Genomic DNA, 57671 nt, shown 5'->3' with positions numbered 1-57671 from the left:
TTCGCCCAATCCGAGCAGATCCCCAGCCTGGTGCGGATCGGGATCGGCCGGTCGGCGGACGGGCAGGTGGTTGGCGGCGGCTTGATGCTCCAGCATCTGCCCGAGGGCGAAGAGGGGCGCGATCGCATCCACACCCGGCTCGACCATCCGGAATGGGGCCATGTCGCAGCCTTGGGCGGCAGCGTGCGCGACGAAGAACTGGCCGACAGCGATCTGCCGCTGGAAAGCCTGCTGTGGCGCCTGTTCAACGAGGACGAAGTGCGTGTGACAGCAGGTCTTGCACCGCGGCGCGGCTGTCGCTGTGACCCGGATCATGTCGCGCGCGTCATCGCCCGCTTCCCGGAAGACGAACGGGCGGAAATGGCGGGGCCGGACGGGCTGATCGAAGTCAATTGCGAGTTTTGCGCCCGCGCCTTCAAGATCGAGCCGGTTCCAGCCTAACGGAGCGGATCCCCTCCATCAGCGGGCCATCGGCGAAGGTGAGCATGGTTGGCAACCGTAAGGCTGTTTAGCGGCTCATCCTCCAGCGCAACACAGCGTCTTCGCGGATCGTTAAGGCGGGGTTTAGTTTAGCCGTGATAGCGCTTTTCTTGTGCCATCCGGGCACTGTCCTCCCTAGACAGCCCTAACCGGCATACTGGGCCGCCCGTGAGGCGGCCCTTTCTTTTACACGACGACATTCCATCCTATATCCCGCCCATGCAAAAGAATGACGCAGAAAACGGCGCGGTCGTGCTCGTGTCCGGCGGCCTCGATTCGATGGTCGTGGCGGCGCTGGCAGTGGAGGCTGGACACCGGCTGATCGCCCTGACGATCGATTATAACCAACGCCACCGGATCGAGCTGGAGGCGGCAGCCCGGATCGCGCGGCATCTGGGTGCGGAGCGGCACATCGTGCTGCCGCTGGACCTGACCCGCTTTGGCGGATCATCCTTGACGGACGCTGCCCTGGCGGTACCCAAGGACGGCGTCCAGCCCGGCATCCCGAGCACCTATGTGCCGGCGCGCAACACAATCTTCCTGAGCCTCGCCTTGGGGCTGGCGGAAGCGACCGGTGCGCGCGCCATCCATATCGGCGTCAATGCGCTGGATTATTCGGGCTATCCGGATTGCCGGCCGGAATTCGTCGAGGCGTTCGAAACGCTGGCGAACCTGGCGACGAAGGCGGGCGTGGAGGGCGACCGCTTCGTCGTGCGTACACCGCTGCTGCACATGACGAAGGCCGATATCGCGGCGGAAGCGGCGCGGCTGGGCATCGATGCCGGCATGAGCTGGTCCTGCTACGATCCGCAGCCGGGCGATCTCCATTGCGGCCAGTGCGACAGCTGCCGTTTGCGCAGCAAGGGCTTTGCCGAAGCCGGCCTGCCCGATCCGACCCGCTACGTCGCAGCCCCCTGATGGGCAGCTATGCCATCAAGGAGATGTTCCTGACACTGCAGGGCGAGGGGCTGCAGGCGGGCATGCGCGCGGTGTTCCTGCGCTTTGCCGGCTGTAATCTCTGGTCGGGGCGCGAACAGGATCGGGCGCGGGCCGACTGTAGTTTTTGCGATACCGACTTTGTCGGTACCGATGGGGATGGCGGGGGACGGTTTGCCGATGCCGCCAGCGTGGCGGAGCGTGCCTGGGCTTTGTGGTCTGCCGGCCTGGACGGGGAAGGCGGCCAGCCGCTGATCGTGATCACCGGTGGCGAGCCGATGTTGCAGCTGGATGCGGCGCTCGTGGCGGCGTTGAAGGCGCAGGGCTTCCGCGTTGCCATCGAGACGAACGGAACGCTGCCGGTCGTCGATGGACTGGACTGGATCTGCGTGAGCCCGAAGGCGGGAACGAAGATCGTCCAGCGTTCGGGCGACGAGCTGAAACTGGTATGGCCACAGCCGGGCGTGGATGTGGGCTTGCTGGAAAGCTGGGATTTCCGCCATCTGCTCGTTCAGCCGATGGATGGCGTGCATGCGTTGGAGACGCGGGCGGCGGCGATCGACTTCGTCCTGCGCAACCCGCGCTGGCGGCTGTCGATCCAGACGCATAAGGTAGCGGGACTGCGCTAGCGCCGCGAGCGGCCTCGTACGAGCGGCCGCCCCCAGACGATCATATCGCCTGAAGGCGCGGCCATTATCAATTCTTGCAGCGGATTTCCTTGCCCCGCTTGTTGTAGCAGCGCGGATCGGCGATCGGCGCGAGCGCGAGGCTTGCATTCTGCGTCGCGAGACCGCGGTCTCCGGCGGGAATCAAACTGTTGCGCAATTCGCGCATGCGGCTGACGGCGACGTCGGCCAGGTGTCCGCGTGTCTCATCGAGCGTCTGCTCGCCGATCGAGGCGGCGGTTTCACAGAAGATCAACTGCGCCTGCAGCGTGGAGAAGCTGTTGTAGGTGCGGGTGGTATATTGATCGAGCGCGGTCTGCCACGATTTGCCGCCGGTGCGCTTGAAATAAGCGGTGAGCGTCGCGTAGGTCGCCTGCAGCTCCGCAGAATGCTGGCGCAGCATATTGTTGTAATTTTCCACCGTGCGCAGCGTGGGCGCAAACTGGCATTGTAGAGCGGCGACGTTCAGCCCGGCGCGTAGCGTCCAGACCAGATTCGCTTCCAGCTCTTTGGGCTGCGCCCCCGGCATCGGCAAGGTGATGCCGGTTTCGCCTCCAACGGCGGGCGTGCCGCCCAAAGCGGGACGCGACCAGAACAGATAGGCCTGCGCTGGTGCGGTGAAGCCGACCGCAGCGGCGCCGAGCGCGACCAAGCCCAAACAACGATAGAAACGAGCCGTCATGCACATCCTCTCCAATTCCACCGGACCTTTAGCGGCTTTGGCGGCGGGGAAAAGCATTTACGGCCTGCACCCTAAACTGTCGGGCGCATCGCGTGCAATCGGAGAGGCTTTGCCCTTAGTGGCGATGCTCCCGACGCAGCGCATAGCGGCCCTGCGTGAACGGCTCGAACAGATTGGGGATGGCGGGATGGTCGATCGGCTCTTCCGTCTCGTCATGCTCCAGGTTCTGCTGGCTGACATAGGCGATGTAGCTGCTCTCCGCATTTTCGGCGAGAAGATGGTAGAAAGGCTGGTCGCGCTTCGGACGCACGTCTTCTGGAATGGCGGCATACCATTCCTCACTGTTGGCGAAGACAGGGTCGACATCGAAAATGACGCCGCGGAAAGCGAACAGGCGGTGACGCACGACGTCGCCAATCGTGAAGCGTGCTTCCGATACAGGCGGCATCGTGTCGAGACCGATCGGCGGAGTGATCGTACTGCGGGGAGGAATCATGACTTTAATTTAATGTCGCATCGTTCCTGTGCAAGCCACGCTTGGCAAGCGCCTCTTGGTGCGTTAGGGGCACCGCTCTTTCGGCCGGACCCCGCTACGGAGAGGTGCCAGAGTGGTCGATTGGGACGGTCTCGAAAACCGTTGTGCCGCAAGGTACCGTGGGTTCGAATCCCACCCTCTCCGCCAGCGGTTTGACGCTGATACAAGCCTTGTTAGATCAAGAGCATAGTGGATCCGCAATCGCGAGGCCGTACCTTATTGCGTACCCGAAGCGATCACCCGAAATAGCGAACATGCTGACGACGCCACGACGCTGGATCGCGGCCATCTTGTCAGCTTCGCACGCGTGGCGCGTGAGCCCACCACTTAGGCAAGGTTGAACGAGGGCGTATATGCTCTCTGTCGGAGGGCTGCCCTTCGTTCGCTCCACCGACAAGATAAGCGGCACGTCCTGTCCTCCCCCTCTCGGGCCGGAGCAGGCGAATGTCGGTGCTCGTCGAAAAGCTCCCGGACCGACGTGCCGACGCCGCGCCCCCAATGACATGACAATTGACACGCAAATGTAATATGGTCATTCTCACGCAATAATGAACTTAATTAGCCGGGGGTTTATGGCTGATCGTTACGCGTTGCAGGGGCGTTTCCGCTCGGTCATTGCCGCGGCGTTATTCTTTGCCGGGACGAGCCTGCCGGCGTCGGCACAGCTGCCCCTCTCTGCGATCGCGATGAGCGACAGCGAACAGATGCATCCCGAGCTGCCGCAGATCCTGCCGATGCGCGAGCGCGCCAAGCTGGAGAATCGGATCCTGGCCGACCGCCTCGACACAGTCGTGCCGAAGCTGATGCGGAAGCAGAAGATCAGCATGTGGCTGCTGATGGCGCGCGAATATTTCGAAGAGCCGGTCGTCAACACAATGCTCAATGCCGAGAGCCTCCATGCCCGGCGTCGCACGATCCTGATCTTCTTCGATCCCGGCAACGGCCAGCCGGTCGAGCGGATCACCGTCAGCCGCTACGGCCTTGGCGGGCTGTTCAAGCCGGCATGGGATCCGGACAAGCAGCCGGATCAGTGGAAGGCGGTCGCAGACATCATCGCCGCGCGCGACCCGGCGACGATCGCGATCAACACGTCTTCCCTGTCCGCCTTCGCCGACGGCATGACGCTCAGCCAGTATAAGGACATGACCGCCGCGCTCCCTGCGCGCTACCAATCGCGGATCGTGTCGGGCGAGGGACTCGCGATCGGCTGGCTCGAAACGCGCACACCGATGGAGATGGCGATCTATCCGGGCATCGTCCGCATGGCGCATGCGGTCATCGCCGACGCTTTTTCGCGCAAGGTGATCACGCCGGGCAAGACCACCACCGACGACGTCGTATGGTGGTATCGCCAGCGTCTGACCGATCTTGGGCTGGTGCCATGGTTCCAGCCTTCGGTTGCGGTGCTGCGCCAAGGGCAAAAGGAGATGCTGGAGGGCGATACCGTCATCCAGCCCGGCGACATGCTCTGGACCGACTTTGGCATCACCTATTTACGGCTCAACACCGATACCCAGCATCTGGCCTATGTGCTGAAGCCAGGCGAGACGCAGGCTCCGGCCGGGCTGCGTGCGGGCTTGAAGGCCGCCAACGCCGTCCAGGACGCGCTGCTGTCGTCGTTCAAGGTCGGCGCGACGGGCAATGAGGTGCTGGCCGCGGCGCGCGCCAAGGCGGTCGCAGCGGGACTTAAGCCGTCCATCTATTCCCACCCGCTCGGCTATCACGGCCACGCCGCGGGTACGGCGATCGGCTTCTGGGACAATCAGAAGGGCGACGAACGCGGCCTCTATCCGGTGCATCCCAACACGACCTGGTCGATCGAGCTGGCCGCCTCTGCGCCGGTTCCCGAATGGGGCGGGCAGGAGGTGCAGTTCCGGGCGGAGGAGAATGCCTATTACGACGGGAGCAGGGTGCGCTTCCTGGATGGGCGGCAGACGGCGATCACGCTGATCCCAAGCGGGAACTGACAGAACGGCGGCAGCGATAAGGGGGCTGGCAATGGCGATACGCAAGACTTGGGGGTTCGCGGCGGTGGCCGCACTGGCACTAGCGGGGCCTTCTTTCGCCGAGACATTCAAGGTCACGGTTCCGGCAACCGCCAAGGCCGGTCCATTTGACGGGCGCGTGATGGTGATACTCACGCCCGACGGAAAGACCGAACCGCGCTTCCAGACGCGGCCCGATTATTTCGGGGCGCAGATGTTCGGAGTGACGATCGACGGCCTGAAGCCCGGCGCCAGCACCACGATCGGCAGCGATGTGCTCGGTTTCCCTGCCGAGACCATGAGCAAGGTGCCGGCCGGACGTTATTACGCGCAGGCGGTGCTCCACCGTTACGACACCTATCATCTCGCCAACGGCAAAACGGTCAAGCTGCCCGCCCCGCGCGGCGCGGGCCAGAATTGGCGCAAGGAGCCCGGCAACCTTGTCAGCACGCCGCGGATGATCGATTTCGATCCTGCTCGGCCGGGCGAGGTGGAACTCACGCTCGACCAAGTGAATCCGCCGATTGCGGAGCCCAAGGATAGCGAGTTCATCCGCCACTTCACTTTCCGCAGTCCGCAGCTGTCAAAGTTCTGGGGCCGCGACGTTTTCCTGCGCGGGCACGTGCTGGTGCCCAAGGATTTCGACAAGCATCCCGAGGCGCATTATCCGCTGATGGTCTTCCATGGGCATTTTCCGGAGGATTTTGGCGGTTTCCGGACGACGCCGCCTGATCCGAACTTGAAATGCGAGCCGAGCGAGCGGTTCAATCTCCCTTGCTACAACCGCACCGAGCAGGAAGAGGCCTACAACTTCTATCGCCAATGGGTGTCCGACAAGTTTCCGCGCTACCTGGTGGTCGAGATCGACCATTCGAATCCCTATTACGACGATTCCTATGCGGTGAATTCGGCCAATATCGGCCCCTATGGCGATGCCATCACTTACGAATTCATTGCTGCGCTGGAAAAGAAGTTCCGCGGGATCGGGCAGGGGTGGGCGCGCTTCCTGTACGGCGGGTCGACCGGCGGCTGGGAGGCGCTGGGTGTCCAGGTCAAATATCCGACCGAATATAATGGCGCGTTCGCGGCGTGCCCTGATCCGATCGACTTCCGGCAGATGATGTTGACCAACATCTACACCGACAAGAATGCCTATTATCTGGAAGGGCCGTTCGCCCGCGTCGCGCGCGCCGGCAAGCGCGATTATCTCGACAATTCGCCCTACACGATGGAGATGGAAAATCGCTGGGAGCTGGTGATGGGCGACAAGACCCGTTCCGGCGGGCAGTGGGACATCTGGGAAGCGGTATTCTCGCCTAACGGGGCGGACGGTTATCCTCAGCGGATTTGGGACAAGCGCACCGGCGTAATCAATTCCAAGGTCGCCGAATATTGGCGCGACAATTACGATCTCCGGTACATCATGGAGCGGGACTGGAAAACACTGGGGCCAAAGCTCCAGGGGAAGATCCATCTCTATGTCGGCGACATGGACAATTTCTACCTTAACAACGCAGTATATTTGACCGAAGCGTTTTTGAAGAAAGCAGACCCGACCTATCAGGGCGAGGTGGACTATGGCGACCGGGCCGAACATTGCTGGAATGGCGACCATGCCAATCCCAATGCCATCGCACGACTTCGCTACAACACCTTTTACCTGCCGAAGATCCTCAAGCGGATCGAGGCATCGGCACCTGCCGGGGCTGATCTGACAAGCTGGCGCTACTGACGGCCGCAAAGGCCGCACGAACGAAACATGGAGAGGACGGGAGAATGCGGGCGTCGGCTGGGCGTCCGTGAACGGAACGTCGCGTCCCGCAATGGCGCGCAACAACGGGGAAGGGGTTTCTCATGATACGCAGGGTTCACCGGACAACGCTGCTCGCGGGCACGGCCTTTATGGGGCTTGTCACCGCGCAGATCGCGCACGCACAGGATTCAACTCCGGCATCTCCGCCGGCAAATGCCGTACAGTCGGAAGTGGCCGCGGCCGAGACGGAGGGCGGCGAAGTCGTCGTCACCGGATCGCGCATCCGTTCTGCCAATATGGAGAGCGTCAGTCCGGTCGTGCAGATCGGCGGGGCGGAGTTTACGAACCGCGGCGTGACGCGCGCGGAGGATCTGGTCAACCAGCTGCCGCAGGTCTTCGCCGCGCAGGGCTCGGCCAATTCCAACGAAGCCACCGGCACCGCGCAGGTCGATCTTCGCGGCCTCAGCCCGGCGCGCACCTTGGTGCTCGTGAACGGCAAGCGCTTGCCCTACGGCTCGCCCAAGTCGACGCCGTCCGACATCAACCAAGTCCCCACTGCGCTGATCCGCAACGTCGAAGTGCTCACCGGCGGTGCGTCGGCCGTGTACGGTTCGGATGCGATCGCGGGCGTGGTCAACTTCAACCTGATCGACAACTTCCAGGGGCTCAAGATCAGCGCGAACATCGGCGGCTATCAGCATACCAATGATTCCGGCGGGCTACGGGACCTGCTCGACCAAAACGACGCGCTCGTTCCTGGAGCCTATCCGAAGCCCGACAAGAATGTTTGGAACGGCTTCACGCAGGAATATTCGGCGGTAGTCGGCAGCAACATGGCCGACGGTCGCGGCAACGTCACCGCATATGGATCATATCGCAAGATCAAGCCGATCCTGCAGGCCGATTACGACTATAGCGCCTGCGCGCTCGGCACCACCGGGACCAATGGCGATCAATTTTCGTGCAGCGGCTCGGGCTACAACTTCCCCGCCAACTTTGCCAACACGGGCGGGCTGGTCAACGTCCCCACCCAGTTCCGCGCCGACAACGGCCAGTTCGTGTCGGGGCGCCGCACCTATAACTTCGCTCCGGCCAACTATTACCAGCGGCCCGACGAACGCTACACGCTGGGCGCGATCGGCCATTACGAGATCAGCGAGCACGCCGTCCCGTATTTCGAAGTCAGCTACATGGACGACAAATCGACGGCGCAGATCGCCCCCGGTGTCATCACCGGCGGCATTTATGGCAGCGCAGGCGGGCTGAACTGCGACAACGCCTTCCTCAGCGCACAGCAGGCGCAATTCGTGTGTGGTGCGGCAGGTCTCTCGACGGTCGGTAATTACGATGCCAACGGCAATTATCTAGGCAGCGCAGTTGCCAACGGGATCGTGGTCAATCGCCGAAACGTCGAAGGCGGTAATCGTCAGGACAGTATCCACCACAGCACGTTCCGCATCGTCGGCGGCGTGCGCGGCAAGATCGACGAGGCGTTCAGCTACGACGTCTATGGATCCTATTCGAAGGTCAGCTACAACAGCCGCTTCGTCGGCAATGCGAACAACACCCGCTTTGCCAATGCGCTTAATGCGGTTGTGGACCGGCGCACCGGATCGTCCACCAACGGCCAGATCGTGTGCGCAATCAACGCCGATGCGATCAGCACCAACGATGACTCCCGTTGCGCACCGCTCGACCTGATCAGCGGCAATGCAGCAAGCGCTGCATCGATCGCCTATATCGGGCAGGAGCAGCAGATCACGGGTGAGACGGCGCTGACCAACATCGTCGCGTCGGTCAGTGGCGACCTCGGCAAATATGGCGCGGTGCTGCCGTGGGCGACCAACGGCATCGGCATTGCCTTCGGCGTCGAATATCGCAAGAACACACTCGATCTGAATCCGGACGAAGCCTACCAGACGTCGACCGAGCCGGAATATCCGGTGCACGGTTCTACTACCGCCAAGGAGCTGTTCGCCGAATTGAACGTGCCGCTGGTGGAGGACCGTCCGTTCTTTAAGCTGCTGTCGTTCGAAGGCGCGTATCGCTATTCGGATTACGATACCGGGTTCAAGACCGACACCTATAAGCTCGGCCTGAACTGGTCACCGATCAGCGCGCTGCGCCTGCGCGGCAGCTATCAGCGCGCCGTCCGCGCGCCGAACGTGGTCGAACTATTCTCCTCGCAGTCCAATTTCGAGGTCGAGCTGACCGAACTTTCCAACGGCAGCTATGATCCCTGCTCGGGCGAGACGCCGCTGGCGACGGCCGCGCAGTGCGCCAATACCGGGGTGACGGCTGCGCAATATGGCAAGGTGATCGACAACCCGGCCGGCCAATTCAACGCGCTGATCGGTGGCAATCCCAATCTGGTGCCTGAAAAGGCGGATACCTGGTCTTTCGGTGGCGTGTTCCAGCCGAGCTTCATCCCGCGGCTGACCCTGTCGGTCGATTACTTCAACATCAAGGTTAAGAACCTGATCGGCAGCGTGAACCCGAACCTCGCGCTCAAGAACTGCCTCTACAATGCGGATCCGCTGTCCTGCTCGACCATCCATCGCGGTCCGGGCGGCTCGCTGTTCCTGACCTCTGACAGCTATTTCGAGCGCTTCAACCTCAATACCGGCTCGCTCCAGACCAGCGGTATCGACGTCTCGCTCGATTATCGTCAGCCGCTCGAGCAGCTCGGTACGCTGTCGTTCAACCTCGTCGGCACCTATCTGGACAGCTACAAGACCAAGCCGTTGCCGACGTCGCCAGCGGCCGACATCTACGAATGTTCTGGCCTCTACGGCGGGTTGTGCGGCCGTCCGCGTCCGGAATGGCGTCACAAGTTGCTCACCACCTGGTCGACGCCGATCAAGCTGGATGTCGGAGTGACCTGGCGATACGTGTCGTCGGTCAAGATCTCGCAGACCAGCAGCCAGGAAGCGCTGTCGGGCAGCTATGCGACGCTCAACCGCAAGCTGAACAGCCGCAGCTATTTCGATCTGTCGCTGGGCTATGACTTGCTCGACAATGCGCGGCTCACCGTCGGCGTGAACAACGTCCTCGACAAGAAGCCACCGCTCACAACCACGGCGGCGATCGAGGACGGCGGCAACGGCAATACCTACCCGCAATTCTACGATGCGACGGGCCGGTATTTGTTCGCGAGCGTGTCGTTTAAATTCTGATCGATCGTATGGCCGGTTCCGCTTAGCGGGGCCGGCCGTACACCTATCAAGGGAGTAAAACCGTTGGTCGCGTCACGGATCCAAATGCTGCTGGCGACGGCCTGCGCGCTGCTCGCACCCTCCATGCAGGCGCAGGCGGCCACGCCCGCGGTGGCATGGCACGCAACCGACGCCGACCGGGCCGACGCGCGCGCACTGCTCGAGCAGATCGTCGCGATCCCGACCGCCAAAGGGCGTGCCGGCGTTCCCCGGCTGGTGGACGTACTGGCAGCGCGACTGAAGGCGGCCGGCTTCGCTGACCAGGACATCGTTCGCGTCCCGATCACGATCGACGGCGAGCAGACAATGGGATTGATCGTCCGCTATGCCGGCCGCTCGCCGGCGCGCAGGCCCGTCGCGCTGCTGGCACACATGGACGTGGTGGATGCGATCGCGGCAAATTGGGCGACCGATCCCTATCGGCCAGTCGAAAAGGATGGCTATCTCTATGGCCGCGGCACGCAGGACAATAAATTCGGTGTGGCTGTGCTGGTGGCGACCTTTGCCCGGCTCAAGAAATCAGGCTGGACACCGGATCGCGACCTGCTGCTCGCCTTTTCGGGGGACGAGGAAACCGGGATGCTTTCGACCCGTCGGGTGATCGCCAATCCGCTGGTCGCTCGCGCCGAATATGCGCTGAACGCGGATGCCGGCGGTGGATCCGTGAGCGCGCAGGGCGTGCCGATCGACTTCGGGATGCAGGCCGCTGAAAAGACCAACGCGACGTTTGAGATTACTGCGCTCAACAAAGGCGGTCACAGTTCGGTGCCGCGCGACGACAATGCGATTTATGATCTGGCAGACGCGCTGGCGCGGCTTCGCGCATTACGCTTCCCGGTTCAGTTCAATCCGATCACACGCGCGATGACCGTGAAGGCGGCGGGTGAGGCGGACGGTAGACTTGCGGCGGCGTTGCGCACGCTACTGACCAATCCGACCGACGCGTCGGCGATCGCGGTCGCGCGACAATATCCCTCAACCAGCACCATCCTGTGGACGACCTGCGTCGCAACCATGCTGCGCGCGGGCAATGCGCCGAACGCCTTGCCGCAGAATGCGGTGGCGACGGTCAACTGCCGGATCCTGCCCGGAACCCCGGTAGCGGACGTTCAGGCCGCGATCGAGCGCACCGTTGCCAATCCGACGCTGCGCGTCGCGCTGGTCGGCGAAGCGGTCGAAAGCCCGGTGTCTCCGGTCCGACCCGACCTGGTCGCGATGCTGCAGCATGCGCTCGAAATAAGTTGGCCTGGCGCGACATTGTCGCCCAACATGTCGTCGGGCGGGACCGAGGGACGCGAATACCGTCGCGCCGGTATCCCGACCTATGGGGCAGGCAGTCTGGGGATGGTGATGCCGCAGGATGCACGCGCGCATGGCACGGACGAGCGCATCCCGCTCGCCTCCTTCTATAAAGAACTCGACTATTGGGACGCGCTGATCCGCCAGATTGGCGGCAAGGCACGATGATTATACACCGCGCGCCCACCGGGGGCACAACGCGCGGTTTCGGGGGAATAGTCGGCAAGCCGGCGGCAGCTAACTGGCCCGTGCCAATAAGCGTTCGGCACGCACGTCCGTCACTCGATCGGCGATTTGCTGAGATTCTCTCCGATCTGCTGCAGCGTGCGGACCAGAGTCTTCAATTCAGTTTCGCTGATACCCTGCGTCGCGCGGACGAACTGGCGATTGACGATCGGGGTCAGTTCCTGAAGTTTAGCCTTGCCCGCCGCGCTGAGGCTGACTTCGGTGATCCGCGCGTCCTCGCCGGCCTGCGCCGTGACCAATCCCTGCGCCAGCATCCGGTCCACGATGCGGCTTACAGTCGGTCGCTTGATCAGCGCGACGGTGGCGATCGTACCGATGCTGGCCGGTTCATGCTCGCGCAATACGGTCAGGATCCGATACACCGGTTTCGACATGCCGCGCCGGACCAGGACCTGATCCATATCCTCATGATATTTATGATCGGCATGCGCCATGAGATAAAAAGGCGAGCCGGCCAAGGTAAAGCCGGGATCGCCGGGATCGTAAATATTCTTCTTGGGCATGTGCTGAACGTTTCCCACGGAGATCGACCTGCATCGATACGATTGCGTGCAAGTCTCCCATTAAGCGGCGCCGCGCGTCCAGCGCTAACGTCGGGTTGCATTTGGCGGAGGGGCGCGCCGATCGGGCTCAGCGGCGGTGCCCCTCACAGCCGCGCCTATAGCGGATGGCAAATTGTTAACATGTGGAAACTCACGTGAAATTGAACTCTATCATGCCATCTAGACCAATGTTTCGGGCCAAGTCGAGCCGCCTCTTCGCGGCGCTAGGGCGCCGCGTGCGAGGGGGGGCGGTCGCTATCGGGCTGCTCTCCACAGCCGCGATCGCCGCACCGGTGCCTCCGCCGCTCACGATCGACAGCCTCTATAGCGAACGCAGCATCATTGGCACCTCGCCTGAAAGCGTCGCTTGGGACCGCGACGGATCGCGCCTGCTGTTTCTGTGGAACGAGGACGCACGGAGTGCGCGCGATATTTGGAGCTACGACCGCAAAACGCGCGTCCGACAGCGGCTGACCACCTTCGCAGACGGGTCCGAGACCGGGATTGACGCAGCGGTCTGGTTGTCGGGCGGGCGGATCGCGTTCGTACGCGGCGGCGTCCTCCACCTGCGTGACGCCGCGGGCGGGCTCCGCCCGCTCGACGATCAGGCCAAGGGCATATCCACCCTGGTTGCATCGCCCGACGGGACGCAGCTGGCCTATGCCGCGGGGGGCGGGCTGTGGCTGCGCGGTGTCGATCAGCCGGGCCCAAGCCGCCTTGTCGTTCCGCCGCAGGACAAGCGCTCGATCGAGAGCGTGCAATGGTCGCATGACGGTGCAAGGCTGGCGTTCGTCGTTTCCGATACACGCGCCATGCGCCGCATCGAGATTGCCTATGATGCCGACGGTCGCGCACATCGCGATGTCGTTGCGCGCGCCTTTCCGGGTGATCCCGGCAATATTGCCTTTGCCATTGGCGTCATCGATGCGCGCGTCGGCGCAGCGCCGCGCTGGCTCGATCGCCCCGATCCCGGCGATCCGATCTGGAACTACCAGTTATCACCTGATGGCTCATCGCTACTGGTCAATGCCAGCGACCTGACGATCAAGCATCATTTCGTCGACGTGTATCGTCTCCGCGACGGGCGCCGGACGCGTGTCTACGCCTTTGACGATCGCGATCAGATCCGTCCCGACTGGCAGGCGGCGTGGGCACCCGATGGCAAGGCGATCTTCCTTCTCACCAATCGCGATGGTTTCAATCACCTTTATCGCGTCGACGGGGCAGGAACGCGGCGCCAGATTACGCGCGGCCGATGGGAGATCGACGCGTTTGAAGTCGATGGCGCGCATCGCCGGCTCTATTTTCGCTCGAACCAGGCCGGCTATGCGGAGCGGAGATGGTATCGGATTGGCTTTGGCGGCGGCGCGATTATGCCGGTGACGGCCACGCCAGGCACGCATGATGCGGTCTTCGCGCCAAATTTCTCGGCGCTTGCCGATCGGGCAAGCGATGACCGCACGCCGCCCGAACTCTATATCACGCCGCTCAACGGCACACTGGCGGCAACACGTGTCACCCACTCGCCGCTGCCGGCGTTCGCGGCGCAGGCGTGGGCCGATGTGCGCTACGTTGAGTACCGTTCCCATGTCGATGGTGCCGCGCTGACCGCGCGCGTGATGCTGCCGACGGACTTCGATCCAAAGCGCCGCTATCCGTTAATCGTCGGCTCGGTCTATTCCGACGCCGTGCGCGACCAATGGGGCGGGCGCGTCGCGCATCCGACCTGGGGACTGGATCAATATCTCGTCGCGCACGGCTATATCGTGATCAATCCTGGGATTCGCGGCAGCTTCGGCCGCGGCAAGGCGTGGAACGCGCCGATGCAGTTCAGCTACGGCACGCTCGATATCGACGACATCCAGGACGGGGCGCAGCATCTGGTCGACCTGGGCTATGCCGATCCCAAGCGGATCGGACTTTGGGGCTCGAGCTATGGCGGGCTGATGACTCTGATGTCCCTGTTCAAGAAGCCCGGCTTCTACGCGGCCGGGGTGGCGGGCGCCCCGGCCAGCAATGTTGCACATGCCTATCCCGAACAGGAGTGGATCATGGGCATCCCATCGGGCCGCGATTTTCCAGCGCGCTATGAGCGCCAGTCCGCCTTGTACCAGTCCGCCGGTCTGTCCGACCCGCTGATGATCATCCATGGCACGCGCGACGAGGTGGTGCTCTATTCGGATACGATCGCGTTGGCGCAGCGGCTGATCGCACAGGGCAAGTTGTTCGAACTGGTCACGCTGCCGGGATCGGGCCATGCGTGGGACATGGAAGGCCTCCCGCAGACCCGTTTCGCCTTTCGCAAGCTGGTCGATTTCTTCGATCGGCACCTCCAGCCCGATGTCGCGGAAGCCAAATGATCCACCGTGGCAGATCGGTTTGACAAGCCGATAATCGATCAATATCACGTGAATATGAACGTTTATAAGCGAGGTTGCGGCTTTGACGGATGATGCCAAGGGGCCGGCCGAATTGTGCGACCCGGCGCAGCGTACGGTGCTGTTCAGCGAAGCACAGTCGGGCCTTCATGCGCGCGCGACCTTGCTCGACACGCTTGCGCCGGCCAGTGCCGGGCTACTGTGGGATCTGGCAGGCACAGGCCTGTCCTTCTCGGCAATCCATGCCATGTGGACGGGGCCTGAAATATCGCTGCCGATCGACGGCGCGAAGGCGCTACCGGGTCAGGATCTTCGCGCCATTTCGGTCGAGAATGCCACCAGCTACCCGCAGGCCGGCGACATCGCGCTGGTCTGCGCGCCCCGCGGCACCTGGCGTGACGGACCATCGTTCGACCTGGTCGATGTCGGGCTATTTTATGCTGCTGGCGGGCGGCTGCTGATGCCGATGGGTTGGATTATGGCGAACATCTGCGCCCGGATCGTGGACGAAGATCTTGCCGCCGCGGCGGCGGCATGCCGCACGATCCGCATCAATGGCGGCTGCGCGATCACGATCACGCGCGGCGCGTGATGTTGGCGCAAGGCAGCGGGCGCGCGATCGAACACCCGATCTGGCAGAGCCGGTCCGCACCCGTGACGCCGCGCCCGAGCCTGGACAGCGCAATCACGGCTGAGGTTGCGATTGTCGGCGGCGGGGTGGCGGGCGTGTCGACCGCGCTTCACCTGGCGGAGCGGGGCGTTGACGTGGCGCTAATCGAAGCCGGCACGCTCGGCAGCGGGGCCGCCGGATCGAGCGCCGGGATTATTGCGCCGCAACTGGTGCGCGCGACGCCCGATGACGTCCGCCGCAAGCTGGGAGATGCGGCCGACGGCATGCTGCGGCTGGTAGCGGAGAGCGGCACCTATCTGTTCGATCTCGTTCGCCGTTATGGGATCACATGCGATGCGGCCGAAACCGGGTTCATCGCACCGCTCACCGGGCGTCAGGCCGACCGCGTTCTGAACGAGCGGGTGCGTGAGTGGGGCGGGTTGCGGCCCGACCTTCGGGTGAGCGATGCCGAAGAAACGCAACGTCTGACAGGATGCGGCGGCTATGGCGCGGCGATCGTTGATCCGACCGGCGGATCGGTCGATCCGCTCGCGCTGGTGCGCGGGCTCGCCGATCAGGCGGAGCGGATGGGCTCGCGTCTCTACGAAGACAGCCCGGCGACGCAGATCGTGCGCGATCGCGGGCTGTGGTCGGTCCTGACCGATGCGGGCGAGCTCCGCGCACGACGGGTCGTGCTCGCCGCGAACGGCGGCAATCCGCTGTTGCACCAACGGCTGGCCGGCACGATCCTGCCGCTTCCTGTGCTTGAAGTCGCGACCGAGCCCTTGCCTTCCGATCTGCTGCAGGCAATCCTGCCCGAGCGGCATGCGCTGACCGATCTGGAGCCCGATGTCTTCTCGATCCGCTACACGTCGGACTACCGCCTGATCACGGCCTTTCCGGCGAGCGGGCGCGACACGCCCGCCGACATCGAACGCCGGGTCAACCAGCGGCTGGCCGACACGCTCGTCGCGCACCGCCCGCTCGCTTTGGCGTATGTTTGGCTTGGCCACGCTTGGGTGAATGCCAGCCTGTTGCCGCGCATCGTTCAGCTGGACGATGGCCTTATCGCAGCCCAGGCGTGCAACGGCCGCGGGCTCGCAACCAACGTGCTGTTGGGACGCGAACTCGCGAAGGCGCTGGCGGGACGGCCCCAGGATGCGATGATCAAGGCCGAGCCGCCGCGCGCTGTATCGGGCTTCCTACTCGCGCGTCATCTGCCGCGGCTGCTGCTGTCTTCGGCGCTCTTTGCCAAGCGCATCAAACGTCGATTGGGGGTCGCGTGACCTACCGGCGGGCGGAGCGCGGCGCATGATGGACGCGGTCATGGCGGTCGCCGGTTCCTGGCTGCTGCCGGCCGCATTGTGGCTGATCATGTTCTCTATGGGCCTTAGCCTGACCGTTCGCGACTTCCGCCACATCGTTGTCAATTCGCGCGCCTTCCTGCTGGGGGTCGGCAGCATGATCCTGCTGGTGCCGATCGCCGGGGTGGCGCTGGCCGCGGCGTTCGCCCCGACGCCGGCCTTGATGATGGGGCTGGTGCTGCTGGCGACGTGTCCCGGCGGAATCCTTTCGAACCTGATGACCGATCTGGCGCGCGGCAATGTGGCGCTGTCGCTTTCGATGAGCCTGTTCGTCAGCCTGATCTATGTCTTCACCTTGCCTTATACAGCGTCGATCGCGCTTCATCTGATCTTCGCGCAGGAACAGGCGATCGCGATCCCGACAGGCGATGCTTTGGCGAAGATCATGATGGTGACGGTGATCCCGGTCGCGGTCGGGATGCTGGTCAACCGGCTCGCCGCGCGCATCGCGCAGCGGATCGAGCCGACGATTAAATCTGCTGCGACGATCGTGCTGGTGACGGTATTCGCCCTGATCGTCGCGCAGGAATGGGCGACCATCGCCTCCTCGTTCGGGGTGGTGCTCGCGATCGTCGTCGCGATGAACGTCGTCAATCTCGGTCTGGCCTTTCTGGTGTCCTGGGCCGGCGGCATCCGCCGCCCCGAGCGCGTCGCGATCGCCATGGAGCATATCGTTCGCCAGGAAGGCACCGCGATCTTTGTCGCGGTAAGCCTGCTTCACCGCAACGACATGTCGCTGCCGATGATCATCAACACCTTCATCGGGATGGCGATCGGCATCCCGGCCGTATCGTGGCTGCGCCGTCGCGCGGCCGCGCCGCACCTCCGCCCGGAGACCGCCGCATGACCCGCCCCGCACGTCGCATTACCGAAGGATCGAAGAAGTCGTTCGGAATGTACGAAAAGGCGCTGAGTCTGCAGGCCTCGGGCATCGACCTGATCCACCTGGAATTTGGGCGGCCGTGCCACGACACGCCGGCGGTTATCAAAGCCGCCGCTGCGGCAGCGCTCCATGCCGGCCATGTCCACTATTCGGATCTGCAGGGCGAGCCGGCGTTCCGCGCTGCGATCGCCGCAAAGTTGCGCGAGCATAACAGCATCCCCGCGACGGCGGAGGACGTGCTCGTCACCAACGGCCTGACTCACGGATCCTATGCGGCCATCATGGCGACGATCGACCCCGGCGACGAGGTGATCCTGCTGGAGCCTTACTATCCGCAACATGTCGGCAAGGTCGAGCTTGCCGGCGGCCGGATCGTGACGGCCCCGCTTGATGCCGCGGCAGGGTTCCGGATCAATCCAGCGCTGATCGAACCGCGGATCACGCCGCGCACGCGCGCGATCATTCTGGTCAATCCGTGCAATCCGACCGGGCGGGTCTATAGCCGTGCTGAGCTAGAGGAGCTGGCCGCGCTCGCCATCCGCCACGATCTGATCGTGATCGCGGACGAGGTGTACGAACATATCTTGTTCGACGGCGCGCACACCAGCATCGCGACCATCGACGGGATGGCGGACCGCACGATCTCGCTCTTCGCCTTTACCAAGGCTTATGCCATGGACGGGTGGCGGCTGGGCTATGCGCATGCACCGGAGCCGCTGCTGCGGGCGATGCTGAAGGTCACCGCAAACGACATCACGCATGTCAATCCGTTTGTCCAATATGGCGGGCTCGCAGCGCTCGAGCAGGGCGGCGCGACGATGCGCGCGATGGTCGCGGACGATAGGGCCAAGCGCGACGTGGTGGTGCGCGCGCTCAACCAGATGCCGGGGGTGCGCTGCGCCGCCCCAGAGGGCACGATCTACGCCTGGCCCGACATTGCTGGCACCGGCCACACCGGCGCCGCGCTTGCCGACCTGATCCTCGATCAGGCACATGTCGTGGTGGAGGCGGGGAGCTTCTATGGGCCGATGGGGAGCGATCATCTGCGCATCTGCTTCGGATCGGAGCCGCTGCCGCGGATCGAAGAAGCGATGGGCCGGATCGGCCGGCTGTTGAACAGGCTGCCGGGGTAAGATCGGGCAGGAAGCGAAGGGGAAAGCGCGATGCGTCGGGGGATCAAGGCTGCCGGTCTGGCCGGACTGCTATGTGCGACTATCCTAGCCATGCCAGTGGTGGCTGCACCTGCAGCAGCCGGGCCCGCCGCCGAAACGCTCCCGCCACCCGCTCTTGTCAGCCTGTTCACCGACTGGCGCGCCTTCGCCGCCCCCGAACGTAGTGCCGGCGTCGTCGATTTTAGCCCGGCGGCGCTCGGGCGCAAACGTGACGGACTGATCCGGATGCGGCAGCGGCTGGCCTCGCTCGACCGGACCGGCTGGTCGCCCTACATCGTTGCCGATGCACAGCTGATCGAGGCCGAGATGAACGGGCTCGATTTCGATTTGCGCGTCCGCCAGCCGTGGGCGCGGGACCCGAGCTATTACGCCACGGTAATCGGCGAAGAGAGCGACGTGCCGGCGCACGAAGGGCCGCTCGCCGATGTGATCGACCTGTTTACCTATCGCTGGCCGCTCTCGCGCAGCGATGCGCGTGTGCTGACCGCGCGGCTGGCTGGCGTGCCGGTATTGCTTGATCGTGCGCGTACTTTCCTGGCCGACAGCCAGGCTGCCGACCTGTGGCGCTATGGCGGCCGCGCCTTTGCCGAGCAGGAGGCGGTGCTGACGGCGCTGATCGACGGGACGCTGTCGATGCGCACGCTTGAGGGCCAGCAGAAAGCGAGTTTGGCAGGTGCCCCGGCTGAGCTGCGTCGCGCGGCCATCGCGGCGCGCGACGCCACCGCCGCCTTCGGCCGCTGGGTGAAGGAGGCAGCACCGACCAAGACGGGGCCGTCGGGCGTCGGCAAGGCCAATTACGACTGGTACATGAAGAATGTGCAGCTCGTGCCGTTCACCTGGGACGACCAGGTTGCGCTGTTACGGCGCGAGCTCGACCGCGCCTGGTCGAGCCTCAAGCTGGAGGAGCAGCGTAACGCTGCGCTGCCGCCGATCGCGGCGATCGATGATCCGGCCGCCTATCAGGCCTATTCCGCAGCCAAGATGAAGAGCTTCACCGACTTCATCATCGCTAGCGGGTTCGTTCCCGACAGGCCTTATTACCGCGCAGCCCTGGCTGCCCAGACGGTCGGCTACATTCCGCCCGCCAAGCGTAACTTCTTCTATCACGTCACCGCGCTCGACCCGCGACCGCTTTATTCGCACGACATCCACTGGGTCGAACTGGCGCGGATCAAGCATGATCCGAACCCCGATCCGATCCGACGGGGCGCGCCGCTGTTCAATATCTTCCAGTCGCGCTCGGAGGGCTTTGCCACGGCGTTCGAAGAGCTGGTGATGCATGCCGGGCTGTACGACGATGCGCCGCGCGCGCGCGAATTGGTGTGGATCATGCTGGCCAATCGCGCCGCGCGCGGGCTGGCGTCGCTCTACGTTCAGTCCAACGAGTGGAGCCTCGCCCAGGCCGGGCATTTTCACGCGCGGTGGACGCCGCGCGGCTGGTCCGACGCGTCGAGCGACCTGGTGGGCTTTGAACAGCTGCTCTACCTGCGCCAGCCGGGCTATGGGACGAGCTACGTCACCGGCAAGATGGAGCTCGACCGGCTTATCGCCGATGCGGGCCATGCCGACGAGCAGGACGGCGACGCGGTGAAGCGCGTGATGGTGAAGCTGGCGCGCGAGGGGACGATACCCTTCTCGCTGTATCGGCGCGAGGATGGCATTGTCGAAGCGACGGCAGAGGGAGGTAGGGCGCAATAGCTGCCTGATGGCAGGCGCGGAGGCGGCTAACGATCTTTCGCGATCAGCAAAGTCGGTTGCGACGTACTTGTGCGATACCATAATGTTCGCGGACAGCCGGATCGCTGTAGAAGGGGCTGATACCTTCCGTGGGTAGGGCCGCGCGGAAGGAACGTTCATAGCGCGCCTGCCCTATCGCCTTCGTATTCTGCCGGAGTTGCACGATCACCCACCACTGCGGTTCGTACGATGCCGCTGCTGGCTGCGATCGCCGTCCTGTCGCTGCTCATTTTGGCGCTGTCGCCGTCTTAGGAGGTTATTGCGGCAGCGGGTTCGTCGTCGAGAATGCGTAACGCGCTATCTTCCAGGTATCGGCATCGTCCTTGTGGAAGATGAATAGCTCGTGATTGGAATCGGGCACGCGCTGGTCGGTCGCGCGGATCGTCACGAAGCCTGCGGAGTCGGTTCGGACGAATGCCCAATCCGGCGCGACCTGCACAAATTCCTGCACCTGCAGCTCGGTCTCGAACGCGATCGTCTGGAAAATGCCTGTGTAGGCCGCCCGAAGCTGCTCAAGCCCCACTGCCGATGGATTGTTCGGAGCCATGAAGACGGCCTCGGGCCCGAATGCCGCCAAAACCGCGTCGATGTCTGATCCATTCAACGCCTTCTCATACGCTGCAAGAACATCCTCGACGTTCTGCTGGGCAGGCACCTTGCCCGACATCGTCTCCATTCCCTTCATAGAATACATCCTCTTGGTTCGCTGCGATCCAGGAAGGTTATGGCGCGTTAGGCACGGCGGGTAGTCACCGACGCTGCAAAGCAGTGTCGCAATCCGCGGAACGCTGCAGGTGGCGCCGCGTGGCCTGGCAGGGGCCGGTCAGCGTGCTGCCCTAGCGCTTGGGGGCTGCGGTGTCTCTGCGCTCGGCGCGGTAGCCAAAGGGATAAAGCGGTTGCCTCGAGTCGTCGGACAGTTCGGGCTGCTGTGTTTCGACCGCTGCCATAGACGAGGGCAGTTCCAGCGGCAGGCGACCTTCCGCGCGGATGCGACCCGTCAGCGCGTCCGCCACTGCAGCATCCGTTGCCCCGAAATCGCCAGCAAGCACGTAGATGTGCGGGCGGAGCTCGGTGAGCACGGCGGCGCGATCGAGATGGACGACCGCGATGGTCGGGACGGCGGCGCCAATGCGCTTGACGGCTTCGAAATCGGAACCGCCATCGCGAAAGTCGAGCGCGCCTTCATGCTGCACCCGGCCAGCAGGAAAATTCGGGTGCAGCAATTGATGCGGCGTCGAGAGGCGGACGACTGCGGCATCGGCCCGATCGGGTCGGTCGACGATCGTGAAGCCACGCGCGGTGAATGGTTCGGCCGCCAGGCCGCGCAGGAACAGGCGGCGATGTGTCGCGGGTGCGAGCGGGTACAGAGCGCGGTTGACCTGAAGCAGGACGATCGATCGCGCCTGCAGACGGTGCGCCTCCGACAGAAAGCCAGCATTGCCGACCAGTTTTGCGGCCGCTTGCGGATCGACATAAGGGTCTTCGAACAAGCCCAGCGCGAAGGTCTGGGTCAGCACCTTCAGCACAGCGCTGTCGACCTGCTGGGTCGAGATCTTGCCGTCCCCGATGGCGGCGGCGAGTCGGTCGACGTGGGTGGTGCCGCCAAATTGCTCGATGCCCGCATCCACCCCTTTGGCGAAGCGGTCCTCTTCGGGAATATCCTCGACCCCCCACGCAGGATCCGCATCGGCCCAGCTGGGTTCGATGCCGGGCTTCGCGCCGTTGCGGCAGGCCTCCCCGCAATCGTTCGTGATGGCCCAGTCCGACAGGATCAGGCCGGTAAAACCGTATCGATGGCGCAGCAGATCGGTCAGCAGGTAGCGGCTGAAGCCGGCGCCCGTCTCGACCGGCCCGCCGGCCGCGTCATGCAGTCGATGGGGGAGCGAATACATCGGCATCACGCCCGCGACGTGTGCAGCGAACGCAGCCTCGAACGGGCGTATGTGCTGCGGCAACGCCGCGTTGGTCACGCCCGTGAACCGCCCGTAATAATTGTGGCTGTCAAACCCCTGATTGTCCACGGCGCCATAGCCGACCCAGTGTTTGACCACCGCGGCCACGCTGTCGCGCCCAATGCCGGTTGATCCGGCCTGAATACCGGCCACATAGGCACCGACCATGCGCGCGGCGAGAGCGGGGTTGGACCCGAACGTGCCATCTGTACGCGGCCAGCGCGGTTCGGTCGCAATATCGGCCTGAGGGGACAGCGCTACGCGAAGGCCGACCGCCTTATATTCCTGCCGGACGATGTCGGCGGCGCGGCGGGTGGTGGCGACGTCGCCGATCGCGGCGAAGCCGAGTGGATCGGGGAAGGGCGTGAAGCCCCCCGCAGCGACACTGGCCCCCGTGACCCCCTCAAGCTGATTGCGCGGATCCGAGCTCAACGTCAGCGGGATGCCGAGGCGGCCTTCCTCTGCCACGGCCTGCAGGGCATTGTTGGCGGCCGCGAGCTTTGCCGGCGTGGTCGCCAGCCGAGTGATCATCGCGGTGACATGCTTGCCGAGGACTTCGCTGCGGGCGAAAGCGAGATCGTAATCGTCTCCCGACGTGTGGAGCGAGCCGTGCATCATCTGGCCGATCTTCTCGTCCATCGTCATCCGCGACAGCAGATCGGCGGCACGGCGCGCAGTCGGCAGCCGCCAATCCTCGTAAGGATCGAGCACCCCGTTCCGGTTGAGATCGCGGAAGGCGAGGCCGTTCACGTGGAGCACGCGGATCATATGGCTGCCAAGGTGCGGATGGGCGTGGCCCGCCGGCGCGGCGTGGCTGGCCAACGCGGTGGCCGTGACGACTGCGAAGATCACGGACGTGCGCAGCATTGCTCCCCCTTTGCGTGAGCCGCCATATTCCTGGATATTCGCGCCGCGCAATCCTTGATCACTCCTCGCGCGTCGGCCCCAGCGACGTCGCTGACGCCAGCAATATCGCGGCGCCTGCAGCGGAGATCCACAGCGCTTCCAAGCCGTGGGCGTGGAAGCTCACTGCGCCGAGCATGGCTCCTGCGACGAGGCCAAGCCATAGCAAGAGATAAGGGACCCAAGCGAAACGCGGACCGCCCGCAATCGCTGTCGCGAGATGTTGACTGAATTTGACCAAGGTTCCAGTCATATAGGTCACGCCGACGCTGACCTCTCCGTCGCGCTGGAATATGGTATTCGCCGATCCCATCGCGCACGCCATCAATAGGGGCGCCAAAAATGCGCTTCTTCCCAAGGGAACCGTCGTCGCGGCGATGGTCAGGATAAGGGTGACAAAGCCCAACACCCACTGTTTGCGCCATCCGCCCGCAAGCCGGCCTATGAATGTGCCGGCCATGACGCCGCCTACGAACATCGCGATCACTGCAGCGGCCAAGGCACTCGCCGGCATCCCGCCGGCCAGCCCGACCGCCAGCTGGGTCGAATTGCCGCTCATGAAGGATACGAAGAGCCCGCCAAGTTGCAGGAAGCCGAGCGCATCGACAAAGCCCGCAAGCAGAGCCAGCCCATAAGCGAGCAGACGGTGACGCATCCCATAGCGGCGCATGGCTTACCATAAGGCGGATCGCCGGATTTTCGAGCTGCATTCTTAGCGCGAGCGCGCGTGTGAGCCGATCCAGCCCTCACACCGGCTCGTGATGGCCTGCACCCGTGGAACGTCCGCCTGACTGATCCCTTCTCGTCGTTATGATTTCCGATGCGGACATCGTCTTGCGATTAGGGGTCGCCGCGCTCGTCGGCAGCTTGATCGGATTTGAGCGTGAGCGATTGCTTTGGTCGGCCGGAATCCGCACGCACATGCTGGTGGCGGTTGGCGCGGCGCTGCTGATGATCGTCTCCGCTTACGGTTTTCAAAGCGCGAAGGAGATGCCGCACGTCGTGCTGGACCCTTCGCGCATCGCGGCACAGGTGGTCTCGGGCATCGGGTTCCTGGGTGCCGGGTCAATCCTCCTGCGGGGAAACACCGTGCGAGGTATGACCACTGCTGCCAGCATCTGGGCGGTGGCTGCACTCGGGCTCGCCGCTGGAGGCGGGCTTTACTTTGCCGCTTGTGTGGCAACGATCATAATCCTGGTGATCCTGGCGGGCCTGAAGCCCTTGGAGGAAGCCTATCGTGCACGCGTTCAAAGCTGCGTCATCCGCATCCGCGCGGAGCGGGCGACGCTTGACGAGGACGAGTTGAGGAAGATTCTGCGCGTGCGTGGTGGGCAGATGCGGCGACTGCTGGTGACGCCGGCCGAGGATGACCTTGATCTGCTGACCGTGCATCTCGCCCGTGTCTCCCAGGCCGATATTCGCAAAGGGGCGGCAGGCCTGCGTGAATTGCCCGGCGTGCAGGATGTGACCGTAAGTCGCAAGGGTGCATCCTTGCCTGACAGCTTGAGTTAGCCAGTCGGCGGCAGACGTTGGCGTCTTGACCGATCGACCTCTGACGGGCGGCGGTTGGCGATATTAAGCGGGAACGCCGATGAGGCGGTCAACCAAGGCGATGGTCGCAGTCGACGTATCGCTTTCAAGCCCGGAAGATGCGTGACTATGTCGTGGCCGTGGCGTTCAGGCATGTCATTGGAAGGAATGGGGCACGATGGAGATCGACCGGCGCACGTTGATTGCGGCCGCCGCCACCATCGGGGCGGGCTTATCGGCATCGGAAGCGGCTGGCGCGGGGACAGCCGACGGGCGCGAGCGGGAGCCAATGCGCTGGGTGCAGATCTGTGCCACGGAGGACGACCCCGGACGATATGATCCTCAGTTTTGGCTGGATTTCCTTCGCCGCACCCACACGCAGGGCGTATGTCTGAGCGCCGGCGGGGTGACCGCTTTCTATCCGACCAAGGTGCCGTTCCACTATCGCAGCCCTTATCTGGGCGAGGGCGACATGTTCGGTGAACTGGCCAAGGCATGCGCCGCCATGGGCATCCGCGTGCTTGCACGGGTCGATCCGCACGCGATGCGCGCAGATGCGCTGGCGGCGCACCCGGAATGGGTGGCGCGCGATGCCGATGGGCGACCAAAGCAGCATCCGACCGACCCGGAGCTGTTTTTGACCTGTCCGAACGGCGCGGTGACGTTCGAATGGATGCCCGCCATCCTGCGCGAGATCGTGGCGGAGTATCCGGTCGACGGGGTTTTTGGTAATCGGTGGGCCGGAGGCGCAGGCATGTGCCATTGCGCCACCTGCACCGGTTCGTTTCGGAAGGCATCCGGCTTCGCGGTTCCGGCGGCGCTGAGCGACGCGCGAGACCCAGCCGTTCGCGCGTATCTGCGCTGGGACGACGAGCAGCGTTACGCGCAGATCGCGTTGTGGAATGAGGTGGTGCGCGCCGTCCGCCCAACCGCCTTCTTTACCCCGGGCACATGGGGGCGGCTGGATCCCGCGCATATGCGCGGCACGATCCGCTCCCTCTATGCGGATCGGCAAGGGCGCAACGTTCGCGATCCGATCTGGGTCAATGGCCGCAGCGCCAAGGAAACCCAATGCATGATGCCGGACCGGCCAATCAGCGGAATCTTCGCGGTTGGCGCGACGTCAACCGGTTACCGTCATGTCGATTCCAGGCAGAGCGATGCCGAGATCGCCACATACCTGCACGACGGGTTGGCGCACGGTTTTCGGCCCTGGATGACGAAGTTCAAGGCGGAGGTGTTCGATCGGCGCTGGGTGCCGCTGGTCGAAAGGGCCTATGGTTGGCACGCGCAGCACGAAGACTATTTTCGCAATGTCGAGAATTTGGCCAATGTGGCGATGCTGCGTTCGGTTCAGACGAACACCTATTATGCTCCGGGCGCACTGTCAGACGGGAGCGCGAGCGGTTCGGCCAACACCGCGCGCTCGAATCACCGGACCGATGAGCCGGCAACCGGCTTCTATCAGGCGTTATTGGAAGCCCGGATCCCCTTCGCCTTTGTGGATGAACGACGGCTCGATGCAGCGGCGCTTGCGCCCTATCGGGTGATCGTTCTGCCCAATATCGCCGCCTTGTCCGATGCGCAGGCGGCGCAGCTGCGCGATTATGTGGCGCGCGGCGGAGCGATCGTCGCAACGCATGAGACGTCGCTGTACAATGAATGGGGTGAGCGCCGTGCCAATTTCGCGCTGGCCGACCTGTTCGGTTGCGACTTTACGGGTGCGATCGAAGAGCGCGTCCAGAATGGCTATTTGATCGTGAATGGTCCGCACCCGCTGACGCACGGCTTCGACGATACGCCCCGGATCATGGGAGGCACCCGCCGGGTCCAGGTGGCGGCGCGCGCCGGATCACCGCCAGCGCCGTTGACGATAGCGCCGCGTTACCCGGATCTGCCGATGGAGAAGGCCTTCCCACGATCGCGCGACAGCGCCGCACCCGCCGTATTCGCGCGGCGCTATGGCAAAGGTCACGTCGTCTACTTCCCCGAGAATATCGACGCCAGCTTCTGGCAATGTTCCAGCGGCGACCATCTTTCTTTGCTGCGCAACGCGGTCGACTGGACGCTGAACAGGGATGTGCCGCTGACCGTACGTGGCCCCGGGATGATCGACATCAGCTATTGGCGGCAGGCACAATCGGTTGCCGCGCATATCGTGAACCTGAGCAGCCCGATGGCGATGGGTGGCGGCTATATTCGGGAGATCACGCCGATCGGCCCGCAGGATGTCACCCTACGATTGCCGGCGGGCGCAAAGGTGAAACGGGTACGGCTGCTGGAAAGCGACGCCGAAGTGGCGGCGCGGGTGGACGCCAACTTCCTGAGTGTTCACGTTCCTGGCGTACGTCTGCACGAAGTCGTCGCGGTCGACCTGGCCTGACCGGCAATATCGATGGAAAACGTTGCTGGCACGCATTGTTGAATCAAGTTGCCGGCGCATGTCGAAAGACGACCGTCGAGGAATCGAGTTGCCCTGGCGGCGACCCTGAATCCTAACGTCGCGGTAGAGAAGGAAAGTTTGCCGCCGCGCGTCGGAATTTAGACATGGGGATGGATGTCCCGGAATATTGATCGGTCACGTTGTTCCGCGTGAGGACCAGACGATATGGGAATCCCATGATGACCAGCAGTTGGCGTTTTACCGGATCCGCCTTTTCAATGGGAAGAAGAAAGCGGCGCTTTCCGTCCCCCTGTTGCGATGACGGCGGCGAGACCTTCATAACTGCTGTTTCACACTGGTTCCCGAACGGCCCGCGCTCGAACAATTGGTAGGCTTGTGGGGGGACACTGGTGCCCAAGGCGTCATCGACCAGGAACGTCCCGTCCGGATTATAGCGACCCGCTACGAAATTTACGCCTGATCGCGTCAGAATATCCTTCAACGGCGTGATGGCCGGATCACATGCCTTTGCCGACGAGGTGCCGAGGGCGATGGCTGCAGCCGCCAAATAGGTATAGGAAAGACGCATTCACTCTCCCGGTAGATCGGCGACCGGCCGGCCAAATCTAAGTGGTGTACCAGTAGCGCGTGAGATGCAGGAAGACGGGGGCGGCGAAGATCACGCTGTCCAGCCGATCCAGCACGCCGCCGTGCCCCCGGATCATGCGGCCCCAGTCCTTGACGCCGCGATCGCGCTTGATCGCCGACATGACCAGCCCGCCGAAGAACCCCGTCACGCAGATGATGAACGCCATTCCTGCGGCAACAGGAACACTGAAGGGGGTGATCCACCACAGGGCGGCGCCCAATGCAGTGGCGCTGAGAATACCGCCGACAAGCCCTTCCCATGTCTTGGACGGGGACAGCTTCGGAGCAACCGGATGGCGGCCGAGAATCTTACCGAAGATATATTGAAGCACGTCCGACCCCTGCACGACGATCACCAGGAAGGCGATCAGCAACAGGCCACCCGTCGGCCGCTCCGACACCAACGGCAGGGTCACGAGGGCAGGGACGTGGGAGAGGAAATAGATGCAGATCATCATGCCCCACTGCACGAACGACACGCGCTGCAGAAAGTTTTCGGTGTCTCCGCGCAACGTGGCGGCAATCGCCAGCACCAGAAATCCGTATACAGGCAGAAAGATCGAGTAGAGTCCGTACCACTGGTCCCAGACCAGCCAATACTGAACCGGCAGACCAACGAAGAACAGCAATAGCAACGATCCATGATCGCCATGCCGGGTCGGCGTCAGCGTCAGGAATTCGCGCAGGGCCCAGAAGGACAGAAGGGCGAACAGGATCACCAGCCCGGTCAGACCGAAGATGAAGGCGACCCCCATCGCCGCCACCATGATCCACCAGGCGTCGATTCGCTGGTTGAGATTGTCGATCGTCGACGTGTTACCCTTGAGGAACGCCAATCCCCTGCCGATCAGCGTCGCCACCAGCAGCACCAGGCCTAGCCCGGCGAACACCAGAACAGTGGGATGGTCCAGCATCCATTGCCGGTCCGTGAGATACATCATGACGGTTCCTCACCGGGTTTCAGTTGCAGCAGCGCCTGGCTCGCCCGACGCAGAAACTCCTCCCGCGTTTCGTCCGGCGCCAGCGCGATCGGTTCGCCGAAGATGACCGAACAGAGCAAAGGCACGGGCAGCAATTCCCCCTTCGGCATCACCCGCGCGATATTGTCGATCCACACCGGCACGAACTCCACCGCCGGCCAGGCACGGGCGAGATGATGGATGCCCGGTCGCAGCGGCAGCAGCGGCGTGGTCCCGGTGTTGCGGGTGCCTTCCGGGAAGATGATGAGCGAGTCACCCTGCGTCAGCGCATCGGCCATCGCCGCGATCGCGCTACCGCCACCAGCCTTTCGATCGATCAGCAAGGCATTGAAGACGTGGGCGCCGATGAAGCGCCGGAGCCCGGGCACGTTCCAATAATCAGCCGCGGCGACCGGGCGGGTCTGCCGGCGCGCGCGAACGGATAATACGGTCCAGATCAGCACGAAATCGCCATGGCTGCTGTGATTGGCAAAGTAGACACGCTGGTTGAGCGCAGGCGGGCAACCACGCCAGTCGCCGACGACCCCCGTAACCAAGCGAGCGAAGCCGGCAATCAGCCGTGCGACGGCACGCGCCGCGACGGTCCGGATCATCGCCATAACAGCCATCCCGTCACGATCAGCACCGCCAATTGCCCTGCCACCACGAGTGCCAACAGGCGAACCAGCCGCATGAGCCCCGCGATACGCTCCGGCATCGGCCGGCCGGCCTTGGCCGTGCTCAGCATCCCCAGCGCCACCATCGCCTCGTCGAAGCTTCCCGTACCGTCTTCTTCCGCCAAGGCCTGGAACAGTGCGGCGTCAATCCGCAGCCGCAGGCTCAGCCACAGTCCGGCTGCAAGCAGGGCCAATTGAAGCGCCAAAAAGGGAAGACAAGCGGCTAAGGGAATCGTGGCACGCCGGACCACGATCGCGGCGAGCCCGACCAGTCCGGTCGCCAGCGACGCATATTGCCAAGGGACAGTAGCAGCCGCGACGGCGTGCGCGATGGTAGACTGCCAGCGAGCCCTATCCCTCATCTCAGCCCCTACCGCTTGCGGCTTTGATCGCCAACAGCTGGCTTGTGCTGATCGCCAGCTTGGGCCTGATGCTGCGCAGACGGGCAATGCCGTCATCCACATTGTCCGTGGTGCCGTTGACGACCATCCAGGTGGCGAGCGTCGCGGCGCTGCGGCCGTAGCCCAGCGCGCAGCAGACCATGACTGGATTGGCCGGATCGGCAGGCCCTATCTCGCGCGCCGCACGCGCCAGCACCCGCGGATCGGGTGCGACCAGATCCAGGCAAGGAAAGCTTTGCCAGCGCGTTGCGCCTGCCCAGTACGGCCGTGACATCTCGGCCGACAGGTCAACGACGCGCCTTGCACCCTGCATCCGCGCACGCGACGGGAAGCGGCCGAGCCAGAGACCGGGGGCAACCTCGATCGGATCGGGATCACGCCACGTCCATAATCGGGAATTGATCCATGCACCCACCAGATAGGGCGCCAGCAGGATGCGGGCCGCCGATCCGATCCGCCCGTCATCGGATTTGGCGAAAACGGCAGGACCGATGAACAGATAGGCTAACGCCACCAGCGCCAGCGACACGGCCGGCCACAGGAACCAGAGCCAGCCACCACCCAAAGCCGCTAGCAGCACCGACAAGGCCGCCCCTGCAGCGTAACGTAGCCCGAGCTTCCGCCGATCCGGCTGAGTGGTCGCCTGTGCGTGTGCAAGCGGCGACAGCCCTTCGTAGGGAAGTGCCCAGACGATCAGATAGCCGAGCAGCGCGCCCGTCGGCAGATCGATGAAATGATGCTGATAGGTGGTCATGGTCGAGATGACGACCAGCAGCGACCATCCCAAGAATGGTACCCGCAGCCAGCGCGGCAGGCGGCGGATATAAAAGTCGGCAAGGATGACGGTCAGCGCGACGTGGAGCGAGGGCGCCTGGTTGAACGGCATGTCGAAGCCGGCAAGCTCTTCGAACAGCCGCCCGGAAAGGCCGGTGGTCGGCGGTTTCGGCCAGGAGAATCTAAGCGGAAACGCGACGAAGCAGGCAACCGCAATCAGCTGAACGAAGATCAGCCGCCGGACATGGACGCTGAGCTCATGCGCGCTTTTGCACAGGAACAGCGACGCCGCATAGAAGAGGTTTGTCGTCCAATAGGGGATGATCGTCCATGCCACGAAAGGCACGGCGCGCTCCCAGCCGAACACGATCGACGGCACATGGTCGCGCAACGAGGCCAGCCAGTTGGACAAGCCGTAGCTGCTGTAGAACAGCACCCCCAGTGCGATCAGCGCCGCCAGCGCGCGCAGCACCGGCGGCCTCTGCGCGGCGATAGCTGCTTCGCTCAACGCTGTGTGTCACTCTCGCGAATGGCGAGCGACACCGTGAAGATGCCCCATTGATCGATTCGCTGCTCGACCTTGCGGAAGCCAGCGGCCGCGACCAGCTGATCCATTTCTCCTTGCGTGCGACGACGCATCACCCAGGCCTGTCCCGCGCGATGCGAGGTCAGCGCCCGCGCGATCATCTCCAGCTGCGGGTGCCAGGGCTGACAGGTGTAGACGAGATAGCCGCCCTCCGGCACCGCACGGCGCAGACCGGCGAGCGAACGACCGACGAGATCATTGTCGGGGAACAGCTCGTACAGCCCCGACACGACCGCCAGCGTCGGCTGCGGCTGGATTGCGGCGAGCGAATCTGCATCGAAGGCGTTGCCATGTTCGAACCGGGCGATTGCCGACAGGCCCTTCTCGGCGATCAGCGCGCGCCCCGCCGTCACGTTGATGTCGGAATAGTCGCGCAGCAGGATCGTATCGATCGCCTCTGCGCCCTCGGTCAAAGCCTCGAGCACGTAGCGGCCATGGCCTGCGGCGATGTCGACGATGTGCGCGGGCGCGCCTGCCTTGCGCAGGCGCCCCAACGCCAGCCGGATCAGCTCTTCGACATGCAGCTTGCGCTGGCGGATGCCCTTCCAGCCGATCGCATCCAGATAAGTCCGGTCCAGCGCCTTCCCGACGCCAAGCTTCCCTTCCGCACGGTCGCGATACACATAATCCAGCGTCGATCCTGAATCGAAGCCGGTCTGATGGCCAAGCGCAATGCCGCGCGACAGCTTACCGCCCAACCGCAGATTGGCGCGGTAGAGCGACCACCATAGGCCTTTGCGCGACGCGATCGATAAAGGTGCCGTCAATCGGTCCGATTCCGCTTTGGTATATCCGGCCTTGTCCGCCCCGGTGAGGTCAATCGTTGCCCGCGGTCGGGCGAAATGGTCGAGCAGGAACCGTCGCATGTCGGCAATGACAGGCGCACGCTCCGCCTCGCCCAATATATCGTGGAACAAGCCTGGATAGGAGTGGCATTCCTTCTCGGGTGTTCCAAGCCTATCGTAGAAGTCCTGTTGCGGGCCTTTCCTGACGACATAGTCCGATCCGGCGATCAGAACCTGCGTCGGGATGGTAATAGCAGCCGCATCGGCGACGACACGCTCCCCGGCGTCGTAAAGCTGCAGCAGGATATCGACCGAGATGGCGCGCGATATCAGCGGGTCTGTTTCGTAACTGGCCTGACGCACCGGATCATGGGTGAGAAGCCGCGCCTTGACGTAGGAATTGACGTCGAAGGGGCCGCGCAAGCGCCGCATCAGGGCGAGGCCCGGACGCGCCAACGGCACGTAGAGCTTCACCGAGAAAGCCGGAGCCGCCAGCACCAGCGCCCGGATTGGCGGTGCATAATCATGCGCCCAGGTCGCCGCGATCACAGCGCCCACCGATTGCGCAACGACCGCCATGTCCTCGCGCTCGACCGCATGCTGTTCCGCAACGTGCAGCGAGAAGGTTTCCAGATCCCGGACGCTGTGCGCGAAGGACGGCGAGTGGCCGCGCCGCCCCGGCGATTTGCCATGCCCGCGCGCATCCCACGCGAAGAAATGATGATCGGGCAGGTTCAGCTCGTCGACCACATGCGCCATGCGGCCGCCATGTTCGTGTCCGCGATGAAACAGCAGCACGGCGCCCTTCGCATCAGGGTCAGTGGCCGGCCAATGCCGATAGAAAAGTTCGACCCCGTCATGGGTCTTGAACGAAAGCTCCAGGCATTCACGCGTCATTGCGGCTCCTTGCTGCTGGCGGCGGCTTCGGCGACGCCATTCCGCACCCGGTTGAGCACCGTCACCGCGAGCAGCAGCGCCAAGACGGGCATGATCCACGCGGTCCATGGCGGGAGAGGGCCGCCAATGCCCACCCACATTCCAAGCGCTCCGATCACCAAGGCACGATCGCTTTTGCCGAAAGGCCCGTCATACCGCCGGCCAGCTCCGGCGAGCGGCCCCATCACGCCGGCATATTCGCTCAGGGCGGCAAGGAAGATCACGGCAAATACCCAGGCGGGCGCGAAGGGGGCAACAAGGGCGAAGGGTGCGATCAAAGCCGCGTCCGCGACGACGTCGCAGAGCTCGTTGAGATAGGCGCCCAATGTCGATTTCTGGCCGAACTCGCGTGCCAGCATGCCATCGATGGCGTTCAATCCCATCCTGAGCAAAAACCACACAGGCAGGATGAGGAAGGCTTGTCGGCTGTCCGACCAGATTATGCCTGCACCAGCGATGGCGGAGATGATCGCCGCGAGAAGCGTGATCTGGTTCGCAGAAATACCTGCGTCCGCTATCCTTTTGACTAATGGTCTTAAAAGGGCCTGAAAGCGTGGCTTCAACGAATAGAGTGTCGGCATCAGGCTCCTAACGGTCTCTCCGTTTCCTCAATAGCGATAGTGCACTGCGCCGTCAGTCGTCCATGCCCCTAATTCCGCCTCGAACGCGGCGTCGGCGATGGCGTTCCTTCAAGATTGCTGATCTCGGGCGCGGCGACAATGGCTCAGTCAGTAATTAAGCATCACTTTTCAATCGCTTGATGCGCCGGAACAATAGAGGCAATAACCGTCTCCTGCAGCGGCTATCGGCCGGTTCAGCCGGATCTTGCAAGATCATCAAGAAGCTGACGAGGAGCTTGTTCTCGGCGCCGTATCGAATGCCGTCTGTTCTGCTGGGGGATGGCGCGAACCGCATCTGCAGCGAGATCGTATCCGCCCGCGTCACTTACGATGAGCTTGATCGCATCAAGCCGCTGCCATCTCCTTGGCAATGGCGCGGAGTGCCTCCTCGAAGGCGGCGGGTGGCTGGCCACCAGAGATCAAATAGCGCTCGTTGACGACGACGGCAGGCACCGCCTTGATCCCGCGCGACTGCCACAGCCTTTCTTCGGTACGCACCGCCTCGGCATATCGATCCGAGGAGAGGATCGCCCGCGCCTCGTCCGGATCCAGTCCGACAGCCTCTGCCGTGGCGATAAGCGCATCATGATCCGATGGATCGCCGTCATCAGTGAAGTAGAGCTTGAACAGCGCCTGCTTGAGCGCCTTTTGCCGGCCCTGCTGTGCAGCCCAATGCAGGAGGCGATGCGCATCGAAGCTGTTGTAGATACGCCTGCCGTTCGCGGTCGACATCGTGAACCCCAACTCCGCCGCGCGATCCCGGATCATGAGCCGGTTGGCTGCCGACTGGGCTTTGGTCGATCCGTATTTCTCAGCAATATGGTCATCAAGATCCTGCCCTTCCGGAACCATTGCCGGGTTCAGCTCAAAAGGTCGAAACACGATCTCGGCATCGACGGCGTCTGCCGCTCGCGCCAGCCCCTCTTCAAGGCCGCGGAGGCCGATCACGCACCAGGGGCAGGAGACATCGGAGACGAAATCGATCTTCAGATGGGTGGTCATCACGGTTTCTCCTGAGCGGTGTCGAAGCCAATCAATCCCGCACGGCTGTTATCGGGCGGCGCCCCGGGCCCAATCAACGATTGCGCGCTCCGGCATGGCGCCAGACTGGCGCGCCACTTCTTTCCCTTTGCGAAACAGGATCATCGTCGGAATCGAGCGGATGCCATAGCGAGCGGCGATGGCCTGTTCCGCCTCGGTGTCGAGCTTGCCCAGGCGGACCCAGGGCTCCAGCTGTTTGGCCGCTGCATCGAACGCGGGTGCCATTTGACGGCACGGCCCACACCATGATGCCCAAAAATCGACGAGCAGGGGAAGGTCGGATCGGACGGCATGGGCGTCGAAATTCGAAGTTGTCAGCGTCACTGGTTTCGCCGAAAACAGCGCGGTCTTGCATCGGCCGCAAGAGCCGCCTTCACCGATCCGCTCGCGGGGAACGCGGTTAGGGGCGGCGCAGCTGGGACACGTTACGATCAGTGCGTTGCTGGTTGCCGTTGCCATGCCACCCTCCTTCTTGACCAGTCCCATATGGTGCGGGTGTTGTTGAAGAGAAGATTAGGCGAGCACGCGGGCTGCGAACTCTGTGGCAGCGGCCAGTCCGTCCTGATCGACCGAATGTCCAACACCTGCAGACACGTGCGTGGCAACCGGGACGTCCGCCGCGCTCAGCGCGTCGCGCGCGAGTTGGAGAGAGCGAAACGGCACCACATCGTCTGCCGTTCCGTGAATGAGCAAGACGGGTGGCCGACTTCGAATTTCTGCTTCAAGCGTGTCGGGAGCGACCAGCATTCCGGAGATCCCTATTATACCGGCGACGGGCCTTGTCCGGCGCAGCCCGACGTGCAGCGCCATCATCGTACCCTGGCTGAAGCCAACCAGAAGCAGCCTCTCGTCCGGCAGGCCATGTGCCTCCAGTTCGCGTGACAGAAAGCTGTCGAGCTCCGGAGCGGCCATAGCGGCGCCGGCGGCACGTTCGGCAGCCGAGAAGGTCTCGATCGGCCACCACTGATGCGCGTTGGCCATGTTGGGTATGATCGAGGGCGCATTGGGTGCAACGAAGGCGGCAGCGGGCAGGGCCGGTTGGATCATCGCCGCGAGCGATATGAGATCGTCACCGTTCGACCCGTAGCCGTGAACGAGAACGACCAGCGCATTGGCTCGTTCGCCGGAAAGTGGAACAAGGCGGGGGCCGTCGATCATATGATTTCCTTTCACGCCCATCGCCCTGCTGGTTTGATTATGGCTCACATAAGCATGAGCAGGGACATTATGGTTCGCTGTTCGATCGTCCCTTAGGAGCCAAGGCGAAAATCTTCCAGGCGGTGGGGCGTCGGATGAAGGCGGTCTAGCTGTCGCTTCATCCTGCTTCGCGACCCGCTGCCATGGCAGATCCTGTGCTTTGGGCGATCGTGGAGCAGCTCATGGGTGTTATGGACTTCGGCAGCGTAAGTCTCACGAAGAAAAAGCCCAGTGTTCTCATCGTGGATTACGACCTGGTCACGCGGCGGACGATCGCAGACTATTTCAACCATCACGACATGCGCGCGGTATTGGCTGGTGACAACCAGACAATGTTGCGGGTGGTTTCGTGCCGTGAGCCCGATCTAGTCGTCATTGGCTCGCATGTCGGCACGGACGCGCTACACTTATTGCGCGGACTGAGGTCACTGAGCGTCGTTCCGGTGATCCTGCTGGCGGGCCAACGCTATGAGGAAACCGATCGGATCGTTGCCCTCGAGCTTGGCGCGGATGACGTGGTTACGCGTCCATTCGGCCTCCCGGAGCTGCTGGCACGTGTCCGTGCGAACGTGCGACGGCGGGCGATGGATATGCTGCACCCGATGCGGCGGGAGGGGCAATGTTATCGTTTTGCCGGGTGGCAATTCGACCAGCGCACGCGCCAGCTTACCAATCCGGTCGGTCATAGCGTAACCCTGACCAAAGGTGAATTCGCCCTCCTGAGCGCATTCGTTGTCGCGCCACGCCGGCCTCTGACGCGCGAACATCTACTCAAAGCGACGCGTATCCATGAGGACGTGGATGATCGCAGCATCAACGTGAGGATCCTGCGGCTTAGGCGTAAATTGGGAGATGACGGGCGACATCCCCCGCTGATCCGGACGGAGCGGGCGATCGGCTATGTTCTGGATGCAGACGTGCAAATCGCCTGATTGCGCATGCGCTCGCCAGTAATCATTGGAAATGCCGCTCAGCGGCTCCGGCGCGCTCCTGCATTTGATCGTTCGCACTGCCGGCACGAGGTTTGATGGGCAGATCTAGCGTACGTCTGCTCTCTGGGATGGAGTGTGCCGACGCGCACGAAAAGGCGCTCAGTCGAGGATGAGCCGATGGCATTGCCTGCCACAATATAGCTAAAATTCTGCGGGTTGGAATAAAGCGGGCGGCGCGTCGTCTCCTCTTGTGCGAGCCGTTCCGCTGGATCGGCGCCGATGGACCGGTTGCTGCGGATTGGCGAGACGATGAAGAATTTCAAAGTGAATGACAGCGAGCTCAGGCTCTTGCGGGTTCTGGACGCCGTGCTGGAAACCAACGACGTCTCGCGGGCGTCAGAACTGTTAGCGGTTACGCCATCAGCCGTGAGCCATTCGCTGCGATTGCTGCGCGAACGGTTCAGCGATCCGCTGTTGGTTCGCACCCGTGGCAAGCTTGAGCCGACGCCGCTAGCCAATGCGCTTCAACCCGCCCTGCGGCAGAGCCTCACCCAACTCGCCGTACTATTGCAGACGGAAGCCGATTATGATCCGGCCTCCTCCAGTCGCCAATTTTCCCTCGCGGCGCCCGACTATTACCTGTTCATGATGTTGCCGCCGGTGGTTGCCGACATCCGGCGAAGCGCGCCGTCCGTCGATCTGCGCTTCCGGCCAGTCGGGCTGGACGTGTTCGAACAGCTGGCGTCCGGCGAATTGGATCTGGTGCTGGCCGGCTCCGAGCTGGAAACCGTGCTGGGCCTTAATCGTGAGCTGATGCGCAGTCGCGTCATCAGCGAGCCTTATTATTGCGTGATGCGCAGCGATCATCCCGCTGCGCAGGCGCCGGAACTCACGCTCGAAGCGTATCTTGAAGCGCCGCACGTGATGGTTAGCCTCGCCGGCGAAACCGTCGACGCTGTCGACACGGCGCTGGAAGGGGTGGGAGCTCGCCGCCGGATCGGTGCCGCGGTGCCGAGCTTCATGGCCGCCGCCTGGTACGCGACCGAATCCGACATGATCGCGACGTTGCCTAAGACGGTCGCGGCACGTGCCGCCGAGCGGGCGGGCGGCGTCATCCGGCGTCCGCCGATCGACCTGCCGTTCAGCACGGCGCATATATGGTGGCATCCGCGGTATCAGCATGATGCGGGTCACGTCTGGTGGCGCAGGCGGCTGATCGACGCGCTCGGGCCGTACCGCCGGGACTGACTGCGACGGAGCGAGCCAGGCGATGCTGTCATTGGCTCACGTGCATGTGAGCCGTCATGCCCTCGGCTGACGGGCGCGCGGCGGTAAACCGATCTCCCCTCACAGGAAATCGAAATGACACTCACTGCACGCTTTCAAGAAGAGCATTATCTGTTCGCCGGCGTCGTCATGACCATCCTCATCTCGGGAGAGGAGACGGGCGGACGTTATGCCCTGCTCGTCTCCCGAGTACCGGCCGGGCATGCGACGCCGCCCCACCTGCATGATATCGAAACGGAAATCTCGGTCGTCCTGAAAGGCGCGCTGACCGCGGAAACGAACGGGGTTGCGAAGGTTGCACAGGTGGGAGAGGCAATCCAGTTTCCATCCGGTCATGTGCATCGTCTTCTCAACGCCGGCGAAACCGCGGAGGCGCATCTTCTGCTGTGCGCGCCCGCCGGGTTCGAGCAATTTGTCCGTGCGGTCAGTCCCCGGGTCGATGATCCCGATACGCCGCCGCGGCCGCTGGCGGGCGAAGAGATCAAGCAGATGGTCGCGGCGGCGGCCACTTTCGGCATCCATTTTTACACGGACACCGCCATGCTGGAGGCACCAGGGCCGGGCCCGATCGACACGGCTCTCGCGCCGTTTGAAGCACTTGGCCACAGGATAGACGTCCTGGCGCGCGTCAGCGATCGCGATGAGGCGATCGCCGTCGCGCGCGTCACGCCGATGCTTGCGCCCGGCGGGGCAGTATCAGGGCAAGCACCCGCGGCTCAACCGAGCCTGTCTGCCGCCACTCTCGACGGCGGGCGGCAGGGTCTACTATCACCGCCGCCTCAGCCGGGGCTGTTGGCGATAACGACGATGCGGGTGATCCGCGAATTGCAGGAAGGCTGCTTTACTCACGCCACCAGCGAAGAGGAAGGTCAGCGCGCGGAGCTGCTGACGCGGCTCGGGCGGTTGTAGATCATCGCCGTCCGGCGCGATGCAGGCTTAACCGAACTTCCGTTTCTCAACCTCCGGCGATGAGCGCGGGATTGAGAAGCGGGAGTATCGGCTAGGGTATCAAGGGGATCCGCGCAGGTGTCTGTTCGCTGGCCGCTCACCTTTGCCGGAAGCTGTCACCATCGGCATGGATCTGAGCGGTTCGCACTGGGGCGGGAACCGAGGACGATGTGTTCAAAGCGGCCTGCCGCTCAGCGATCAACCAATCGCGTGCGGGTTGAGCGCTTTGCTCCGCATTCTTGATGCACCGGGTAGGCCGGAGCAACGTTCCCACGATATAGGGTCCGCACAGTCGTTCAGCGGCCATTTTAATGCGGAAATCGAGTATTTTGCGGCCCGCGGCTGAGGTGAGGTCCAGTCCTGCAATCGGTATGCGGATAGCCGGCGGTGCGTCCTGCGCCATCACCGAACCAATCGGTGCCACCATTCCGGTAGAGATCGCCAGAGCGAGCGCTTTTAAGATCGAGCTACGCATGGATAATCCTTTCCTGACACGTAGATATCGGATCATGATCCCGCTTTCGGCCCCGGATCATGATCGAATAGCGAGCCGCGCTCCTAAGCACAGCCGCCGGGGTTGGGCCGAATTCGTCGGTACAGCCGTTCGATGACAGTTCGCGCGTCGTTCAGCTCCGCGCGTCTTGCTGAGCGCGATCGGGCGATCGTGCGCCGGGCGCGCAGCGCGCAGCCCGCCATGAGGGCCATCAATATCGGGCCAGCAATCATCAAGGCGCCCGGCACATTTGGCCCGGCGCCACGCGCGATCGCGATGGGAAGGTTGCCGATCATCGAGGCCGAAGGAGCCGCCGCCGCTATGACCATGAAGATGATGTGTGGCGTGGAGAGCAGGCGCTCGGTTCGCTGCGGCGGGATCGGGCTGTGCATCCTTTGGCTCCAAGCTCAGGCGGTTCGATCGATCGAGTGGAGGAAGTGCGCGGTGGCCGGCACGACCGTTTGCGGCGCTTCGATATGGGCCATGTGCGAGAGGCCCGGCCACGTGTGCAGGCGGGCGAGATGGATACGGGCAGCGAGTTTGCTGCCAACCCACGGCGGCGCTTCATCGAACTCACCACAGGTGATGAGCGTCGGCACGCGCAAGGCGGGAAGGGTATCGGTAAGGTCCAACGAGGAGAGTGCCCCGGTGAAACGGAATTCGCTCGGACCGTTAAGATAGCGGTAGACGGGATTGCCGGCCGCCTCTTCTGCTACCTGCGTGAACCAGTCGGGCCAGCTCGGCAGGCGCAGCAGATGTTCCCGATAATAGGCGTCCTGCAGCGCCTGGAAGCGTGCGGACGGCGCGCCTCCGACGTTTTCCTCGGTAGCGGCGATCCTGACGGCGTCCGGCCCCATCGCGGCCAGCCAGCGCTGCGCGGCAGTTTCGAAGTCGGCGATACGCGCGGCAGTGCCCGCCAGCACAAGGCCTGCCACATGCTGCGGATAGGCTGCGGCATACGCCAAGGCGAGCGCTCCGCCCCAGCTATGTCCGAGCAGGATCACCTGGGCGGCACCGCTCCAGGCACGCACCGCCTCCAGCTCGCGCACATAGGTATCGACCGTGTAGCTGCCGAGGTCAGCCGGCCGTGCCGATCGGCCGCACCCGCTTTGGTCGTAGAAGATCGTGCGGCGATCGGCGGCCAGCCGCGCATAAGGGCGCATGTAGCGATGCCCCGCGGCAGGCCCCCCATGCAGCACGATCAAAGGGGTGCGCGACGTTGGCTGGCCGTAGCTGCGCACATAGATTTCACCGTTGGGGCCTTGGACCATGTCCTCGCTGACCGGCGATATTGGCGGATCCCAATCTGCAGGATCAGGCGCAGGCAGCGTTGAATAAAGCGGCTTGCCAAACACCGCTGTGGACACTCCTGTCAGGAGAGATCCCAAAAAAATCCCCAGGGATAATGCTCTTCGATCGACGATCGTGCGCTCGATCGAGCGGCTCGATAAATCATTCCTGTCAGCATCACGGGAATTTTGGTGGTTCGATTGCAGAAAGACACGGTGTGATGATCGCGTCATCGTCGTGATCCTCAGATTGTGACGATGGAATAGCGAGATACGGCGCTATTGAACGCGATCATCTCTCAATAGAAAATGAGGCCTACTCACGTTTCATTGAAGTTGCAGGCTGCACGCTTAGTCGAAGAGGATCGTCACTCCGGCATGCGCGACAAGGCGCGCCTCTAAATGCTGTCCCAGTGCCGCGCCAGCCGTGAGCGCGCCGCCGCGCTTCCGTGCCATGTACCGCAGGCAAATGGCGGTTTCGGCCAACATCTTGCTCGTCGATCCGTAGCCGGGGTCCCCCACGCCATGCATCATCATGCGCATGCGATCGGCGCCTGCGGTTTCCCCATAGAAAAGAATGGTCCAAGATCCGGCATCGCGTGTCGCCGCATCCGGACCTTCACCCGGGGCGGGCATGTCCTGCAGTTCCAGAAGCGAGGGCATTTTGGCGATGGCTTCCGCCAACATTCGACCAGCCGGGCCATTTCCGGCTCGTATACGCTCATCATAGATGAAGTCGCGGCCCCAGGGATGGCCGAGCAAGGCGGCTGTTCGATGTACGTTGGGCACGTTGATGAAGCTCATCATGAACGGGGCGGTCCACTCCTTGATCACAGGATCATAGGTGACCGGATTGCAGTCAATCACAGGTCCGCGGAAGCCGGGCGTCAAGCTGAACGGGTTCGCGAGCAGGGCGGCGACTTGCCGATTGTTGTGGGCGCGCTCAAGGTTGCCCCGCAGGCTGGCCAGCGTTCCCCCGGAAAGTGGAGGCGGTTCGGCTGGATACCGATAGCCGATGTGCCTGAGCGGCATGTTGAACCGAGACATTGCTTGGCGTTGCATGGCCATGACGCCAATTTCCGACGGCACCGAGTCAAACCCGCAAGAGAAAAGAAGGCGGGCGCCGGTGCGCTCTGCGCAAGCTCCTTGTTCGTGGATCATGCCCAGGATCCAGTCCGGCTCGGCGCTCAGGTCACAATAATCCGTTCCTGCCTCTGCGCAGGCCTGCACTAACGGCGAACCCTGAGCGTGATAGGGACCGACGGTGGACACGATCACATGGGCGCTGCGAGCTAGCTTCCTCAGCGAAGCCGGGTCGGCCGCATCCGCGGTTAGCGCCGCGACCTTTTCTCCACCGACTGCCTCGCGCAGCCGTTGGAGCTTTTCTGCGTTGCGGCCGACAGCGGCGAGACGAAGCTGGTCTCCATAGTATTTAATGAGGTATTGCAAAACTAGACTTCCGGTAAAACCGGTCGCGCCGAATACAGCAATATCAATCGAGCGCTCATTCATTCGCACTTCCTTTCCCGATTGCGATATCGGCATGGCTGCGAATAGAAAATGAAAACTAAATCATACTGCAATGAATGGTTATCATCTGGTGAGTTGCAATAAATTTGTGTAAATGACTAGTTAAGTTTGGAGGGGGGTGGATGAGGGGGCAGCCGAACTGTATTGAGCCGGGGACGGTTTGGATGCTTCGAAGGAAGCGAAGCGCGATCCGTAGCGCGGTGGATTGGCTGTGGGACGGTTCCGACAAGATATTTCAGTGTCATGCCACGCCACCAGATGTGCGCGGGCTCATTATGGACCCGCATGTGCCACCACAAATAAATGTCGGCCGACGGCAGGTGGAGCGGGGGAGGAACGGCAATGATCTTGCCTGCGCAAACGGCGTCGTGGACATGCCAGTAGGGGATGGTCGCGATCAGATCGGAGCTCTCGACATATTTAACCACGGCGGCGGCACTGGTCACCGTCAGCATCACGCGCCGGGGCTTGCCCATACTTTCCAACGTACGGTCGATCAGACCAGGCCCCTGACTGGGGAGACGGAGGAGGATATGATCAAGTTGGGCAAATCGGGTGAGGTCGAGCGAGCCTTCCTGCGCGGCTGGATGATCGGGCCGCATGATGCACACGAACCGGTCCGCAGCCGCTGTGACACGCATCGTATCGTGATCGAGCCCTAAGAACTTCTCCAGATGACCATAAGTCAGCACCAGATCGATTTCGCCGGAGGCAAGCTGCTCCTTCAACGGACCGTTGACGCCGAACAGGCTCATGCCCACGCGGGGGGCGACATCACGTGTTTTCGACACGAGCGCGCGGAGCTGCTCCAACAGAAAATCCGTCGATGCCAGCGAGAATTGCCGCTCGGACGTCGCCGGATCGAATATCGCATCCTCGACAAGGACATTTTCCAAGTCGATCAACGCGCGTTGTAGCTTGGGTTGTATCGCCAAGGCGCGGGGCGTGGCGGTGAGACCTCCCGCGTGGCGTACAAACAGCTGATCGCCGAAGCGGAGACGAAGGGCGGACAGCGAATGGCTGACTGCCGATGGCGTGACGCCCAGGGCGCTAGCGGCTCGCGTGACGCTGCCATGTTCCAGCAGTGCGTTCATGACGCGTAATAGCCGCAGATCGAGGTCGGTCAGCTGTCCGTTCGTCATATCTACCCTAATCACCGGCGCGACACGCGCGTCTCCGGACAGCAGGGGCGGTCGTTGTTCTCCCGACCCTGTTGCGTTGCAGCACTCGGCGGCATTTGGGCAGAGGTCGGTCTTAAAGCAATTGAGGCGAGCTAACGCGCGACTGAAGCAGGATCAGGCCCGTTTTGAACAAAATTTCAAGGTTTTGGCACAATGGGGTCGTCGTGGCGGCCTGGCCTCAATCTGCGCGAACGAGGGGCGACCTGCATTTATCCTATCCTGAACCTAGGGTTGAGACGCCGCAGTCTTGGGCTCTGGTGGGCTGAAATGCTGCTGAAAGATCGTCATGACGCCATGTTGGTAAATCATGTGGAAAGGACGCGGCGTGCTTCGATCAACCGGCTGCTCAGGTTGATGCCACGCCCGTGCTCCGGCGCATCAATGCGGGCAAACTGCCCCCACGACGCAGAGATGCGCTGGTCGGGGGGCACATCTTCATTGAAGAAAGTCGGCCAGCAGCGTGTTGATGTCGGGCCCTGCTTCCTGCGGCAACAAATGGCCGGCATGCGGGAGGGAGAGGAAGCGGCTGCCTATCGTCTCTGCCATCGAGGCTACTCTGGCCGGCGCAAGGGCACGGTCGTCCATTCCTGCCATGCACAGGATCGGCGTCTCCAGCGTCTTCAGATCCGCAAGTGCATCGCGCCGGTTAAAAATGAGGTGACCGATCGGCGCGACACTGTCCCTCAGGCGGTCTGCTCGCCAGCCCTCCAGCCGACCGCGATGTGCATCGACAATATGGGGTGCGCTGGTTTGAAACGCCTCGGAATAGAATAGTGAGACGAGGCTGTTGGCCAGTTCGGGTGCAATTTTACCAGTGTCGCCAATGGTGTCTACGACGGCCAAATAGGCGTCGCGCGAGGCCGGCGGCTCCGCGCCGAGCGAGGTGGCCATCAAGATCAAAGCGGATACGCGTTCCGGAGCCAGCAAGGCGAGCTCGCCGGCCCACAGTCCCCCGAGAGAAAAGCCGATCAATGCTGCTTTCTTCACGTCCAGGCTGTCCAGCACCGCCAGATGCTGGCGTGCCAGATCGACCATGCTGCTTGTGCCCTTCGGAAGCCGAGCGGAAAGACCGTGGCCCCACATGTCGGGTGCGATGATGCGGAATCTTCTCGACAGTGCGTTAATCTGTTCCGACCACATGGCCGCGTCGCACAACCATCCATGGCCGAGGAATACGGCCGGTCCCGAGCCGACGTCTATGACGCTCATGACAGAACCGGAAAGTTCAACGAATCTTCTGGGGAAGTTCATTCTGGCCTCTGCAAGATGGTCGAAAGCGAGATTGCGCAGGCCCGATCAGCATTGAGCAATTAAAGCCGCGGACAGGCCTCACGTCGCTATTTCCGTCTTCGGGAAGGCAGCATAGGATCAGCATGCTGTCATGCTCTTGGGGCGCTGAGGGGCGCTATCGGGCCTCAGCGATTATTTCCGCAAGCCGGCTGTGTTCAAGCGCAGCTGAGGCCAGCTCACGTACGTTCGCGTAGGAACCATGGTAATCATTCGCCCGTGCACGGGCGCCGGCGAACTTTCTAAATCTCGCCGTGATGCCGGCTGCTGCTGATCCAGGACGAACAAAGGAGCTTGTTGGGTGCCCAAAGGAAAGTTGGCTCGGCGCGGTGCTGGTGTTGCCTTGCGGGCCGTCGCATCTGCTTTGCTGATCAGCATGGCGTGTGCGCCAGTGGCGGCGGTATCGACGGACGGCCCTTCCATCGATACGCTCTATTCCGACGCCACCATCATCGATGGAACGGGATCGCCGCCGAAGCCCCATCAGGATATCTTGGTCAACGGCGAACGCATTGTCGCCATTGGTGCGCATGGCTCGATTGCCCGCGGCGGCAATGCCCGCCAAGTCGATGTCTCCCAGCGCTTCATCATTCCGGGCCTGATCGACAGCCATGTTCATCTCGAGACCCCGCCAGATAATGCTGTTGCCAAGGCTATGTTGCGACGTGATCTGTATGGCGGTGTAACGGCCGTGCGGGACATGGCCGACGATCTGCGTCCGGTCGGCGAGTTGAAGCGCGAGGCTCTGGTCGGAGAGATTCCTGCACCGGATATCTTTTACGCAGCGCTGGTCGCGGGGCCACCCTTCTTCGGGGACGAGCGCGTGATCGCCGAGAGTCGGGGCGTTGTCCCAGGCACTGCACCCTGGATGCAAGCCATCGGCACGCATGCTGACATCGGTCAAGCGATCACGCTAGCGCGCGGCACCTCTGCCACCGCAATCAAGATCTACGCCGATTTATCGCCGGAGCAGGTAGGCGCGCTGACCCGCGAGGCGCATCGTCAACATATGCTCGTATGGGCCCACGGTGCGGTGTTTCCGGCCAGACCCGCCGATGTGATTGGGGCAGGCGTGGATGTGGTCAGTCATGCTTGCTACCTCGCCTATCAGGCGTTCCCCAAAATGCCGGCGGCTTATGAAGATCATACGCCGGTACCGGATGCGTTGATTGCCACCAAAGGCGACGATCCTGTCCTGGCCGGGCTTTTTCGGGAGATGAAGCGGCGCGGCGAGATATTGGATGCCACCGGGCGCGTCTTCGTGGCCTACGAACAGGCCTTCAAGGCGGATCCCACCCATCGGCCTGCCCGTTGCACGGGAGCCGTGGCTACGCGCATCACCGCACAAGCGTGGCGGGCAGGGCTCGCCATCTCAACCGGCACCGACAACACGGCCGCACCCAGCCAGGATTGGCCCGAAGTGCATGACGAACTGCTGTTTCTTGCGCGCGATGTCGGCATGCCACCTCTTCAGGTCTTGCACTCTGCAACGTTGGTCGGGGCAGAGGCGGCCGGTCAGGCTGCGGATATGGGCTCCCTGGCAACGGGCAAGCTAGCCAATTTCGTGGTTCTGCGTGCTGATCCATCGGTGGACATTCGGAACATTCGAAGCATCCAAATGACGGTGAAGCGCGGCCGACAATATCTTCGTAGCGCCTATGTTCCGACCACCCGAGCTGAAATGAGAACAGACGATGGTCTGGTCAGCATTCCGGCCGCCGAATGGGCCGTTCCTGGACAGCCTGCGTCTGCTCAATAGTGCCCGTTGGCGGTCTGCCGCCCGGTGGGCCCGCAGGTCGCTGACAAAAAGGGGCATCGCGGGGGCAGCCCGCGAGGCCCAGCACGGATCTAGGAAGGCTCAAGCTGCGTGATGAAAGGCGGCGTTCAGGCCGTTCCAACGGCTGTTATTCCCAACTGCCTCCAACGCTCCGCTTTGGGAGTGGCGACGGAACAAGAGGTCAGGGCGTCCCGCCAGTTGCCACGCTTTTACGACCTGGCCGTCCGGACAGCGGACCAAAGTGCCAGCCGTTACATAACATCCTGCCTCGACGACGCAGTCATCGCCCAGCGCAATGCCCACACCCGAATTTGCACCGAGAAGGCAGCGTTTTCCGATCGAAACAATCTGGCGCCCACCACCGGAGGTCACGCCCATCAATGACGCGCCACCGCCGACATCGGTTTCCGCGCCGACCACTACCCCGATGCTGATGCGGCCCTCGACCATGCAGCGGCCGAGCGTGCCGGCGTTGAAGCCACAGGCACCTTCCGGCGTAAGGGTTGTTCCCGGCGAGAGATAGGCGCCTAGCAATACACGCAGGCCGTCGGCAATGATCACGCCTTCAGGCCAAACATAATCCAGCATCGGCGGCACCGGGAAGATGCTGCGAACGTGAAGCGGAATGCCGGCGGCGCGAGCACGTGCCATGATGCGTGGCAATTCGGCATGGCAACACGGTCCGGCTGAGGTCCATGCGACGTCCTGTCGCAGGGTCGTGAGCAGCCCGTCGAGGTTGATTGTATTGGGCGCGACCAGCCTATGGCTCAGCAGGTGCAGCCTCAAGAAAGCATCCGCGCTGCCGAATATGGCGCCATCCAGATCTTCGATCGAGACCGTTATGCCGACGCGCCGGACGTTGCGTATCGGATCATAGCCGATCGCGCCCGCATAGACGTCGCTCAGCGCGTCAATTTCGTCGCCATTGCTGTCCGGGACTCGCTGCTCGCTCGGCAGCCCTTCGCCCAGACGCGGGGTGGGGAACCAACAATCGAGGATGCCACCGACACTGTCGATTGTTGCTACGCCAAAGGCGGTCGCGCTTACGCTCACCGGCTGCTCCAATAATACGCGCCCCGTGGCTTTGGGTATAACCGCGTAACACGTCATTGCAGCTTGGCTCTGCTCAGGCAGTCATGAAGTCTTCTCATTTTGGGATCTCGAGAAGCGGCGGCGCCATCTGGCCGGGCGAGTTCTAGCTACGGCTAAATGCTGCCGTGACATCGGGCCGGGATTGGCGGAGCCGCATGCAGGTCGAGATGCGTTCCATGCCAAGATCGTAGCTGGCTTTGAGCCCGGCATGTCTGGATGCGTTCTGCCGAAAAGCTTTGCTGAACAGATCCGCCTGATCGGCGGAACAGCCATATCGGCTGGTCCGCATGAGAAATTCCAGTTCTGCGCCGTCCTTGAAAGTGCCGATACGCGCGGCGATCCAGCGAAGCGCCTGAGTGCGGCCAGTTTCCCGTTCGCTGAGACTTATCAGGATATGCCAGCGATCGAAGAAGGTGAGCGCCGGATCGGTAAGATGATCGAGCAGCCACGTGGTTGCAGCATCATCGGCGCCTTCGCCCAGCGCATAGCTGAGCACCTCCGACGGCCCTCGCTTCGAAAGCAATATTGCAAATAGCTGAGGGGTCCGCGCGGTGGGATCTGCGTGCAGATATGCTGCGTAAGCGGGTATCTCCAGTCCAGGCTGGAGGCTTGCCGGCTTCCCAGCAATATCGTCCTCGGCTGTCTTCGCCAGAAGGGCTTGCACGTCCGGGTCATTCCCTTCGCTCGCCAGCAGGCGTAGCAGCTCCGCGCGGAGCTTCTGACGTTCGGGCGTGTCGTTGCCCGAAGATGGGCCGTCTTTGACAAGCGCATCGAGAACAGGGCGATAGGTTGTGCGAACCCAATTCTCATATTGACCCAATGCTGGTCCGCCGATGATCCCTTCGCTGTGAAGTTCGGAGAAACCTTTCGCGCCTTGCACCGCCGCGGGCGCAAAGGAGGATTTCGCCATCTTCTCGGCAGCCAGGATCAGCAGGTCTGCAGGCGTCTCTCCGGCGGCGAAGCCGGCCCAGAGACTGTCCGTGCTCATCAGCGCCTCGGCGGGCGCCATGGCCGGCATAGTGTGAATAAGCGCCTGCCAATCAGCCGCCGACAGCGCGAAGCGGTAATAGCCCTTGCCATCGGCATTCGGCATGATGTGCCGGACGTCTCGTTCAGCAATCTCGGTTGCGGGCTGGTCGAGCATCACGCAAGCATGGCGTAGATCGGTGCGGTAGCAGATCGGGATGGTCCAGCGCAGTGGTGGCAATTTGCCGCCCAGCAACGCATAGCGCGCCTGGCTCACCCGAAAACCGTCAGCAGTCCGTTCGAAGCGGACGATCGGCACGCCCGGCTGATCGACAAAGCTCGTCAACGCCGCCAATATCTTCGGATCATGTGCCGCGTGGGCAAGCGAGGCGAAGAAGTCCTGACTTTGCGCACTCTTGTTCGCGAACTTTTGCAGGTAGAAACGCAAGCCAGCGCGAAAACGGGCATCGCCCATATAATTGGCGACCATGGCCAAGACCTGGCTGCCTTTGCCGTAGGTGATTTCGTCGAAGAAGCCGTCCTGATCTTCACCGACAGGCATGTGCACGGGGTGGCTGGCCGACAGCTCGTCGAGCTTCATTCCGTCCAGGCCTTCCTGGGTCAATTGGGTGCCAATCTGGAGATCGGGTCGCCAGGCGTCGCCGATCGTGTAGCTCATCCAATTGGCAAAGCTCTCATTCAGCCAAAGATCGCTCCAGCTTCGCGGAGATACGAGATCGCCAAACCATTGATGCGAAAGTTCGTGTGAGACGTCGCGCACGAAGGCGGCCTGCGCCAGGGGCGACGCCGGATCGGCCGGCAGCAGCTCATCCTGGCCGTAAATGATCGCCCCCGCATTCTCCATTGCGCCGGACATCAAAGGGGAGGCAATCTGGTCGAGTTTAGCGAACGGATAGGGGCGGCCGATATAGGCCTCCAGCTGTGCGAGGATCGGTCCGGTCTGCGAAAGAGCCAACGCTTGTTTGCCGGCACCGTCTTGCGGCGAGATGATACGCAGCGGTAGCGGATGATGGCGCTGCGCGTCGGGCGCGATGGCGCCGGCGGACGTGGCGAACGGACCCACAGCAAGCGCCAGCAAATAGGTCGGCAGCGGCGGCGTGGGTGCGAACTGATGACGAACGAGCGGCCCCGCTGCGGTCTGTCGAACCTCAGGCGCGTTGCTCACAACGATCTGGCCAGGCGCGCTAGCGATCGAGAGCGTGAACGGCGTCTTGTAACGCGGCCGATCGAAGGCTGGGAACATGTAGCGCGCCAACCGGGATTCGAAGTGGGTCCAGGCGTACCAGCGGTCCCCGACCCGGGCATGGTACAGGCCGGCCAGTTCATCCTGAAAAGCCGCATCATAGTCCATCACCAGCGTCGCGCGGCCGTTGCGGGCAGGCCTGGACAAGTCGAGCTGTGCATGCCCGTCATCGTCGAGCTCGCGGTACGTCGCCGCTATGGTCGCCGCGCCTTGCCGAAGTGCCGCATGGCTGACATGCAGCTTATGTCCGTCAATGGCGATCGACCGGCCTCTGCCCCGCACCATCACGTCGATTTCGACATGGCCCTCAAAACGGGGCTGCTCCGGACGGATGGTGAGATCCAGCCGATAGCGTGAAGGTTGAACGGACAGCCCTTCCGCCACCGCGGCCGGCATGGCGTGTCCGGCCAGGAGGATTACGCAGCCCGTAAGCATAGCCTTGATCGGAGCGCTCTTAACGCGCGGACGAGCAGCAATCATCAAAGGCTTCCGGAAGATCACGATGGCAATGGGATCTCTATGATCTTCCCGGTCGATTTGCTAAGCTTTCCTCTGTATTGTTTCGAGAATTGCAAGCGTTGGCGGACGCTCGCACCTCACACCTCCTTACCTGCGACGGTCAGGAGTTGGACGGGATGCTGAAATGGGTGCCGGTTTGTGCGCCAATCGCAACAACGCGGGTCATGGCCTGATCGGGCGGTAAAGCTCCAAATGGTGCCGCTCGGTCTGCAGCCTCAACTGCGTCGAAGAATATTTCGTGAGCTCCGGAGGAAATACTCAGCATCCTGACCTGGTCAGGTCCCGGATTGTAGAAGCTGTGCTTCGTTCCCGGAGATGCCAGGATGACATCGCCGGTCCTGCAATGCTCAACCTGCTCAGGGTCGTTGCCCGAAGAGAAGATGATGGATCCCGACAATACGTAAAATGCCTCGGGATAGCCATGTACGTGAAGTGGCACGCCTTCACCCGGTTCAAGGGTTTGCTCGAAAAAGGAGAAAGCGCCGCCCGACTGCGAGCTCCGGACTTTCCAAGTAAGTGTCGCTCCAGCGACGGCGAAGTGCTGGCCATCGCCTGCGGCGACCTTGGTCAAGCCATGCGCATCATCGGTCATTTCATAATCCTCGGGTAATCGATCAGAAGGGAAGGGGGATCACTTTCTGTGGTTGCTCGGTCTCGACCAGCATTCCACCTCCACCTCGGCATTCAAGGCCAGGCCCGATGCGCCAAAGGCGCTCCGCGCCGGAAGATGCGCCGGGTCGAAATAGCCGGTATAGATCTCGTTGAACTTGCCCCAATTCTGCATGTTCGCCAGCATCACGGTGCATTTGAAGATATCCTGAGCGGTACCGCCGGCGTCGCGGTTCACCGCCATGATATTGTCCATGGCTTGGCGTACTTGCGGGCCGAACCCATCGACCAGTTTGCCCTGGCCGTCGGTGCCGATCTGGCCCGACATATAGAGAATGTTGTCGACCAAAACCGCATTGGAAAAAGGCCGACCGGCCGGGCCGGCGATGAAGGTCGGCCCACTCGGTGTGGTATGCGCCCGTGCCTTCACGACGGGCAACATCGAGAGCAGCAGCAATGCCGATCGCCCCAAGACTTTCTTCATAGATGAATCACCTCGAACCTCTATGGGGGTGGCGCCTACTGGAGCACGTTGAGCCAAGGGATTGATCCTTTCTCATACGCGGTGGACCCGGCTTCATCCGGAATTCCCGATCTTTCCTCTCGATGCGAGATAAAGAAGCTTTTTCGACGCGGCGTCGAAGGAGGTAAGATGGTACGGCGGCTATTCCCTCTGTGCATGCTGGCCATCGCGTTTGGATTGACGCCGCTGGCAGGCCGACTGTCAGCGCAGTCCGGCGATGAGGCGCGTTGGAGTACCCCCAGCGTCGGCGATGTGGTCAAGGTCCTACACCTCCGTTCCGCGATCGGTTTTGACCGCCTCCTTTACATGGCGCCGGCCCGTGCTCGCGGAACAATCGTCATGCTGCCCGGTGGAGACGGCAAGCTCGACCTGCAGAGTGACGGCCATATTCTCCATGGCGATAATTTTGTGGTGCGCACGCGCGCGCTCTGGAACAGCCAGGGCTACGGCGTGCTCATTCCTGACACGATCGATCATCTCAATCTTCGCGGCGAACGCAGTTCGCCAGATTATGCGCAGCTGATCAGCGCCGTCGTGGCGCTCGCCAAACGGGAAAATCCGGGCCCGGTGTTCCTGTTAGGCACCAGCCAAGGCTCGATCGCGGCTATGAACGGCGCGGCGCACGCGAAGCAAGGCGCCATCGCGGGTGTGGTCCTGACCGAGTCGGTCTCCGTCAAAGGCGGAAGCGGCGAGACCGTGTTCGACGCCGATCCAGGGGATGTGCATGTTCCGGCCCTGATCGTCGCTAATCGAGACGATCAATGCCGGGTGGCACCACCGGGGGCGGCGCGCCGGATCAGCGAAGCGCTACGCACAAGCCGCGACGTGCAGGTTCTGATAGTATCAGGCGGGCTTATACGATCAGCGAACGCGTGTGGTTCGCTGGCGCCGCACGGCTATTATGGGATCGAACGCAGCGTCGTCTCCGCCATCAGTCATTGGCTGGACCGTCACAGCTGAAGCCTCAACCGCAGATGAGCATCTTTCATTCGTGCCACGGTATGGAGAAGGGCAGGTTGCCTTTCCGTGCACATCGCAAGACGCTCGCAATTGAACCGGCTTCGAGCCAGCATGATCCTTGGCGGGTTGCTTGTGGTCATCGGCTGTCGGCCGCGCTCGGTTGAACAAGCTGGGCCGCAGGTAACGGCAACGCCGGAGTCGATCGCGTGGCGGGAAGGCGATGTCAATGCGGCATTCCGGGATGCGCGGCAAACGGGCAAGCCGATCCTGCTTTACTGGGGAGCGAAATGGTGCCCTCCGTGTCGTGCTCTCGAAGCGACCCATTTCCGGAACGCGTCCGTCGTCGCTGAGATGCGCCATTTCTTGCCTGTCCATCTGGATGGGGATGCGAAAGGCGCGCAGCGGTGGGGCGATCGCTTCCACATCGGGGGCTATCCCACGATCATCGTCCTTCGATCCGACGGTTCGGAAGTGATGCGGTTGTCCCGTGTCGCTGCACCTGCGCAATTTGCCGCGGCATTGCGGGCGATGGCGGCGCAGGCGGCGCCAATTAGCGCCTTGCTAGGGCAGGCGCTCGCCGACCCGGGAAAACTTACCCATGACCAGTGGGAAGCGATCGCCGCCTACGACTGGTTGGACACGAGCGGACGCTTCGCGGACCGGGCCGCAAACGCGCACATGCTTGAACGGCTCGCGGTGGTAGCGCCGGACCCAAAGCTGGCACGTCGTTTTGCAATCTATGCGCTGACGCCGCGCACGATTGCCGCAAGCACGACGCTGTCTGCGTCAGAACAGAGTGAGGTGTGGCAGATCCTGCCGGAGTTGATCGGCAGCGAGCAGGAGGTAAGCTCCAATCTGCCTTATCTCGGCTATGTCGCACCCCGCTTGATTGCGGCGCTGCCGCCTTCCCCCGCGCGCACCGCGCTAGGCAACCACTTGCTGCGCGTGTTGGACAAGGCAGCGGAGGATGAACAACTCGGCCTCGCAGATCGCGTGCGGACCCTTGATGCCGAGATCGTCTTAGCGAAAGCCGATAATGGGGGCCGTATTCCGGCGGCTGTGGTCGCCAGGATTTACCGGCGGATCGGGCAGGCGGAGCGGGCCGCACATACCCCCGCATTGCGGCAATCCGTACTTGAGGCGATTTCCGACATTCTAGTGGAAGCCGGCGACGCGCGGGAGGCAGCTCGTATACTCGGAAACGACCTCAGCCATGCTGCTGTGCCCGCTTATTATATGCGCGCGCTGGGGCAAATAGAGGCGCAGCGCGGCGATACGTTTCTCGCCGTACGATGGGCGCGGCGGGCCGCCGAGGCCGCCGTAGGTGAAGATAGCCGGCTTCGCTGGGCCATCGATTATTCCATGACTGCTATCAGGATGACTCCTACGGACGGGCCGGGCGTGAACGCGAGCGCGCGAACCGTTCTGGCGGCAGCGGCGCAAGGCAGAGGCAATTACTCGACAACCACGCGAGACCGAGTCGACGCCTGGCGCAAGGCCTATGCACGCTGGTGCCGAAGCTATAGTGCGACGTGCAGCTCATGAGAGCTAAAGCAGCCATGCCTGGCCTTGCGCTGCGCAGAAGGCTCATGAGGATGGCATTGCGCCTGCGTGTTTGAACAGCCGGCATAAGCGACGGCAATCATGCCGGCGGGTGTGGAGAACTCCGTTCAAGCATGCAGATGCTCATCATAGAGCGCGACGAGGTGATCAACCGCCGGATCCACATATTCGGGCTTGTCATACATGTCGTAATGATCGGCGCCCTCGATGACGATGAAGTCTTTCCGGTTTCGCGCCCGCTCCCACAGGCTTTTGCCGGCCTCATGCGAAAAGGTCGTTCCAAGCTTGCCGCCGACGATGACCTGGATCGGCTGTACCAGCAATTCTTCCACCAGATGGAAGCCGTCATAGCCCAACAAAAGGGCGTCGCTCGTGAAGAGACGCTGGTTGGTTCGGTTGGGGTGATGACCGCGCGGCGTGAGGTAATAATCGATCGCGTTCAGAAGCGTGGGATCGGCGATGCCGGTCGCCTTCGCTTCTGCTTCGCTCGGCAGCCAGGCGTTGCGCTTGGGTTCCGCCCCACGCGCCTCTGCCGTGCGCTGCTTGCCGATCGCTGCCAACATCGTCTCCACTGCGTCGGCTTGTGGTTGCATGCGCCGAAATGCGGTGCCGAGATCGTTGGCAACAACCGTTCCAACGGCCTTGAACCGCCGTTCGATCAGCGCCGCATTGATGGCGTAGCCGCCGCCTGCGCAGATCCCGAGCAGGCCGATCCGCTCTTCATCGATGAAGGGCAGCGTCACCAGATAATCGACGGCGCACCGTATATCCTCGACACGAACGGCAGAATTTTCAGTATCGCGCGGCGTGCCACCGCTTTCGCCCTGGTAAGAGGGATCGAAGACGATGGTCACGTAGCCGCGTTCGGCAAGTTTCTCGCTGTAAACCGCGCCAGCCTGCTTCTTCACCGAACTCCCTGGCCCCACGACGACGATCGCCGGATAGCGACCATCCTCTTCGAAGCCAGGCGGCAGGCGCAGATGACCGACGATATCGCGCCCGTCATTCTGGAAGCGGGCACGGCGCAATTCGATGCTCATCTTGTTCTCCAAGTTTGAAGCAGGGATAGTTCAGGCTATGGCGCCACCATCAACGGTCAGCGTGGCCCCGGTGATGATGTCGGCTGCCGGGCTCGCAAGATAGGCGACGGCATTGCCGATCTCCTGCGGCTCGGCATAGCGACCCAGCGATGTAAGGCTTCGCTGGAAGTCGGCGGTTTCGCCGTCGGCCGGATTCGAATCCGTGTTTGTGGCACCCGGCTGGATTAGGTTGACGGTGATGCCGCGAGGGCCAAGTTCACGCGAAAGCCCGCGCGTGAACGACGTAAGGGCCGCCTTCGACATCGCGTAGAGCGTTGTGCCCGGAAAGGGAACGCGCTCACCCAGCGCAGAGCCGATCGTGATGATGCGACCGCCGCTGCCGAGGTGAGGAATGACAGCCTTCGCAAACAGGACCGGGGCTCGCACGTTGACGTCCATGACATGCTGATAGGAATCCAGATCGATGTCGGCGATCAGGCCGGCGTGGCCGACTGCGGCACTGTTCACCAGGATGTCGATACCGCCCAGCGACGACATGGCCTCGCCGACCGATCGCGCGATAGCGTTCGGATCGGCGCTGTCGGCTTGGATAGCCACGGCGCGTCGTTCCACATTCTCGATCGATGTGGCAGTCGCACGCGCCCTTTCCACTGCATTGTTATAGGTAAATGCCACATCTGCGCCGTTCTCGGCCAGAGACAAGGCAATAGCCGCGCCGATCCCACGAGATCCGCCGGTTACGAGGGCGCGCTTTCCTTCAAGATTGACCATAGGAGCACCTTGTTGATTATGTCTGGTGTTAGCTCTGACGCCTCCACGATGTGGCGCGTCCAAGCCGGTGTCTCCGGAAATAGGCGGAAGGGCGGATCTCCGTTATCGTCGGAACGGGCGAAACTGTGTCGCGCGGAGGGGAACATGCGTTCGGCTCGCGCAAACGGGTGAGCCAAAACTTTGGTGCTGGTGCGCCTAAAAGCGGTAGGAGAGCGTGAGGCCGCCAAGCGGCTGCCAGCGACGCCCCTGGTCGGTGACCGGGCTGTCTGCCGCATCGCCGATCAGGTAGGATGCGCCAAGCCGGCCGATCACCCCGAAATGTCGATTGAAATAGTAACCCGCGGTCAGCCCGGCGCCGACGTCCCGAAAGCCGGATCCCGGACGGTAAACGGGAAGGCCGCTGCGCGTTGCGTCCGCAGGCGTGATCCCGAAATAGGTGCGGTTATAGTTGCTGTCCGCCCAGCTCGCCTGGACATCGACCGAGAGGAAGGTGTCCCGCGTCCGAACCGGCGCGTAACTCACGCTTCCCGTAGCGATCAGGCCGTCATAGGTTTGTGATACGTCATGGACGACGGTGAGCTCGGTCTGGATCGCGCCCTGGCCGAGCGCGTCGCCACCGAAGCGGTAGCCGACATAGCCGCCGGCCTCGATCGCGGTGCCGATTGTTGGCAGCAGACCGACCGGCCCGTCGACGTCGTTGCGGGCACGCCGCACGCCCAGAACCGGGCCGATAGAGAGCCGCGGGTCAGATGCCAGGTCGACACGCGCGCGCAAGCCGCGCAGTTCCAATGTCACGCCGCGATAGCGTACGTCGCCGAGGAAGAAGGGAATGGCGCGTAGCTCGTCCGATCCGTCATAGCGCGGCGCAAGGCCGACGCCGACCGCGATCTGGCCATGAGGTGTGTTGCTGGAGGGCACATCTTGGGCCTGCGCGCTAACAGAAAGAAGCGCGGCACAAGGGATCGTTATACGCAGCAGGTGGCGCATCGCGGGCAATCCTTTCAGATAGGGACGTGGGGCGGCATGGGGCGCGCGCCTGCAAGCCGAGGGTCCTACGGTGACGGCGAGCATGCTTGCGCAGCGTCAAGCTGCTGCGAGACGCGGTCGAGAATATAAGATCAGTCTGGCGGTGATCAGGCTGGTATCGCAGTTGCGACACTGACCCCAAGTCTACCGTCGAAGAATGGGGATAAGAGAATGAAGCGCGGATAAATGTAAATAAGCCGCCATCCTCGGGAATTGTTGCTGAAAGATTGCAAAATATTGCTGACGCTTCTTATTTGTTTCCCAGTTGACGTCTTGGAAGCAGATGACATAATTGAATTCCTCGCTTGATCTGGCACGCTCAAGCTAGAAGGATCGGTCGATGACCAGAATGGCGAATACCGCAGAAATCTTGCCTTTTCCTACAGGGGGCGTGGATGGCCGCCTGTTCAAGGCGCCGCCCGCTTTGATGACGGCCGCGCTGGAGCTGATGGAATCGCGTGGAGGCGGGCAGGGACGGTTTGAGACCGGAATGCCGGGCGTCTTTCTCGTGCGGTCGTTCCAGACGATCATGCCCGTACCCAATATGTACCGACCGTCGCTCTGCATCGTATTCAAGGGCGCCAAGCAGATCATGTTCGGCGGCGTCACGCTCGATTATGCCGAGATGGAATGCCTGATCGTCAACGTCGAGCTTCCGGCGATCGGGCGCATGGTCGGCGCCAGTCCGGAGACACCCTATCTGGGCATGACGATCGAGTTTGACACGGCCATTCTGCGCG

At 62.8% G+C, this 57671-nt stretch carries 51 protein-coding genes and 1 tRNA gene (1 of these 52 running past the window's edge); 23 read left to right on the top strand and 29 right to left on the bottom strand.

What is annotated here, in order from left to right:
- The 3 genes from ACOJSI_RS11100 to queE all read left to right on the top strand — a co-directional run.
- Positions 1-441 carry the 3' portion of an Hsp33 family molecular chaperone HslO gene (locus tag ACOJSI_RS11100; protein WP_420138353.1) on the top strand. It extends 453 nt beyond the left edge of the window, so only the last 441 of its 894 coding nucleotides appear in the window; its start codon lies off the left edge, out of view; the stop codon is at positions 439-441.
- A 258-nt stretch (positions 442-699) separates the two neighbouring features.
- Positions 700-1398: a 7-cyano-7-deazaguanine synthase QueC gene (gene queC / locus ACOJSI_RS11095; protein WP_420138352.1), complete on the top strand. Its 699-nt coding sequence runs from the start codon at positions 700-702 to the stop codon at positions 1396-1398.
- Positions 1398-2045: a 7-carboxy-7-deazaguanine synthase gene (gene queE, locus ACOJSI_RS11090; protein ID WP_420138351.1), complete on the top strand. Its 648-nt coding sequence runs from the start codon at positions 1398-1400 to the stop codon at positions 2043-2045. The genes queC and queE overlap by 1 nt, the downstream gene beginning before the upstream one ends.
- A gap of 67 nt (positions 2046-2112) precedes the next feature.
- Here queE and ACOJSI_RS11085 read toward each other — a convergent pair whose 3' ends face one another.
- Positions 2113-2763 carry a hypothetical protein gene (locus ACOJSI_RS11085; protein ID WP_420138350.1) on the bottom strand — a complete coding sequence of 217 codons (651 nt, stop codon included), beginning with the start codon at positions 2761-2763 and terminating at the stop codon, positions 2113-2115.
- 115 nt (positions 2764-2878) lie between these two features.
- Positions 2879-3259 (bottom strand): heat shock protein HspQ, encoded by a 381-nt coding sequence (gene hspQ, locus ACOJSI_RS11080; RefSeq protein ID WP_420138349.1) that lies wholly within the window; start codon positions 3257-3259, stop codon positions 2879-2881.
- Positions 3260-3357: 98 nt separating this feature from the next.
- On the opposite strand from hspQ, the gene ACOJSI_RS11075 reads away from it, so the two are divergent.
- The 5 genes from ACOJSI_RS11075 to ACOJSI_RS11055 all read left to right on the top strand — a co-directional run bounded on the left by ACOJSI_RS11075 (position 3358) and on the right by ACOJSI_RS11055 (position 11718).
- Positions 3358-3445: transfer RNA gene (locus tag ACOJSI_RS11075), tRNA-Ser, on the top strand.
- Between the two features lie 425 nt (positions 3446-3870).
- Positions 3871-5265 (top strand): M24 family metallopeptidase, encoded by a 1395-nt coding sequence (locus ACOJSI_RS11070; RefSeq protein ID WP_420138348.1) that lies wholly within the window; start codon positions 3871-3873, stop codon positions 5263-5265.
- A 31-nt stretch (positions 5266-5296) separates the two neighbouring features.
- A complete protein-coding gene (locus ACOJSI_RS11065; protein ID WP_420138347.1) occupies positions 5297-7015 on the top strand; it encodes a hypothetical protein in 1719 nt (572 codons plus the stop codon).
- 122 nt (positions 7016-7137) lie between these two features.
- Positions 7138-10212, top strand: coding sequence for a TonB-dependent receptor domain-containing protein (locus ACOJSI_RS11060; RefSeq protein WP_420138346.1), 3075 nt, complete (start codon positions 7138-7140; stop codon positions 10210-10212).
- Between the two features lie 84 nt (positions 10213-10296).
- Positions 10297-11718 carry a M20/M25/M40 family metallo-hydrolase gene (locus ACOJSI_RS11055; protein ID WP_420138345.1) on the top strand — a complete coding sequence of 474 codons (1422 nt, stop codon included), beginning with the start codon at positions 10297-10299 and terminating at the stop codon, positions 11716-11718.
- Positions 11719-11828: 110 nt separating this feature from the next.
- On the opposite strand, the gene ACOJSI_RS11050 is transcribed toward ACOJSI_RS11055, so the two are convergent.
- Complete coding sequence (locus ACOJSI_RS11050) at positions 11829-12299, bottom strand: MarR family winged helix-turn-helix transcriptional regulator (RefSeq protein ID WP_420138344.1); 471 nt, start codon at positions 12297-12299, stop codon at positions 11829-11831.
- Between the two features lie 212 nt (positions 12300-12511).
- On the opposite strand from ACOJSI_RS11050, the gene ACOJSI_RS11045 reads away from it, so the two are divergent.
- From ACOJSI_RS11045 to ACOJSI_RS11020, 6 genes are all read left to right on the top strand, one after another.
- Positions 12512-14698: a prolyl oligopeptidase family serine peptidase gene (locus ACOJSI_RS11045; protein ID WP_420138343.1), complete on the top strand. Its 2187-nt coding sequence runs from the start codon at positions 12512-12514 to the stop codon at positions 14696-14698.
- Between the two features lie 82 nt (positions 14699-14780).
- Positions 14781-15308 carry a DUF3830 family protein gene (locus tag ACOJSI_RS11040; RefSeq protein WP_420138342.1) on the top strand — a complete coding sequence of 176 codons (528 nt, stop codon included), beginning with the start codon at positions 14781-14783 and terminating at the stop codon, positions 15306-15308.
- Positions 15251-16612: an NAD(P)/FAD-dependent oxidoreductase gene (locus ACOJSI_RS11035; RefSeq protein ID WP_420138341.1), complete on the top strand. Its 1362-nt coding sequence runs from the start codon at positions 15251-15253 to the stop codon at positions 16610-16612. The genes ACOJSI_RS11040 and ACOJSI_RS11035 overlap by 58 nt, the downstream gene beginning before the upstream one ends.
- Before the next feature lie 25 nt (positions 16613-16637).
- Positions 16638-17537 carry a bile acid:sodium symporter family protein gene (locus tag ACOJSI_RS11030; RefSeq protein WP_420138340.1) on the top strand — a complete coding sequence of 300 codons (900 nt, stop codon included), beginning with the start codon at positions 16638-16640 and terminating at the stop codon, positions 17535-17537.
- Positions 17534-18706 (top strand): pyridoxal phosphate-dependent aminotransferase, encoded by a 1173-nt coding sequence (locus ACOJSI_RS11025; RefSeq protein ID WP_420138339.1) that lies wholly within the window; start codon positions 17534-17536, stop codon positions 18704-18706. The genes ACOJSI_RS11030 and ACOJSI_RS11025 overlap by 4 nt, the downstream gene beginning before the upstream one ends.
- A gap of 99 nt (positions 18707-18805) precedes the next feature.
- A complete protein-coding gene (locus tag ACOJSI_RS11020; RefSeq protein WP_420138338.1) occupies positions 18806-20443 on the top strand; it encodes a DUF885 family protein in 1638 nt (545 codons plus the stop codon).
- A gap of 295 nt (positions 20444-20738) precedes the next feature.
- Here the strand turns inward: ACOJSI_RS11020 and ACOJSI_RS11015 are convergent, their stop codons facing one another.
- The 3 genes from ACOJSI_RS11015 to ACOJSI_RS11005 form a co-directional block, all read right to left on the bottom strand.
- Positions 20739-21149 (bottom strand): YybH family protein, encoded by a 411-nt coding sequence (locus tag ACOJSI_RS11015; RefSeq protein ID WP_420138337.1) that lies wholly within the window; start codon positions 21147-21149, stop codon positions 20739-20741.
- 169 nt (positions 21150-21318) lie between these two features.
- Positions 21319-23301, bottom strand: coding sequence for a glycoside hydrolase family 3 protein (locus ACOJSI_RS11010; protein WP_420138336.1), 1983 nt, complete (start codon positions 23299-23301; stop codon positions 21319-21321).
- Positions 23302-23359: 58 nt separating this feature from the next.
- Positions 23360-24007 carry a YoaK family protein gene (locus ACOJSI_RS11005; RefSeq protein WP_420138335.1) on the bottom strand — a complete coding sequence of 216 codons (648 nt, stop codon included), beginning with the start codon at positions 24005-24007 and terminating at the stop codon, positions 23360-23362.
- Positions 24008-24147: 140 nt separating this feature from the next.
- On the opposite strand from ACOJSI_RS11005, the gene ACOJSI_RS11000 reads away from it, so the two are divergent.
- A complete protein-coding gene (locus tag ACOJSI_RS11000; protein ID WP_420138334.1) occupies positions 24148-24849 on the top strand; it encodes an MgtC/SapB family protein in 702 nt (233 codons plus the stop codon).
- A gap of 196 nt (positions 24850-25045) precedes the next feature.
- Positions 25046-27250: an alpha-amylase family protein gene (locus ACOJSI_RS10995; RefSeq protein WP_420138333.1), complete on the top strand. Its 2205-nt coding sequence runs from the start codon at positions 25046-25048 to the stop codon at positions 27248-27250.
- A 112-nt stretch (positions 27251-27362) separates the two neighbouring features.
- On the opposite strand, the gene ACOJSI_RS10990 is transcribed toward ACOJSI_RS10995, so the two are convergent.
- The 10 genes from ACOJSI_RS10990 to ACOJSI_RS10945 form a co-directional block, all read right to left on the bottom strand.
- On the bottom strand, positions 27363-27839 hold the full coding sequence (locus ACOJSI_RS10990; protein WP_420138332.1) for a hypothetical protein: 477 nt from the start codon (positions 27837-27839) through the stop codon (positions 27363-27365).
- 37 nt (positions 27840-27876) lie between these two features.
- Positions 27877-28839, bottom strand: coding sequence for a phosphatidate cytidylyltransferase (locus ACOJSI_RS10985; RefSeq protein ID WP_420138331.1), 963 nt, complete (start codon positions 28837-28839; stop codon positions 27877-27879).
- Positions 28836-29477: a lysophospholipid acyltransferase family protein gene (locus ACOJSI_RS10980; RefSeq protein WP_420138330.1), complete on the bottom strand. Its 642-nt coding sequence runs from the start codon at positions 29475-29477 to the stop codon at positions 28836-28838. Before ACOJSI_RS10980 ends, ACOJSI_RS10985 begins: the two co-directional genes overlap by 4 nt.
- The gene (locus ACOJSI_RS10975; protein ID WP_420138329.1) at positions 29468-29896 is read right to left on the bottom strand and encodes a hypothetical protein; all 429 of its coding nucleotides are present in this window, start codon (positions 29894-29896) and stop codon (positions 29468-29470) included. Before ACOJSI_RS10975 ends, ACOJSI_RS10980 begins: the two co-directional genes overlap by 10 nt.
- Before the next feature lies 1 nt (position 29897).
- Entirely contained in the window at positions 29898-31217 is a 1320-nt protein-coding gene (locus tag ACOJSI_RS10970) for a phosphatase PAP2/dual specificity phosphatase family protein (RefSeq protein ID WP_420138328.1), read from the bottom strand.
- Positions 31214-32977: a bifunctional alpha/beta hydrolase/class I SAM-dependent methyltransferase gene (locus ACOJSI_RS10965; RefSeq protein WP_420138327.1), complete on the bottom strand. Its 1764-nt coding sequence runs from the start codon at positions 32975-32977 to the stop codon at positions 31214-31216. The genes ACOJSI_RS10970 and ACOJSI_RS10965 overlap by 4 nt, the downstream gene beginning before the upstream one ends.
- Complete coding sequence (locus ACOJSI_RS10960; protein ID WP_420138326.1) at positions 32974-33597, bottom strand: CDP-alcohol phosphatidyltransferase family protein; 624 nt, start codon at positions 33595-33597, stop codon at positions 32974-32976. The genes ACOJSI_RS10965 and ACOJSI_RS10960 overlap by 4 nt, the downstream gene beginning before the upstream one ends.
- Before the next feature lie 384 nt (positions 33598-33981).
- A complete protein-coding gene (locus tag ACOJSI_RS10955; protein ID WP_420138325.1) occupies positions 33982-34638 on the bottom strand; it encodes a DsbA family oxidoreductase in 657 nt (218 codons plus the stop codon).
- A 48-nt stretch (positions 34639-34686) separates the two neighbouring features.
- Complete coding sequence (gene trxC / locus ACOJSI_RS10950) at positions 34687-35163, bottom strand: thioredoxin TrxC (protein WP_420138324.1); 477 nt, start codon at positions 35161-35163, stop codon at positions 34687-34689.
- Between the two features lie 27 nt (positions 35164-35190).
- Complete coding sequence (locus ACOJSI_RS10945) at positions 35191-35835, bottom strand: alpha/beta hydrolase (RefSeq protein WP_420138323.1); 645 nt, start codon at positions 35833-35835, stop codon at positions 35191-35193.
- 194 nt (positions 35836-36029) lie between these two features.
- Here ACOJSI_RS10945 and ACOJSI_RS10940 point away from each other — a divergent pair, with 194 nt between their 5' ends.
- From ACOJSI_RS10940 to ACOJSI_RS10930, 3 genes are all read left to right on the top strand, one after another.
- Positions 36030-36806, top strand: a complete 777-nt coding sequence (locus ACOJSI_RS10940) for a winged helix-turn-helix domain-containing protein (RefSeq protein ID WP_420138322.1) — start codon at positions 36030-36032, stop codon at positions 36804-36806.
- Between the two features lie 279 nt (positions 36807-37085).
- Entirely contained in the window at positions 37086-38054 is a 969-nt protein-coding gene (locus ACOJSI_RS10935; RefSeq protein ID WP_420138321.1) for a LysR family transcriptional regulator, read from the top strand.
- A 114-nt stretch (positions 38055-38168) separates the two neighbouring features.
- A complete protein-coding gene (locus ACOJSI_RS10930; protein ID WP_420138320.1) occupies positions 38169-39002 on the top strand; it encodes a cupin domain-containing protein in 834 nt (277 codons plus the stop codon).
- Between the two features lie 136 nt (positions 39003-39138).
- Here ACOJSI_RS10930 and ACOJSI_RS10925 read toward each other — a convergent pair whose 3' ends face one another.
- The 6 genes from ACOJSI_RS10925 to ACOJSI_RS10900 all read right to left on the bottom strand — a co-directional run bounded on the left by ACOJSI_RS10925 (position 39139) and on the right by ACOJSI_RS10900 (position 44785).
- Positions 39139-39516: a UrcA family protein gene (locus ACOJSI_RS10925; protein ID WP_420138319.1), complete on the bottom strand. Its 378-nt coding sequence runs from the start codon at positions 39514-39516 to the stop codon at positions 39139-39141.
- 83 nt (positions 39517-39599) lie between these two features.
- Positions 39600-39926 carry a hypothetical protein gene (locus ACOJSI_RS10920; protein ID WP_420138318.1) on the bottom strand — a complete coding sequence of 109 codons (327 nt, stop codon included), beginning with the start codon at positions 39924-39926 and terminating at the stop codon, positions 39600-39602.
- Between the two features lie 15 nt (positions 39927-39941).
- Entirely contained in the window at positions 39942-40805 is an 864-nt protein-coding gene (locus ACOJSI_RS10915) for a proline iminopeptidase-family hydrolase (RefSeq protein ID WP_420138317.1), read from the bottom strand.
- Positions 40806-41174: 369 nt separating this feature from the next.
- Positions 41175-42335 (bottom strand): saccharopine dehydrogenase family protein, encoded by a 1161-nt coding sequence (locus ACOJSI_RS10910; protein WP_420138316.1) that lies wholly within the window; start codon positions 42333-42335, stop codon positions 41175-41177.
- Between the two features lie 116 nt (positions 42336-42451).
- Complete coding sequence (locus tag ACOJSI_RS10905; RefSeq protein ID WP_420138315.1) at positions 42452-43495, bottom strand: LysR family transcriptional regulator; 1044 nt, start codon at positions 43493-43495, stop codon at positions 42452-42454.
- 474 nt (positions 43496-43969) lie between these two features.
- Positions 43970-44785 carry an alpha/beta fold hydrolase gene (locus tag ACOJSI_RS10900; protein WP_420138314.1) on the bottom strand — a complete coding sequence of 272 codons (816 nt, stop codon included), beginning with the start codon at positions 44783-44785 and terminating at the stop codon, positions 43970-43972.
- Between the two features lie 400 nt (positions 44786-45185).
- Between ACOJSI_RS10900 and ACOJSI_RS10895 the strand changes: the two genes are divergently transcribed.
- Complete coding sequence (locus ACOJSI_RS10895) at positions 45186-46580, top strand: amidohydrolase family protein (RefSeq protein ID WP_420138313.1); 1395 nt, start codon at positions 45186-45188, stop codon at positions 46578-46580.
- 99 nt (positions 46581-46679) lie between these two features.
- On the opposite strand, the gene ACOJSI_RS10890 is transcribed toward ACOJSI_RS10895, so the two are convergent.
- The 4 genes from ACOJSI_RS10890 to ACOJSI_RS10875 form a co-directional block, all read right to left on the bottom strand.
- The gene (locus ACOJSI_RS10890) at positions 46680-47651 is read right to left on the bottom strand and encodes a DapH/DapD/GlmU-related protein (RefSeq protein ID WP_420138312.1); all 972 of its coding nucleotides are present in this window, start codon (positions 47649-47651) and stop codon (positions 46680-46682) included.
- 142 nt (positions 47652-47793) lie between these two features.
- Entirely contained in the window at positions 47794-50355 is a 2562-nt protein-coding gene (locus ACOJSI_RS10885) for a M1 family aminopeptidase (RefSeq protein WP_420138311.1), read from the bottom strand.
- Between the two features lie 184 nt (positions 50356-50539).
- Complete coding sequence (locus ACOJSI_RS10880; protein ID WP_420138310.1) at positions 50540-51031, bottom strand: cupin domain-containing protein; 492 nt, start codon at positions 51029-51031, stop codon at positions 50540-50542.
- A 39-nt stretch (positions 51032-51070) separates the two neighbouring features.
- Entirely contained in the window at positions 51071-51532 is a 462-nt protein-coding gene (locus ACOJSI_RS10875; protein ID WP_420138309.1) for a RidA family protein, read from the bottom strand.
- A 168-nt stretch (positions 51533-51700) separates the two neighbouring features.
- On the opposite strand from ACOJSI_RS10875, the gene ACOJSI_RS10870 reads away from it, so the two are divergent.
- On the top strand, positions 51701-52531 hold the full coding sequence (locus tag ACOJSI_RS10870) for an alpha/beta hydrolase (RefSeq protein WP_420138308.1): 831 nt from the start codon (positions 51701-51703) through the stop codon (positions 52529-52531).
- Between the two features lie 111 nt (positions 52532-52642).
- A complete protein-coding gene (locus tag ACOJSI_RS10865) occupies positions 52643-54076 on the top strand; it encodes a thioredoxin family protein (RefSeq protein ID WP_420138361.1) in 1434 nt (477 codons plus the stop codon).
- A 125-nt stretch (positions 54077-54201) separates the two neighbouring features.
- Here the strand turns inward: ACOJSI_RS10865 and ACOJSI_RS10860 are convergent, their stop codons facing one another.
- The 3 genes from ACOJSI_RS10860 to ACOJSI_RS10850 all read right to left on the bottom strand — a co-directional run bounded on the left by ACOJSI_RS10860 (position 54202) and on the right by ACOJSI_RS10850 (position 56892).
- Positions 54202-55134, bottom strand: coding sequence for an alpha/beta hydrolase (locus tag ACOJSI_RS10860; RefSeq protein WP_420138307.1), 933 nt, complete (start codon positions 55132-55134; stop codon positions 54202-54204).
- A gap of 30 nt (positions 55135-55164) precedes the next feature.
- A complete protein-coding gene (locus ACOJSI_RS10855; RefSeq protein WP_420138306.1) occupies positions 55165-55968 on the bottom strand; it encodes an SDR family NAD(P)-dependent oxidoreductase in 804 nt (267 codons plus the stop codon).
- Positions 55969-56100: 132 nt separating this feature from the next.
- Complete coding sequence (locus ACOJSI_RS10850) at positions 56101-56892, bottom strand: MipA/OmpV family protein (protein ID WP_420138305.1); 792 nt, start codon at positions 56890-56892, stop codon at positions 56101-56103.
- A gap of 379 nt (positions 56893-57271) precedes the next feature.
- Between ACOJSI_RS10850 and ACOJSI_RS10845 the strand changes: the two genes are divergently transcribed.
- On the top strand, positions 57272-57671 hold a 400-nt coding region (locus tag ACOJSI_RS10845; protein ID WP_420138304.1), incomplete at its 3' end, for an AraC family transcriptional regulator.

Source organism: Sphingomonas sp., from assembly GCF_048595155.1.
In the GTDB taxonomy this organism is placed as follows: domain Bacteria; phylum Pseudomonadota; class Alphaproteobacteria; order Sphingomonadales; family Sphingomonadaceae; genus Sphingomonas_I.
This window is presented reverse-complemented; position numbering and strand designations above follow the sequence as displayed.

Excerpts from the sequence above, each read along its gene's own strand:
- ACOJSI_RS10850 (WP_420138305.1), bottom strand. The coding sequence starts at position 56,892 with ATGCGCCACCTGCTGCGTATAACGATCCCTTGTGCCGCGCTTCTTTCT.
- ACOJSI_RS11030 (WP_420138340.1), top strand. The coding sequence starts at position 16,638 with ATGATGGACGCGGTCATGGCGGTCGCCGGTTCCTGGCTGCTGCCGGCC.
- queE (WP_420138351.1), top strand. The coding sequence starts at position 1,398 with ATGGGCAGCTATGCCATCAAGGAGATGTTCCTGACACTGCAGGGCGAG.
- ACOJSI_RS10910 (WP_420138316.1), bottom strand. The coding sequence starts at position 42,335 with ATGAATGAGCGCTCGATTGATATTGCTGTATTCGGCGCGACCGGTTTT.
- ACOJSI_RS11045 (WP_420138343.1), top strand. The coding sequence starts at position 12,512 with ATGCCATCTAGACCAATGTTTCGGGCCAAGTCGAGCCGCCTCTTCGCG.
- ACOJSI_RS10935 (WP_420138321.1), top strand. The coding sequence starts at position 37,086 with ATGGACCGGTTGCTGCGGATTGGCGAGACGATGAAGAATTTCAAAGTG.
- ACOJSI_RS10955 (WP_420138325.1), bottom strand. The coding sequence starts at position 34,638 with ATGACCACCCATCTGAAGATCGATTTCGTCTCCGATGTCTCCTGCCCC.
- ACOJSI_RS10985 (WP_420138331.1), bottom strand. The coding sequence starts at position 28,839 with ATGATGTATCTCACGGACCGGCAATGGATGCTGGACCATCCCACTGTT.
- ACOJSI_RS11070 (WP_420138348.1), top strand. The coding sequence starts at position 3,871 with ATGGCTGATCGTTACGCGTTGCAGGGGCGTTTCCGCTCGGTCATTGCC.
- ACOJSI_RS10980 (WP_420138330.1), bottom strand. The coding sequence starts at position 29,477 with ATGGCGATGATCCGGACCGTCGCGGCGCGTGCCGTCGCACGGCTGATT.
- ACOJSI_RS10975 (WP_420138329.1), bottom strand. The coding sequence starts at position 29,896 with ATGAGGGATAGGGCTCGCTGGCAGTCTACCATCGCGCACGCCGTCGCG.
- ACOJSI_RS10930 (WP_420138320.1), top strand. The coding sequence starts at position 38,169 with ATGACACTCACTGCACGCTTTCAAGAAGAGCATTATCTGTTCGCCGGC.
- ACOJSI_RS10885 (WP_420138311.1), bottom strand. The coding sequence starts at position 50,355 with ATGCTTACGGGCTGCGTAATCCTCCTGGCCGGACACGCCATGCCGGCC.
- ACOJSI_RS10865 (WP_420138361.1), top strand. The coding sequence starts at position 52,643 with ATGATCCTTGGCGGGTTGCTTGTGGTCATCGGCTGTCGGCCGCGCTCG.
- ACOJSI_RS10990 (WP_420138332.1), bottom strand. The coding sequence starts at position 27,839 with ATGCGTCTTTCCTATACCTATTTGGCGGCTGCAGCCATCGCCCTCGGC.
- ACOJSI_RS10945 (WP_420138323.1), bottom strand. The coding sequence starts at position 35,835 with ATGATCGACGGCCCCCGCCTTGTTCCACTTTCCGGCGAACGAGCCAAT.
- ACOJSI_RS11025 (WP_420138339.1), top strand. The coding sequence starts at position 17,534 with ATGACCCGCCCCGCACGTCGCATTACCGAAGGATCGAAGAAGTCGTTC.
- ACOJSI_RS11010 (WP_420138336.1), bottom strand. The coding sequence starts at position 23,301 with ATGCTGCGCACGTCCGTGATCTTCGCAGTCGTCACGGCCACCGCGTTG.
- ACOJSI_RS11060 (WP_420138346.1), top strand. The coding sequence starts at position 7,138 with ATGATACGCAGGGTTCACCGGACAACGCTGCTCGCGGGCACGGCCTTT.
- ACOJSI_RS10860 (WP_420138307.1), bottom strand. The coding sequence starts at position 55,134 with ATGAGCATCGAATTGCGCCGTGCCCGCTTCCAGAATGACGGGCGCGAT.
- ACOJSI_RS10915 (WP_420138317.1), bottom strand. The coding sequence starts at position 40,805 with ATGGTCCAAGGCCCCAACGGTGAAATCTATGTGCGCAGCTACGGCCAG.
- ACOJSI_RS10870 (WP_420138308.1), top strand. The coding sequence starts at position 51,701 with ATGGTACGGCGGCTATTCCCTCTGTGCATGCTGGCCATCGCGTTTGGA.
- ACOJSI_RS10905 (WP_420138315.1), bottom strand. The coding sequence starts at position 43,495 with ATGACGAACGGACAGCTGACCGACCTCGATCTGCGGCTATTACGCGTC.
- ACOJSI_RS11000 (WP_420138334.1), top strand. The coding sequence starts at position 24,148 with ATGATTTCCGATGCGGACATCGTCTTGCGATTAGGGGTCGCCGCGCTC.
- trxC (WP_420138324.1), bottom strand. The coding sequence starts at position 35,163 with ATGGGACTGGTCAAGAAGGAGGGTGGCATGGCAACGGCAACCAGCAAC.
- ACOJSI_RS11055 (WP_420138345.1), top strand. The coding sequence starts at position 10,297 with ATGCTGCTGGCGACGGCCTGCGCGCTGCTCGCACCCTCCATGCAGGCG.
- ACOJSI_RS10960 (WP_420138326.1), bottom strand. The coding sequence starts at position 33,597 with ATGCCGACACTCTATTCGTTGAAGCCACGCTTTCAGGCCCTTTTAAGA.
- ACOJSI_RS10965 (WP_420138327.1), bottom strand. The coding sequence starts at position 32,977 with ATGACGCGTGAATGCCTGGAGCTTTCGTTCAAGACCCATGACGGGGTC.
- hspQ (WP_420138349.1), bottom strand. The coding sequence starts at position 3,259 with ATGATTCCTCCCCGCAGTACGATCACTCCGCCGATCGGTCTCGACACG.
- ACOJSI_RS10900 (WP_420138314.1), bottom strand. The coding sequence starts at position 44,785 with ATGAACTTCCCCAGAAGATTCGTTGAACTTTCCGGTTCTGTCATGAGC.
- ACOJSI_RS11035 (WP_420138341.1), top strand. The coding sequence starts at position 15,251 with ATGCCGCACGATCCGCATCAATGGCGGCTGCGCGATCACGATCACGCG.
- ACOJSI_RS10995 (WP_420138333.1), top strand. The coding sequence starts at position 25,046 with ATGGAGATCGACCGGCGCACGTTGATTGCGGCCGCCGCCACCATCGGG.
- ACOJSI_RS10875 (WP_420138309.1), bottom strand. The coding sequence starts at position 51,532 with ATGAAGAAAGTCTTGGGGCGATCGGCATTGCTGCTGCTCTCGATGTTG.
- ACOJSI_RS10925 (WP_420138319.1), bottom strand. The coding sequence starts at position 39,516 with ATGCGTAGCTCGATCTTAAAAGCGCTCGCTCTGGCGATCTCTACCGGA.
- ACOJSI_RS10920 (WP_420138318.1), bottom strand. The coding sequence starts at position 39,926 with ATGCACAGCCCGATCCCGCCGCAGCGAACCGAGCGCCTGCTCTCCACG.
- ACOJSI_RS11050 (WP_420138344.1), bottom strand. The coding sequence starts at position 12,299 with ATGCCCAAGAAGAATATTTACGATCCCGGCGATCCCGGCTTTACCTTG.
- queC (WP_420138352.1), top strand. The coding sequence starts at position 700 with ATGCAAAAGAATGACGCAGAAAACGGCGCGGTCGTGCTCGTGTCCGGC.
- ACOJSI_RS11015 (WP_420138337.1), bottom strand. The coding sequence starts at position 21,149 with ATGTCGGGCAAGGTGCCTGCCCAGCAGAACGTCGAGGATGTTCTTGCA.
- ACOJSI_RS11085 (WP_420138350.1), bottom strand. The coding sequence starts at position 2,763 with ATGACGGCTCGTTTCTATCGTTGTTTGGGCTTGGTCGCGCTCGGCGCC.
- ACOJSI_RS11005 (WP_420138335.1), bottom strand. The coding sequence starts at position 24,007 with ATGCGCCGCTATGGGATGCGTCACCGTCTGCTCGCTTATGGGCTGGCT.
- ACOJSI_RS10880 (WP_420138310.1), bottom strand. The coding sequence starts at position 51,031 with ATGACCGATGATGCGCATGGCTTGACCAAGGTCGCCGCAGGCGATGGC.
- ACOJSI_RS11065 (WP_420138347.1), top strand. The coding sequence starts at position 5,297 with ATGGCGATACGCAAGACTTGGGGGTTCGCGGCGGTGGCCGCACTGGCA.